General features: G+C 62.7%; 46 protein-coding genes and 5 pseudogenes (2 of these 51 running past the window's edge). 27 read left to right on the top strand and 24 right to left on the bottom strand.

What is annotated here, in order from left to right; genetic code table 11:
- A protein-coding gene (locus LDZ27_RS15785) for a methyl-accepting chemotaxis protein (RefSeq protein WP_304657616.1) crosses the window boundary here: on the top strand, positions 1-1,426 show its 3' portion. The gene continues 116 nt to the left of window position 1, outside the view; 1,426 of the gene's 1,542 nt are visible here — the last part of the coding sequence; the start codon falls outside the window, past its left edge; the stop codon is at positions 1,424-1,426.
- 21 nt (positions 1,427-1,447) lie between these two features.
- Here the strand turns inward: LDZ27_RS15785 and LDZ27_RS15780 are convergent, their stop codons facing one another.
- Positions 1,448-2,644: a M20 aminoacylase family protein gene (locus LDZ27_RS15780; RefSeq protein ID WP_244816915.1), complete on the bottom strand. Its 1,197-nt coding sequence runs from the start codon at positions 2,642-2,644 to the stop codon at positions 1,448-1,450.
- 340 nt (positions 2,645-2,984) lie between these two features.
- Here LDZ27_RS15780 and gabT point away from each other — a divergent pair, with 340 nt between their 5' ends.
- Positions 2,985-4,208, top strand: a complete 1,224-nt coding sequence (gene gabT, locus LDZ27_RS15775; protein ID WP_244817297.1) for a 4-aminobutyrate--2-oxoglutarate transaminase — start codon at positions 2,985-2,987, stop codon at positions 4,206-4,208.
- A 9-nt stretch (positions 4,209-4,217) separates the two neighbouring features.
- On the top strand, positions 4,218-5,678 hold the full coding sequence (locus LDZ27_RS15770) for an NAD-dependent succinate-semialdehyde dehydrogenase (protein ID WP_244816914.1): 1,461 nt from the start codon (positions 4,218-4,220) through the stop codon (positions 5,676-5,678).
- Between the two features lie 24 nt (positions 5,679-5,702).
- Here the strand turns inward: LDZ27_RS15770 and LDZ27_RS15765 are convergent, their stop codons facing one another.
- A complete protein-coding gene (locus LDZ27_RS15765) occupies positions 5,703-6,314 on the bottom strand; it encodes a hypothetical protein (protein ID WP_244816913.1) in 612 nt (203 codons plus the stop codon).
- 326 nt (positions 6,315-6,640) lie between these two features.
- Here LDZ27_RS15765 and LDZ27_RS15760 point away from each other — a divergent pair, with 326 nt between their 5' ends.
- Positions 6,641-7,801, top strand: a complete 1,161-nt coding sequence (locus LDZ27_RS15760) for a metallophosphoesterase (RefSeq protein WP_244816912.1) — start codon at positions 6,641-6,643, stop codon at positions 7,799-7,801.
- A gap of 260 nt (positions 7,802-8,061) precedes the next feature.
- Here the strand turns inward: LDZ27_RS15760 and LDZ27_RS15755 are convergent, their stop codons facing one another.
- From LDZ27_RS15755 to LDZ27_RS15740, 4 genes are read right to left on the bottom strand one after another with little or no spacing between them, the layout of a single operon-like run.
- On the bottom strand, positions 8,062-8,643 hold the full coding sequence (locus tag LDZ27_RS15755; protein ID WP_244816911.1) for a hydrolase: 582 nt from the start codon (positions 8,641-8,643) through the stop codon (positions 8,062-8,064).
- 13 nt (positions 8,644-8,656) lie between these two features.
- Positions 8,657-9,163: a peptide-methionine (R)-S-oxide reductase MsrB gene (msrB, locus tag LDZ27_RS15750; RefSeq protein WP_244816910.1), complete on the bottom strand. Its 507-nt coding sequence runs from the start codon at positions 9,161-9,163 to the stop codon at positions 8,657-8,659.
- Between the two features lie 45 nt (positions 9,164-9,208).
- The gene (locus tag LDZ27_RS15745; protein ID WP_244816909.1) at positions 9,209-9,970 is read right to left on the bottom strand and encodes an ABC transporter permease; all 762 of its coding nucleotides are present in this window, start codon (positions 9,968-9,970) and stop codon (positions 9,209-9,211) included.
- Positions 9,967-10,893 (bottom strand): ABC transporter ATP-binding protein, encoded by a 927-nt coding sequence (locus LDZ27_RS15740; RefSeq protein ID WP_244816908.1) that lies wholly within the window; start codon positions 10,891-10,893, stop codon positions 9,967-9,969. The genes LDZ27_RS15745 and LDZ27_RS15740 overlap by 4 nt, the downstream gene beginning before the upstream one ends.
- Before the next feature lie 132 nt (positions 10,894-11,025).
- Here LDZ27_RS15740 and LDZ27_RS15735 point away from each other — a divergent pair, with 132 nt between their 5' ends.
- Positions 11,026-11,505 (top strand): 2,4'-dihydroxyacetophenone dioxygenase family protein, encoded by a 480-nt coding sequence (locus LDZ27_RS15735; RefSeq protein WP_244816907.1) that lies wholly within the window; start codon positions 11,026-11,028, stop codon positions 11,503-11,505.
- Between the two features lie 14 nt (positions 11,506-11,519).
- Here LDZ27_RS15735 and LDZ27_RS15730 read toward each other — a convergent pair whose 3' ends face one another.
- Positions 11,520-12,677, bottom strand: coding sequence for a DUF2827 domain-containing protein (locus tag LDZ27_RS15730; RefSeq protein ID WP_244816906.1), 1,158 nt, complete (start codon positions 12,675-12,677; stop codon positions 11,520-11,522).
- Positions 12,674-13,810: a DUF2827 domain-containing protein gene (locus LDZ27_RS15725; protein ID WP_244816905.1), complete on the bottom strand. Its 1,137-nt coding sequence runs from the start codon at positions 13,808-13,810 to the stop codon at positions 12,674-12,676. The genes LDZ27_RS15730 and LDZ27_RS15725 overlap by 4 nt, the downstream gene beginning before the upstream one ends.
- A gap of 376 nt (positions 13,811-14,186) precedes the next feature.
- Between LDZ27_RS15725 and LDZ27_RS15720 the strand changes: the two genes are divergently transcribed.
- On the top strand, positions 14,187-15,038 hold the full coding sequence (locus LDZ27_RS15720; RefSeq protein ID WP_244816904.1) for a 3-hydroxybutyryl-CoA dehydrogenase: 852 nt from the start codon (positions 14,187-14,189) through the stop codon (positions 15,036-15,038).
- A 13-nt stretch (positions 15,039-15,051) separates the two neighbouring features.
- Positions 15,052-15,969, top strand: a complete 918-nt coding sequence (locus LDZ27_RS15715) for a LysR family transcriptional regulator (protein WP_244816903.1) — start codon at positions 15,052-15,054, stop codon at positions 15,967-15,969.
- Between the two features lie 190 nt (positions 15,970-16,159).
- Here the strand turns inward: LDZ27_RS15715 and LDZ27_RS15710 are convergent, their stop codons facing one another.
- The 3 genes from LDZ27_RS15710 to LDZ27_RS15700 all read right to left on the bottom strand — a co-directional run bounded on the left by LDZ27_RS15710 (position 16,160) and on the right by LDZ27_RS15700 (position 19,159).
- Complete coding sequence (locus LDZ27_RS15710; protein WP_370653434.1) at positions 16,160-16,819, bottom strand: ankyrin repeat domain-containing protein; 660 nt, start codon at positions 16,817-16,819, stop codon at positions 16,160-16,162.
- Entirely contained in the window at positions 16,800-17,333 is a 534-nt protein-coding gene (locus LDZ27_RS15705) for a cytochrome c (protein WP_244817295.1), read from the bottom strand. The genes LDZ27_RS15710 and LDZ27_RS15705 overlap by 20 nt, the downstream gene beginning before the upstream one ends.
- Positions 17,334-17,440: 107 nt before the next feature.
- A complete protein-coding gene (locus tag LDZ27_RS15700) occupies positions 17,441-19,159 on the bottom strand; it encodes a PQQ-binding-like beta-propeller repeat protein (RefSeq protein WP_244816902.1) in 1,719 nt (572 codons plus the stop codon).
- Positions 19,160-19,456: 297 nt separating this feature from the next.
- Between LDZ27_RS15700 and ydiK the strand changes: the two genes are divergently transcribed.
- Together ydiK and LDZ27_RS15690 are read left to right on the top strand one after the other, a co-directional pair.
- The gene (gene ydiK / locus LDZ27_RS15695; protein ID WP_244816901.1) at positions 19,457-20,629 is read left to right on the top strand and encodes an AI-2E family transporter YdiK; all 1,173 of its coding nucleotides are present in this window, start codon (positions 19,457-19,459) and stop codon (positions 20,627-20,629) included.
- Between the two features lie 184 nt (positions 20,630-20,813).
- The gene (locus LDZ27_RS15690; protein WP_244816900.1) at positions 20,814-21,410 is read left to right on the top strand and encodes a DUF6572 domain-containing protein; all 597 of its coding nucleotides are present in this window, start codon (positions 20,814-20,816) and stop codon (positions 21,408-21,410) included.
- Positions 21,411-21,516: 106 nt separating this feature from the next.
- Here LDZ27_RS15690 and LDZ27_RS15685 read toward each other — a convergent pair whose 3' ends face one another.
- The 3 genes from LDZ27_RS15685 to LDZ27_RS15675 all read right to left on the bottom strand — a co-directional run bounded on the left by LDZ27_RS15685 (position 21,517) and on the right by LDZ27_RS15675 (position 25,200).
- On the bottom strand, positions 21,517-22,224 hold the full coding sequence (locus LDZ27_RS15685) for a hypothetical protein (protein ID WP_244816899.1): 708 nt from the start codon (positions 22,222-22,224) through the stop codon (positions 21,517-21,519).
- A 103-nt stretch (positions 22,225-22,327) separates the two neighbouring features.
- Positions 22,328-24,043 (bottom strand): AMP-binding protein, encoded by a 1,716-nt coding sequence (locus LDZ27_RS15680; RefSeq protein WP_244816898.1) that lies wholly within the window; start codon positions 24,041-24,043, stop codon positions 22,328-22,330.
- Between the two features lie 23 nt (positions 24,044-24,066).
- The gene (locus LDZ27_RS15675; RefSeq protein WP_304657615.1) at positions 24,067-25,200 is read right to left on the bottom strand and encodes an acyl-CoA dehydrogenase family protein; all 1,134 of its coding nucleotides are present in this window, start codon (positions 25,198-25,200) and stop codon (positions 24,067-24,069) included.
- Positions 25,201-25,300: 100 nt separating this feature from the next.
- Between LDZ27_RS15675 and LDZ27_RS15670 the strand changes: the two genes are divergently transcribed.
- Positions 25,301-26,365 (top strand): AraC family transcriptional regulator, encoded by a 1,065-nt coding sequence (locus tag LDZ27_RS15670; protein ID WP_370653433.1) that lies wholly within the window; start codon positions 25,301-25,303, stop codon positions 26,363-26,365.
- Positions 26,366-26,415: 50 nt separating this feature from the next.
- A complete protein-coding gene (locus tag LDZ27_RS15665; RefSeq protein WP_244816895.1) occupies positions 26,416-26,577 on the top strand; it encodes a hypothetical protein in 162 nt (53 codons plus the stop codon).
- 9 nt (positions 26,578-26,586) lie between these two features.
- Here the strand turns inward: LDZ27_RS15665 and LDZ27_RS15660 are convergent, their stop codons facing one another.
- Both LDZ27_RS15660 and LDZ27_RS15655 read right to left on the bottom strand, forming a co-directional pair.
- Positions 26,587-27,264, bottom strand: coding sequence for a hypothetical protein (locus LDZ27_RS15660; protein ID WP_244816894.1), 678 nt, complete (start codon positions 27,262-27,264; stop codon positions 26,587-26,589).
- 247 nt (positions 27,265-27,511) lie between these two features.
- Positions 27,512-28,807 carry an MFS family transporter gene (locus LDZ27_RS15655; protein WP_244816893.1) on the bottom strand — a complete coding sequence of 432 codons (1,296 nt, stop codon included), beginning with the start codon at positions 28,805-28,807 and terminating at the stop codon, positions 27,512-27,514.
- 351 nt (positions 28,808-29,158) lie between these two features.
- On the opposite strand from LDZ27_RS15655, the gene LDZ27_RS15650 reads away from it, so the two are divergent.
- The gene (locus LDZ27_RS15650; protein ID WP_244816892.1) at positions 29,159-30,181 is read left to right on the top strand and encodes a DUF2891 domain-containing protein; all 1,023 of its coding nucleotides are present in this window, start codon (positions 29,159-29,161) and stop codon (positions 30,179-30,181) included.
- A 20-nt stretch (positions 30,182-30,201) separates the two neighbouring features.
- On the opposite strand, the gene LDZ27_RS15645 is transcribed toward LDZ27_RS15650, so the two are convergent.
- Positions 30,202-30,519 (bottom strand): YnfA family protein, encoded by a 318-nt coding sequence (locus tag LDZ27_RS15645; RefSeq protein ID WP_244817294.1) that lies wholly within the window; start codon positions 30,517-30,519, stop codon positions 30,202-30,204.
- Between the two features lie 140 nt (positions 30,520-30,659).
- Between LDZ27_RS15645 and LDZ27_RS15640 the strand changes: the two genes are divergently transcribed.
- On the top strand, positions 30,660-32,099 hold the full coding sequence (locus LDZ27_RS15640) for an MATE family efflux transporter (protein ID WP_244816891.1): 1,440 nt from the start codon (positions 30,660-30,662) through the stop codon (positions 32,097-32,099).
- Between the two features lie 217 nt (positions 32,100-32,316).
- Here LDZ27_RS15640 and LDZ27_RS15635 read toward each other — a convergent pair whose 3' ends face one another.
- The 3 genes and pseudogenes from LDZ27_RS15635 to LDZ27_RS15625 form a co-directional block, all read right to left on the bottom strand.
- Positions 32,317-33,567, bottom strand: coding sequence for an IS256 family transposase (locus LDZ27_RS15635; RefSeq protein WP_244816890.1), 1,251 nt, complete (start codon positions 33,565-33,567; stop codon positions 32,317-32,319).
- 209 nt (positions 33,568-33,776) lie between these two features.
- Positions 33,777-35,047 (bottom strand): annotated as a pseudogene (locus LDZ27_RS15630) (IS256 family transposase).
- 292 nt (positions 35,048-35,339) lie between these two features.
- Complete coding sequence (locus tag LDZ27_RS15625; RefSeq protein WP_244816889.1) at positions 35,340-36,086, bottom strand: hypothetical protein; 747 nt, start codon at positions 36,084-36,086, stop codon at positions 35,340-35,342.
- A gap of 66 nt (positions 36,087-36,152) precedes the next feature.
- Between LDZ27_RS15625 and LDZ27_RS15620 the strand changes: the two are divergent.
- From LDZ27_RS15620 to LDZ27_RS15610, 3 genes and pseudogenes are all read left to right on the top strand, one after another.
- Positions 36,153-37,421: pseudogene (locus LDZ27_RS15620) on the top strand (IS256 family transposase).
- Positions 37,422-38,080: 659 nt separating this feature from the next.
- Complete coding sequence (locus LDZ27_RS15615) at positions 38,081-39,118, top strand: hypothetical protein (RefSeq protein ID WP_244816888.1); 1,038 nt, start codon at positions 38,081-38,083, stop codon at positions 39,116-39,118.
- 474 nt (positions 39,119-39,592) lie between these two features.
- Positions 39,593-40,123 (top strand): hypothetical protein, encoded by a 531-nt coding sequence (locus tag LDZ27_RS15610; protein WP_244816887.1) that lies wholly within the window; start codon positions 39,593-39,595, stop codon positions 40,121-40,123.
- A gap of 472 nt (positions 40,124-40,595) precedes the next feature.
- Here the strand turns inward: LDZ27_RS15610 and LDZ27_RS15605 are convergent.
- Positions 40,596-41,978, bottom strand: a pseudogene (locus LDZ27_RS15605) (IS5 family transposase); the annotation flags it as partial.
- Here LDZ27_RS15605 and LDZ27_RS15600 point away from each other — a divergent pair.
- The 7 genes and pseudogenes from LDZ27_RS15600 to LDZ27_RS15575 form a co-directional block, all read left to right on the top strand.
- The gene (locus tag LDZ27_RS15600; protein WP_370653432.1) at positions 41,922-43,532 is read left to right on the top strand and encodes an RNA-directed DNA polymerase; all 1,611 of its coding nucleotides are present in this window, start codon (positions 41,922-41,924) and stop codon (positions 43,530-43,532) included. The pseudogene LDZ27_RS15605 and the gene LDZ27_RS15600 sit on opposite strands and share 57 nt — an antisense overlap.
- Before the next feature lie 227 nt (positions 43,533-43,759).
- Positions 43,760-45,193: an SEFIR domain-containing protein gene (locus LDZ27_RS15595; RefSeq protein WP_244816885.1), complete on the top strand. Its 1,434-nt coding sequence runs from the start codon at positions 43,760-43,762 to the stop codon at positions 45,191-45,193.
- Positions 45,194-45,515: 322 nt separating this feature from the next.
- Positions 45,516-46,898 (top strand): annotated as a pseudogene (locus tag LDZ27_RS15590) (IS5 family transposase); the annotation flags it as partial.
- A gap of 362 nt (positions 46,899-47,260) precedes the next feature.
- Positions 47,261-47,905 (top strand): hypothetical protein, encoded by a 645-nt coding sequence (locus LDZ27_RS15585; protein WP_244816884.1) that lies wholly within the window; start codon positions 47,261-47,263, stop codon positions 47,903-47,905.
- Positions 47,906-48,053: 148 nt separating this feature from the next.
- Entirely contained in the window at positions 48,054-48,362 is a 309-nt protein-coding gene (locus LDZ27_RS29040; RefSeq protein ID WP_370653431.1) for a UDP-N-acetylglucosamine 2-epimerase, read from the top strand.
- The gene (wecC, locus tag LDZ27_RS15580; protein ID WP_244816883.1) at positions 48,347-49,624 is read left to right on the top strand and encodes a UDP-N-acetyl-D-mannosamine dehydrogenase; all 1,278 of its coding nucleotides are present in this window, start codon (positions 48,347-48,349) and stop codon (positions 49,622-49,624) included. Before LDZ27_RS29040 ends, wecC begins: the two co-directional genes overlap by 16 nt.
- A 160-nt stretch (positions 49,625-49,784) precedes the next feature.
- Positions 49,785-51,167 (top strand): annotated as a pseudogene (locus LDZ27_RS15575) (IS5 family transposase); the annotation flags it as partial.
- A gap of 351 nt (positions 51,168-51,518) precedes the next feature.
- On the opposite strand, the gene LDZ27_RS15570 reads toward LDZ27_RS15575, so the two are convergent.
- Entirely contained in the window at positions 51,519-52,544 is a 1,026-nt protein-coding gene (locus LDZ27_RS15570) for an alpha/beta fold hydrolase (protein ID WP_244816882.1), read from the bottom strand.
- 169 nt (positions 52,545-52,713) lie between these two features.
- On the opposite strand from LDZ27_RS15570, the gene LDZ27_RS15565 reads away from it, so the two are divergent.
- Genes LDZ27_RS15565 through LDZ27_RS15555 form a run of 3 tightly spaced genes read left to right on the top strand, consistent with a single transcriptional unit; the run spans position 52,714 to position 54,260 of the window.
- Entirely contained in the window at positions 52,714-53,472 is a 759-nt protein-coding gene (locus LDZ27_RS15565; protein WP_244816881.1) for a DNA/RNA non-specific endonuclease, read from the top strand.
- Positions 53,465-53,725, top strand: a complete 261-nt coding sequence (locus LDZ27_RS15560; protein ID WP_244816880.1) for a hypothetical protein — start codon at positions 53,465-53,467, stop codon at positions 53,723-53,725. The genes LDZ27_RS15565 and LDZ27_RS15560 overlap by 8 nt, the downstream gene beginning before the upstream one ends.
- Before the next feature lie 28 nt (positions 53,726-53,753).
- Entirely contained in the window at positions 53,754-54,260 is a 507-nt protein-coding gene (locus LDZ27_RS15555) for a methylated-DNA--[protein]-cysteine S-methyltransferase (RefSeq protein WP_244816879.1), read from the top strand.
- A 71-nt stretch (positions 54,261-54,331) separates the two neighbouring features.
- Here the strand turns inward: LDZ27_RS15555 and LDZ27_RS15550 are convergent, their stop codons facing one another.
- Together LDZ27_RS15550 and LDZ27_RS15545 are read right to left on the bottom strand one after the other, a co-directional pair.
- Entirely contained in the window at positions 54,332-55,051 is a 720-nt protein-coding gene (locus LDZ27_RS15550; protein ID WP_244816878.1) for an OmpA family protein, read from the bottom strand.
- A 190-nt stretch (positions 55,052-55,241) separates the two neighbouring features.
- Complete coding sequence (locus LDZ27_RS15545; RefSeq protein ID WP_244816877.1) at positions 55,242-55,520, bottom strand: hypothetical protein; 279 nt, start codon at positions 55,518-55,520, stop codon at positions 55,242-55,244.
- A 361-nt stretch (positions 55,521-55,881) separates the two neighbouring features.
- On the opposite strand from LDZ27_RS15545, the gene LDZ27_RS15540 reads away from it, so the two are divergent.
- On the top strand, positions 55,882-57,261 hold the 5' portion of the coding sequence (locus tag LDZ27_RS15540) for an ATPase domain-containing protein (RefSeq protein ID WP_244816876.1). 129 nt of this gene lie beyond the right edge of the window; the window shows 1,380 of its 1,509 coding nt (coding positions 1-1,380); the start codon lies at positions 55,882-55,884; its stop codon lies off the right edge, out of view.

The raw sequence follows: 57,261 nt of genomic DNA, 5'->3' as shown, positions 1-57,261 counted from the left end.
ACAGTTGAAATCGCTCGTCGGCGAGGCGCACGCAATCGTTTCGCACTACGCGGCGCTCGCCGCCAACAAGACGCTCACGGACGAGCAGGCGAAAAAGCAGGCGCTCGACGCGGTCGGCGCGATTCGCTATGGCGCGGACGGCTATCTCTCGATCAACGATTCGCACCCGACGATGGTCATGCATCCGATCAAGCCCGCGATGATCGGCCAGGACCTGTCCACGTACACGGACCCGGCGGGCAACCGGCTTTTCGTCGATATCGTGAAGGCGGGCGACCAGTCGGGCGGCGGCTTCGTCAACTATCTGTGGGCGAAGCCGGGAAGCGAGAAGCCCGTCGCGAAGCTCTCGTACTCGCAGCGCTTTGCGCCGTGGGACTGGTACATCGTCACCGGCATGTACATGGACGATGTGCAAGCCGCGTTCTATTCGAGCGCGCTGCGCTGGCTCGCGATCACGGCGCTGCTCGGCGCGGCGGCGACGGCGGCGATGCTCGTCGTCGTGCGCAGCATCCGGCGCAATCTCGGCGGCGAACTGGAACTCGCGGTGGACGCGGCGCACCGCATCGCGCAAGGCGATCTGACGGCAGCGGTGAACGTGCATCCCGACGACGAAACGAGCCTGCTCCACGCGCTCTCGACGATGCAGCGCGGGCTCGTCGCCACCGTTTCGCGCGTGCGCAACGGCACCGAGAACATCAACGTGGGCGCGTCCGAAATCGCGGCGGGCAATACCGATCTGTCGCAGCGCACCGAGGAACAGGCGGCGGCGCTCGTGCAGACGGCGTCGAGCATGGACCAGATGACGGCCAACGTGAAGAACAACGCGCAAAGCGCGGCGCAGGCCGCGCGCCTCGCGCAGCAGGCGGCGGACGTGGCGACGCGCGGCAGCGGCGTCGTGGGCGAAGTCATCGACACGATGACGCGCATCACCGCGAGTTCGCAGCAAATCGGCGACATCATCGGCGTGATCGACGGCATCGCGTTCCAGACGAACATTCTCGCGCTCAACGCGGCCGTCGAAGCGGCGCGCGCGGGCGAACAGGGACGCGGCTTCGCGGTCGTCGCGGCGGAAGTGCGCAGCCTCGCGCAACGCTCGGCGAGCGCGGCCAAGGAAATCAAGGCGCTCATCGAAACGTCGACGCAGACGGTCGGGCTTGGCGCATCGCTCGTGTCGAACGCCGGCACGACGATGAGCGAGATCGTGCAGTCCGTGCGGCGCGTGAACGAGATTCTCGACGAGATCAGCGACGCCTCGCGCGAGCAGAGCGAGGGCATCGAGCAGGTGAATCGCGCGGTCGTCGAAATGGATCAGGTGACGCAGCAGAACGCGGCGCTCGTGGAAGAGGCCGCGGCTGCCGCGCATTCGCTGAAGGATCAGGTGGACGGGCTGCGCGAGGCGATCGGCAGTTTCAGGCTGCCGGCGTAAGGCTCGCGGTTAGACGACGAATTACGCCAGGAATCGCTCGACGAGGCGCGCCCAGTATGCCGCGCCGACCGGCAGGTTCTTGTCGTTGAAGTCGTAGTGCGGGTTGTGGACCATGCAGCCGTCCTCGCCCGCGCCGTTGCCGATGCGCAGGAACGTGCCCGGCCGTTCCTGCAGCATGAACGCGAAGTCCTCGCTGCCCATCAGCAAATCCGCATGGGCGACGACGTTCTCCTCGCCCACCAGTTCGCGCGCCACTTGCGCGGCGAATTCCGTCTCGGCGTCCGAATTGACGACGACCGGATACCCTTCGAGATACTTCACGCTCGCCTTCGCGCCGTAGCTCGCCGCCTGTGATTCGACCAGTTCCCCGATGCGGCGCCTGAGCAGCTCGCGCACCTGCGGGCTGAACGAGCGCACCGAGAGTTCGAGCGTCGCGCGGTTTGGAATGACGTTGTTGACCGTGCCGGCGTGCATCGAGCCGACGGTGACGACGGCGGGCTGCGCCGGATCGACGTTGCGCGCGACGATCGTCTGCAGCGCCATCACGATGCTCGCCGCGACGACGACCGGATCGACCGACAGATGCGGCCGCGCCGCGTGTCCGCCCACGCCTTCGATGTCGATCGACACCTGATCGCCCGCGGCCATGAACGGCCCCTTGCGGAACAGGAACGTGCCCGGCTGCGCGCCCGGATGGTTGTGCACGCCGAAGACGGCATCGCAATGAAAACGCTCGAAAAGGCCCTCTTCGATCATCTTCTGCGCGCCGCTCGGCACGCCATGCTCTTCCGCCGGCTGAAAGTACAGGTGCACCGTGCCGTTGAAGCGCCGCGTGCGCGCGAGATGGCGCGCCGCGCCGAGCAGCATGGTCGTGTGGCCGTCGTGACCGCACGCGTGCATCTTGCCGTGCGCTTCGCTCGCGTAGGGCTTGCCCGTCTGCTCGACGATCGGCAGCGCGTCCATGTCCGCGCGCAAGCCGATGCTCTTCGCGCCCCCGCCCGCCTTCAACGTGCCGACGACGCCCGTGCCGCCCACGCCGCGCGTCACCTGCCAGCCCCATTCCTCGAGCTTCCCGGCGACGAGCGCGGCGGTGCGCGTCTCCTCGTAGGACAGCTCGGGATGGCGGTGGATGTCGTGGCGGATGTCGCGCAGCGAATGCGCGTCGTCGGAGAGATCGGCGATTTCGGTGTAGCGGTGGTCGGACGAAGCGTTCGTCATGGGAAAAAGCCCTGGCTGGGTTGAAACAGGCGGCGCGGCTGGCCTCGCGCGCGCCTCGCGGAAAAGGCGCACATGATCCTCCAGTCGCGCGCCGTGTGCCAGTTCCGCCGCGCCCGCGTGTGCTTTTTTTGCACGCGCGCCGCGCAGCGCCCGATGAATGGCTCCCCCAGCTTTTATGAAATGGCTCTGAGCGCAAGGGCCAAATCTCACTATAGTCGGCTCTGGATCGCGGCCCGGCCACGAACAGACACACTAAAGGAGACTTCCCGTGAACGCCCCTCTCAAGAATGCCGATCTGCAAACCCGCAAGAATGCCGCGACGCCGCGCGGCGTCGGCGTGATGTGCGACTTCTACGCGGCGCGCGCCGAGAACGCGGAATTGTGGGACGTCGAAGGCCGGCGCTTCATCGACTTCGCGGCGGGCATCGCGGTCTGCAATACGGGGCATCGTCATCCGAAGATCGTCGAGGCCATTCGCGCGCAACTCGACTGCTTCACGCACACCGCGTATCAGGTCGTGCCGTATGAGTCGTATGTGTCGCTCGCGGAAAAGATCAGCGCGCGCGCGCCGGGCGACCACGCGAAGAAGGCCGCGTTCTTTACGACGGGCGCGGAAGCCGTCGAGAACGCCGTGAAAATCGCGCGCGCGGCGACCGGCCGGCCCGCCGTCATCGCGTTCGCGGGCGGCTTTCATGGCCGCACGCTGATGGGCATGGCGCTCACCGGCAAAGTCGCGCCGTACAAGATCGGGTTCGGGCCGTTCCCGTCGGACGTCTATCACGCGCCGTTTCCGAATGCGCTGCATGGCGTGTCCGTCGATGACTCGCTGCGCGCCATCGAGCATCTCTTCAAGGCCGATGTCGAAGCGCGGCGCGTCGCGGCCATCATCTTCGAGCCGGTGCAGGGCGAAGGCGGCTTCAATCCCGCGCCCGTCGAATTCGTGCGCGGCCTGCGCCGGATCTGCGACGAGCACGGCATCCTGCTCATCGCCGACGAAGTGCAAACCGGCTTCGCGCGCACCGGCAAGCTCTTCGCGATGGAGCACTACGGCGTGGCGCCCGATCTCATGACGATCGCCAAAAGTCTCGCGGGCGGCATGCCGCTGTCGGGCGTCGTGGGCCGCGCGGACGTGATGGACGCCGCCGCGCCCGGCGGACTCGGCGGCACGTATGCGGGCAATCCGCTCGCGGTGGCGGCGGCGCACGCGGTCCTCGACATCATCGACGGCGAGCGGCTGTGCGAGCGCGCCGTCGCGCTCGGCGACGCGCTCAAGGCGAAGCTCGACGCGCTCAGGCGCGAGGTGCCGCAGATCGCCGATGTGCGCGGTCCCGGCGCGATGGTCGCGGTCGAGTTATGCAAACCCGGCACGCGCGAAGCCGACGCCGATTACGCGAAGCGCGTCCAGGCGCGCGCGCTCGAACGCGGCCTGTTGCTGCTCGTGTGCGGCGTGTACGGCAACGTCGTGCGGTTCCTCTTTCCGCTCACCATCCAGCAGGACGTGTTCGACGAAGCGCTGGCCATTCTCGAAGACGTGCTGACGGAAACCGTCGACGCGGCGGCCTGAGGGCGCGACATGAGCCTGCGCGATCAACTGAACGATCCGGCGCTGCTGCGCCACGACGCCTTCATCGACGGCGAATGGCAGCAAGCCGAGGACGGCGCGACGCTCGACGTGCGCGATCCGGCCAATGGCGAGACGCTCGGCCACGTCCCGAAGATGGGCGCGGGCGAAACGCGGCGCGCCATCGAAGCCGCGAATGCCGCGTGGCCCGGCTGGCGCAAAAAGACGGCGAAGGAGCGCGCGGCCATCATGCGCCGCTGGTACGAACTGATGCTCGCGAACGCCGACGATCTCGCGCTCATTCTCACGTCCGAGCAAGGCAAGCCGCTCGCCGAAGCGAAGGGCGATATCGCGTATGCGGCCTCGTTCATCGAATGGTTCGCGGAGGAAGGCAAGCGCGTCGCGGGCGATACGCTCGCCACGCCCGCTGCCGACAAGCGCATCGTCGTGACGAAGGAGCCGATCGGCGTGTGCGCCGCCATCACGCCGTGGAATTTCCCCGCCGCGATGATCACGCGCAAGGTCGGCCCGGCGCTCGCGGCGGGCTGTCCGATCGTCGTGAAGCCGGCCGAGGCCACGCCCTTCTCCGCTTTCGCGCTCGCGGTCCTCGCCGAGCGCGCGGGCGTGCCGAAGGGCGTGCTGAGCGTCGTGACCGGCGACCCGAAAGCCATCGGCGGCGAGATGACGGGCAATCCGATCGTGCGCAAGCTCTCGTTCACCGGATCGACGGCGGTCGGGCGTCTTCTCATGGCGCAAAGCGCGCCGACCGTCAAGAAAGTGACGCTGGAACTGGGCGGCAATGCGCCGTTCATCGTATTCGACGACGCCGATCTCGACGCCGCCGTCGAAGGCGCGATTGCGTCGAAGTATCGCAACAGCGGACAGACTTGCGTCTGCACGAACCGCTTCTACGTCCACGAACGCGTGTACGACGCCTTCGCGCAGAAGATGGCCGCGGCAGTCGGCGCGCTCAAGGTCGGGCGCGGCACGGAAAGCGGCGTCGCGCTCGGACCGCTGATCGACGAAGCCGCGGTGCGCAAGGTCGAAACGCATATCGGCGACGCGCTCGCCAAAGGCGCGTCCGTGGCCGTCGGCGGCAAGCGGCACGCGCTCGGGCACGGCTTCTTCGAGCCGACCGTGCTCGCGGGCGTCACGTCCGACATGAAGATTGCGAAGGAAGAAACCTTCGGGCCGGTCGCGCCGCTCTTCAAATTTTCCTCCGATGACGAAGCCATCCGGCTCGCGAACGACACCGAATTCGGACTGGCGGCGTACTTCTACAGCCGCGACATCGGCCGCGTGTGGCGCGTGGCCGAGGCGCTCGAATACGGCATGGTCGGCATCAACACCGGACTGATCTCGAACGAAGTCGCGCCGTTCGGCGGCGTCAAGCAGTCCGGGCTGGGCCGCGAAGGTTCGCATTACGGCATCGACGATTACCTCGTCGTCAAGTATCTGTGCGTCGCGGTGTAGTGCGGGCTCGATGCCGGACGTGGCTCACTGCGCCGCGTTCGGCGCGTTCACCGGCGTCACCTTGACAGCCGCCGCCGAGACGAAGACCGCGTGAACCGTATCGCCCTTTTTCAGTTTCTGCGACGCGAAGTCCGGCGACATGTCGAGCGTCTCGGTGCGCCACGGACCGCGCAGCGTGATCGTGCGGCGCTTTTTGTCGATATTCTCGACCGTCGCGAGAACCTCGACCTGACGCGATGAATCGAAACCGCTCGCGCCGCCCGGCCCCGACGCCGGCGTGAGCGTCTGCGTATCGACGCGCTTGCGAATGCCCGCGCCCGTCACCCGTTCGGCGGTTACGAGCAGCGCGTTTTTGTACAGCACATCCACTTTGTCGCCGACGCGAAGCTGATCGAAGTTCGTCACTTCCTTGCTGACGATGACCGTCGCGTCGCGGTGCGGACCGTGCACCGTCACCATGCGGCTCGACGGATCGATGCCCGTGATCGTCGCCTGTACGTGGACGGGCGGCGCCGAGGCAATGACCTGCTGCGCTTCCTTGCTCAAATCGTCGTTGCCTTGCGCCGATGCCGCGCTCATCGCCGCGGCGAGCACGGTCATCGGGAGAATCGAAAGTGCGCGCTGTTTCATGTTCATGCTTGTCCGCTCCTTGCCGATATCTGAACGAAATCTGCACTGCCAAGCATTCAATATCACGGAGTCGGGAGGCTGAGAATCGAATCGCGCTATGCGTTCGCCCCGGCTGAGAGAAATGTCCGATGGAACGTCGAAAATCGTCAATCGCACGCCATCTTCGGCGAGCCGCGCCGCGCGCGGCGCGATCTGCGGTGAACCGGTAGAATCGGCTGCTTGGCGGCACGCCGGCTGAACGCGTTGCCGCCCTTCCCTTCCATTCCACGACAATCATCTTGCATGGGCCGAAGCCGGGCGCGGAATCGCCGGCTCCGGCCGACAGGGGCGCTATGCGACGTTCCGCATTCTTTATCCGCTTCATCGGTATCGGAGTTCTGTTTCATCTCTACGTGGGCGTGCGGCTGATTCCCGACGCGCCCGTCGGCATTGCACTGAAGGTGCTCGCGGCGCTGTTGCTCGTTGCGTCGCTCGTCCTGATCCCGCTCGGGATGATGGCGCGCAATATCGAGCAGCAGCCGTTGTCGGACCGGCTCGCGTGGCTCGGGCTGACCGCGCTGGGCTTTTTCTCATCCCTGCTCGTGCTGACGTTCGCGCGTGATTTGCTGCTTTTAGGCGTGCATCTCGCCGATTGGCTGCGCGGCACGCCGATCGGCTCGCCGAGACTCGTCGCGCAGAGCGCGCTCGGCGTGCCGTTTCTGGCCGTCGTGCTGTCGGCGGTCGGCTTCTATAACGCGCGGCGGCGCGCGCCGGTGGTGAGCGTGGACGTGCCTATCGACGGCCTGCCCGCCGCGCTCGAAGGATTCACCATCGTGCAGATTAGCGACATCCACGTCGGCCCGACGATCAAGCGGCCTTACGTGGAGCGCATCGTCGCGGCGGTGAACGGGCTAGCGCCGGACGTGATCGCCGTCACGGGCGATGTCGTCGACGGCGCGGTGCCGCATCTCGCGGACCACACGCGCCCGCTTTCGGGCTTGCGCGCACGGCACGGCACGTTCCTCGTCACCGGCAACCACGAGTACTACTCTGGCGCGGACAAGTGGATCGCGGAGTTCCGGCGGCTCGGGCTGACCGTCCTGCTGAACCAGCACGTCGTGCTTGACCACGACGGCGCGCGAGCCGTGATTGCCGGCGTGACCGATTACGGCGCGGGCAGTTTCGATCCGGCGCATCGCAGCGATCCCGCGAAAGCCATCGACGGCGCTCCCGCCGACGCCGCGGTGCGCGTGCTGCTCGCGCACCAGCCGCGCAGCGCGCCCGCAGCCGCCGAAGCCGGCTTCTCGTTGCAGCTTTCCGGTCATACGCACGGCGGCCAGTTCGTGCCGTGGAATTTCTTCGTGCGATTGCAGCAGCCGTTCGTCGCCGGACTCGTCAAGTTCAACGGACTGTGGGTCTATACGAGCCGAGGCACGGGATATTGGGGGCCGCCTAAGCGACTTGGCGCACCGTCGGAAATTACGCGGGTTCGGCTTGTCGCCGGGGTGGTCTGAGGAGGGAAGCGCTGAGGAAGTGGACGCGCGTCGATGGCGCGCGTCCGGCGCTCGGGGAAAGCGCGACGTCCGGACACGGGAATGAACGGACGCCCTTCATTGGCGAGCGGGAAATCCCGCCAACGAAGTGACGACAAGTTAAAGCAATGGCGAACCGCTCGCCACACGATATTTCTTAAACCGTATCCCTGCCGTCGTTGCGCGCGATTATTGCAACGGACTCCGAAGGTTGTCTGCGCACTGCCAGCGATTCATCGCGCTTACGCAAGCGCCTTCAGCACCTGAGCCGTCGAACGAATCCGTCCGATGCGGGGAAAAATGAACCGGCATGTCGACGCGTGCGGCTCCGTGTGCAGATCGGTCATGGCGTCATCGACGAAAATTTGCTGATAGCCATGCTCGTAGGCAGCGCGCGCGGTCGTATCCACGCCGATCGACGTTGCAATGCCGCCAAGCACGATAGTGTCGATACCGCGCCGCCGCAATTGCAGGTCGAGGTCAGTGCCGTAGAACGCGCCCCACTGCCGCTTCGTGATGACGATGTCCGACGCGCCCGCGCCCAGTTCCGCGCAGCTGTCGCTCCAGCCGGCCGGCTCCGCCGTCTCCTGCGCGCGGGCAGCATCGGTGACGGGCCGCAGGCCGCCGGGAGCGCCCGGAAATGCAACCTTGACCAGCACAACCAGCGCATTGCGCGCACGGAAACCGTCCGCCAGGGCGCGCGCGTTGGCGAGGACGCTCGCGGCGCTGTTCGGTTGCAGCGGCATCGCGACGATGCCCGCCTGGAGATCGATCAGCACGAGCGCGGTCTTGCGCGCATCGAGTTGAAGTTCGGGAGCGCTCATTGAAGGCGGTCGATCATGTTTGCCGGAAGACGAGGGCCGTGCCGTTGATGCAGTAGCGCAGGCCGGTGGGTTTGGGTCCGTCGTCGAAGACATGACCCAGATGACCGCCGCAGCGACGGCAATGGACTTCGTTCGGCAACATCACGGATGACGCGCTCGCGTCGGTGGCGACGGCGCCGTCGAGCGGTTTCCAGAAGCTCGGCCAGCCGGTGCCGCTATCGAACTTCGCGTTGGACGCGAATAGCGGCAGACCACAGCCCGCGCATGCGAACGTGCCGTTTCGCGCTTCCGCCAGCAGCGGACTGCTGAATGGCGGCTCGGTGGCGCCGCGTCGCAGCACGCGATATTGCTCCGTCGACAGGCGCCGCCGCCAGTGCGTTCGGCTGTGTTCGATCTCGTAAGACGTAAGAAGGCCCGAACGCGTTTCGGCCATCGAGCCGCGCCACGGAGCGGCGCCGCCCGCGAGCGTGGCCGCCATTGCGCCGAGAAAATTGCGTTTCGTGCGTCTGATGATTTTCATCGGATGAACGCCATCTGTTTTCTCGTCGCGCCGGCCGGGGCCGCGTCATGCCTTGAGGCGGTATCCCGTTCTGAAAATCCACGCGACAATCGCGACGAAGATCGCGAGGAACACGACCGTCATCGCAAGGCTCGTGCCGACCTGCACGTCCGCGAGGCCGTAGAAACTCCAGCGAAATCCGCTGATGAGATACACCACCGGGTTGAACAGCGCGACCGTCTTCCAGAACGGCGGCAGGATATTGATCGAGTAGAAGCTGCCGCCAAGAAACGTCAGCGGCGTGACGATCAGAAGCGGAATGATCTGAAGCTTCTCGAAGCCGTCCGCCCATATGCCGATGATGAACCCGAGCAGGCTGAACGTCACCGATGTGAGCAGCAGAAAGAAGATCATCCACACCGGATGATCGATGCGCAGCGGCACGAAAAGCCGCGCCGTCGCGAGAATGATGAGCCCGAGGATGATCGATTTCGTCGCCGCCGCGCCGACATAGCTCACGACGAGTTCGAGATACGAGACCGGTGCCGAGAGCAGTTCGTAGATCGTGCCCGTGAATCGCGGGAAGTAGATGCCGAACGACGCATTCGCGATGCTTTGCGTGAGAAGCGACAGCATGACGAGGCCCGGCACGATGAACGCGCCGTAGCTGATGCCGTCGACTTGCGGAATGCGCGTGCCGATAGCCGCGCCGAAGACGACGAAATAGAGCGACGTGGAGATGACGGGCGACACGATGCTTTGCATGAGCGTGCGCCCGGCGCGCGCCATTTCGAAGCGGTAGATTGCGCGAACAGCGTGTAGATTCATTTGGCTTCCCTGACGAGACTCACGAAGATGTCTTCGAGAGAACTTTGCGTCGTTTGCAAATCTTTGAAGCGCACGCCGGCTTCATCGACATGGCGCAAAAGCGCAATGATGCGACCCGGCTCGTCATGCGCGTCGTAGGTATAAGTCAGCTCGCTGCCGTTGCCCGACAGCGCGAGGCCATATGGCGCGAGCGGCGCGGGAATGGCGGCGAGCGCATGTTCGAGCTGCAGCGTGAGCTTCTTCTGGCCGAGCTTGCGCATCAGTTCGGCTTTCTCCTCGACGAGCACGATCTCGCCGCGATTGATCACGCCGATCCGGTCCGCCATTTCCTCGGCTTCCTCGATGTAGTGCGTCGTCAGAATGATGGTGACGCCCTTCGCTTGCAGCGAGCGCACGAGGTTCCACATGTCGCGCCGCAGTTCGACATCGACGCCGGCCGTGGGCTCGTCGAGAAAGAGGATGTCCGGCTCGTGCGCGAGCGCCTTCGCGATCAGCACGCGCCGCTTCATGCCGCCCGAGAGCGTCATGATCTTGTTGTCCTTTTTGCCCCACAGCGACAGCGACTTGAGCACGCTCTCGATATGCGCCGGGTTCGGCGCACGCCCGAAGAGACCCCGGCTGAACGAGACGGTGGCCCAGACGGTTTCGAAGGCGTCGGTCGTGAGTTCCTGCGGCACGAGGCCGATCATCGCGCGGGCGGCGCGATAGTCGGTGAGGATATCGTGGCCCGCCACGGTGATTTTCCCGTGGCTCGGATTCACGATGCCGCAGACGGTGGAGATGAGCGTCGTCTTGCCCGCCCCGTTCGGGCCGAGCAGCGCGAAAATTTCGCCGCGCCTGATCTCCAGGTTCACGTCCTTGAGCGCGGAAAACCCCGACGCGTAGGTCTTGGAAAGGTTCGAAATGTTGATGATGTTCGGCATGGCGTGGACGATAGCAGATACCGCGCGAATCGGCTCGATCCGAAAGGTGTAGTCCGAACGGCCGATGTTCGCGGCGCGACGCGCTGCCTACAATACGTCGACTCGATGCACCTTCATGCCATAGGAGCCGTCATGCTGTTCGAACACATCCAGACCGCGTGCCTCAACGACGCCGATCTGCCGTGGGTGCCCTTCACGCCCTACAGCGAGCATGTGCTCGTCAAGTACTTCAAGCTCGATCCCATTCGCGGCGAGACCATCGCGCTTCTCAAAGCGCCGGCCAAAGGTCAGATGCCGCGGCATCGGCATACGGGCACGGTCATCGTCTATACCGTCGAGGGGCGCTGGAAGTACCGCGAGCACGAGTGGATCGCGGAGAAAGGAAGCATCGTGTATGAAACGGCGGGGTCGAGTCACACGCCCGAGGCGGTCGCGCCGGTCGCGGGCGAGGAAACCATCGTCACCCTCAACATCATTCAGGGCGAACTCGTTTTCGTCGACGAAAGCGGACGCACGCTCGCAACCGAGAACTGGCGCACCGGATGGGATCGGTACGCCGCGCACTGCCGCGCGCTGGGCCTCACGCCGAGAGACCTGACGGCGTTCGGCTAGCGCGCGGCCTTGCTTCAGGGCTTGACGTAGAGGGCGTCGAGCGCGTCCGAGTAGGCGCGCACATTCGCTTCGTGAAGCGGGTCCAGCGTGCGCAGAAAGGCTTGCGCGGTGGCGCGGTAGGCGTCGAAATTCGTGTCGTGCCGCTGAAACGCGCTGCGCAGCGCGCGGCCGCCATCTTCGCAGTCGAAGCCTTCGTAGCGGTAGCCGCAATCGCCGATCAGGTGCGAGTTGTGAATGAGCGGATAGCCGCCGTGGAGCGCCTCGTAATACAGATAGTTCTGCGCGTTTTCCCAATGATGACTGACGACGGCATCCACCTCGCGCGGCACGATTTGCGCGAACGGAAACCGCGCCTCGAACGAAGCGAGACTATGCCTCACGATATCCAGATTGCGCGCGAACTCCACGAACGTCGGCTGCTCCTTGAGCTTGGCCGTGCCGTAGACGCGCACCCCATCGATCACGTTCGGGTCGGCCCTGTGCGCGCACTCGCAACTGAGCATCGGCACATAGCTCGTCTTCACCATCGAGACGTTCGGCTCGAAGATGCCGATGCGCCAGCGCCGCTTGCCCGGCTGATAACCGAATGCAAGACCTTCGGGCAGATTGCGGGCGTCTTTCTCCAGGAGCATCGGGCTCCAGATGTGCGGCACGATCGTCACCGGGGCGCGGCCGAGCGCGCGAAAGTACGGCTTGCAGGAGCGCTCGTATTCCGGCAGCGTCCACACGGCGTCGTAGGGAACCTGCGGCACCAGTCCCGCCGGCGGCAGCGAAAAGATCATGCGCTCGATGTCGAGCACGTAGTCGTTGCCCACGCGCATCGAGACGATCTTGCCGCCGCGTTCGCGAAACTTGAGCACCCACTCGCGATCCACCTGCGCGTGCAGCTCGATCATGACGTCGAGGCGCCCGAGCGCCGATTCCGGCTCGATGATCGGCGCGGGCGCATCGGCCATGAAGCGCTTCGCATCCTCGCGTGTGCCGTCGCCGCTCGCGACGATATACACGGCCTCCACGCGCGGGGAGCGGGCAAGCAACTGAATGAGGAACAACGCATTCTGCGCGATGCCGCTCTCGAACATCGACTGACCGGCGCCGCGCACATAGACGGACACGCCGACGCGCAGGCGGCGCGGCGCGGTTTTCTTGCTGCTACTGTTGAGCGAGCTCATTGTGCGGCGCTCCCGTTCGGGCGATTCCAGAGATGCATGAGACGTTGCGCGTAGGCTTCGAGGTTGGCTTGACTGAACGGATTCACGGCTTCGATCACGCGGCGGCCGCGCTCACGGTAGTCGTCGAGAGCGGCGTCGTGTTCTCGTTGCGCGCGCAGCAATTGCCGCGCGCCTTCCTGCACGTCGAAGTCGGGATAGTAATAGCCGGCGTCCTTGATCCACGGCGAGTTGTGTATGAGCGGATAGCCGCCATAGAGCGCGTCGAGGTAAAGGTAATTCTGGTCGTTGGCCCATTGATGCGAAACGATCGCGTCGCCGTGCACCGCCATGAAGCTGACGACGTCGTGGCGGCCTTCGAAGAGCGCGCGATGATCCCGCACGAGGTCGAGCGAGTTCGCCATGTGCAGCAGCGTGGCATGCTCTTTCATGTGGAAGGTGTTGAGCGCCACCATCGACGCGATGCTGCCGTTATCCACGCGATACGCTTCCTCGCAGATCAGCATCGGGATGCTGGAGGTCTTCTGCACGGAGATATTCGGCTCGAAGATGCCGACGCGCAGCGCGCTCGTGCCCGCTTCGGCGCGCGGCCGATAGCCGTACCGATAGCCATGTTGCGCGACGTGCGCAATGCGCGCCTGAAGAAATTGCGGGTGCCAGATATACGGCACTTCGAACACGTCGCAACAATGCAGCGTCCGCATGATCGGCGCCAGTTCCGCGTCTTTATGCAGCAGCCACACTTCGTCGCAGCGGTCGGGGCGCGACATGTGACCCGGCTTTTGGAAGACGGCTGCTTCGGTGAGGCCGAGATACGGCTGCCCAACGACATGAAACACCACCTTGCGTCCGCGCGCGCGCATCAGATCGAGCCAGCCGACATCGAGCGCGCCGCCGAGTTCGACGATCACATCGACGGCATCGGTCGCTTCGCGCATCGTGATGATGCGCAGCCCCTTGTCCGCGATGCCCGCGTCCTGCGGCATCGCGGCGAGCGCGCCGACATCGATCAGTACGACCGACGACACGAAGGGCAAGCGCTGAAACAGTTCCGCCAGGAAAACGATGTTCTGCCCCATGCCGTTGGACCAGACGCTTTGCCCTTCATAACTCGCCATTGAAATGCCGATTCTCATTGACACCACTTTCAATACTCCGAAAAGACGCTGCCGCCGACACGCGGCGCGTACCCGAACCATGATTCGAGACAATGACCGGAATGCCGAACGACGCGACGATTGAAACAGTTGGGCGGGCCGAAGCGAAGACGAAAAGCCGTGAAGCGTGAACGGCAACCGGTGAAAGGCTTGCCTGGCGCGGAATGCGACGACGGCCGCTGAACGGCGCGGCATTCTATCAATTGGCCGTCGGCGGCCGCTCGATCAACTGAGTGTAGGTCAAACTTTCGGAAATATCGCAAGGCAGAACGACGCAGCACGACGCAGCACGCCGGCGGGCAGCGTGCGGATCGGCTGGTTAGAATCGGACGTCGACAACCAAGAGGAGCAAAGCATGAGCATTCAGACCGTCGGTATCGTCGGGGCGGGAACGATGGGCAACGGCATCGCGCAAGTCGCAGCCGTCGCGGGGTTCAGGGTCGTATTGATCGACGTTACCGACGCCGCGCTCGCAAAGGGCGTCGCCACGCTCACGAACAGCCTCGAGCGGCTCGTCTCGAAGGACAAGCTCGACGCATCGGCGCGCGATGCCGCCATCGCCCGGATCGAGACGGCGACCGATTACGCGCGGCTGTCGGCGGCGGATATCGTGATCGAGGCCGCGACCGAGAACGTCGAACTCAAGCAGCGCATCCTCAAGCAGATCGAGGCGGCGGCGCGGCCCGATGCGATCGTCGCGTCGAACACGTCGTCCATTTCGATTACCGCGCTCGCCGCGACGCTCGCGCAGCCCGAGCGTTTCATCGGCATGCACTTCTTCAATCCGGTGCCGCTCCTGCAACTAGTCGAAGTGATTCGCGGCGTGCAGACGAGCGACGAAACCGCCGCCGCCGTGCGCGCGCTCACCGAAAAGCTCGACAAATCGCCCATCGGCGTGCGCAATTCGCCGGGGTTCGTCGTCAACCGCATTCTCGTGCCGATGATCAACGAGGCGTTCTTCGTGCTTTACGAGGGCGTCGCGACGGCCGAGGAAATCGATACGGGCATGAAGCTCGGCGCGAATCACCCCATCGGTCCGCTCGCGCTCGCGGACCTGATCGGTCTCGACGTGTGCCTCTCCGTGATGGACGTGTTCCTCAAGGACTTCGGCGACTCGAAGTACCGCGCGTGTCCGCTGCTGCGCGAACTGGTCGCGGCCGGGCGGCTCGGACGCAAGACGAAGCACGGCGTGTATCGCTACGACTAGGGCGGGCGACGGCATGTTGTCGGCGGAAGAACTCGCGCTGCTGGAAGCGATTCGCGCGACCGGCAGCCTGTCGCGCGCGGCGGCGCGGCTCGGCAAGGCGCCGTCGACGGTCTCGCACGCGGCGCGTCAACTCGAGGCGCGCTTCGACGCGCTGCTGTTCGACCGGCGGCAGTATCGGCTGCAACTGACGCCCGCCGGCCATCTTCTCGCCGATGAAGCCGCCCGCCTGATGCTCGACGTGTCGCGGCTCACGCAGCGCGTGAAGCAGATCGCAAGCGGCTGGGAGGACCGGCTGTGGATCGTCTGCGACGAGATTCTGGAATTCGAAACGCTGCTGCCGCTCGTGCAGGCCTTCGATGCATTCGGCTCGGGCGTCACGCTGCGCATCACGCACGAAATCCTGAGCGGCACATGGGAAGCCTTGCGCGACGGCCGCGCGGATCTGATCGTCGGCGCGACCAACGAGCCGCCCGCCATTCCCGGCCTGCGCTGGTTCGAACTGGGCGCGATGGAATGGGTGTTCGCGGTGGCGTCGCGCCATCCACTCGCGAATGCGAAAGAACCGCTCCTGCGCGAGCATCTCGCCGCGCATCGGGCGGTCGTCGTGGCGGATTCGTCGCGCGCGCCGGCGGGTCGCGGATATGGCGTCGTCGGCGGGCAGGCGGTGCTTGCCGTGCCCAGCATGCGGGCGAAGATTCTTGCGCAGCGGCAGGGACTCGGCACGGGCTGGGTGCCGCGGCATCGCGCGGCGGGGCTTTTGAAGCGCGGCGAACTCGTGGAAAAGGCAACCGCCGATCCGCGCGAGCCGAACGTGCTTTACGTCGCGTGGCGCGGCGACCACGAAGGAGGCGCGCTGCAATGGTGGATCGAGCAGTTGCGCGAGCCGCGCCTGGCGAAACGCCTCGTCGAAGGCATCGACGTTGCGCCGTAGCGCGCTGTCGAGCGCGGGCCTCCTCGCGGAGACGTTCTTGTGAATCCGGCGCGGCGACTCGGCGATGTCGCGCTTCGCCGAAGGTTAAAGCATTGGCAAGACACGCGAAGTTCACACTTCGCGTCTTTCCATGATCGGCGCGAACGGACGAAAATTCGCGCCGTTTGTTTCGGGATCGCGTACTCCGCGCTCATCGATTGAGGAGCAGCGTCGCGACCTTGTCCGAATGCGTCTGCCGTGCGATGTCGCCGGCGGTCATGCCGCGGTCGTCGCGCAGATCGCGGTTCGCGCCGCGCGCGAGCAGCATCGATGCGGTTTGCGCCTGATCGTAACCTGCCGCCCACATGAGCGCCGTCAGGTGATTGCGATAAACCGCGTTGACATCGACGCCTGCATCGAGCAGACGCTGGACGACCGTCGTGTACCCGCGCCCCGCCGCATACTCGATCGCCGTCTTGCCGACGCGATCGGTCGCCGCCGTGTCCGCGCGATGCGCGAGCAGCAGCGCGGCGAGGTCGTCGTTGCCGTCGAACGCCGCCGCGATCAACGGCGTGATGCCCTGCACGTCGGCCTGATTCACGTTCGCGCCGCGTTCGATCAGCATGCGCGCCATCGGCGTCGCGCCCTTCTTGCACGCGCTGATGAGCGGCGTGTCGCCGATGCGATTGCGCGAATCGATCGACGCGCCTTCGTCGAGCAGGCGCATGACCGCGTTCTGATCGCCGCTGCGCGCCGCCGCGAGCAGGTGTTCGTTGCGCGCATAGGCGTCGTCGTCGGCGTGCGCGGCGGCAGACATCGCGCACAACGCCAGCGCGATGGCCGCCCACGCGCTATTGAAGATTCGCGACATAGTTTGCGAGGTTCTCGATGTCCGCATCGGACAGATTCTTGGTCACGCTCGTCATGTTGCCCGCGTCGTTCGTGCGCTTCTTCGCGCGGAAATCCTGCAACTGCTTGACGATGTACGCGTACTGCTGCCCCGCCACGCGCGGTATCTCGTTCTGGCCCGCGAAGCCGCCGAGATGACACATCGTGCACAGCAGTTCCTCGGACTTCTTGCGGCCCGCCTCGACCTTCACCGGGTCCGCCTTGAAATCGGTCGCGACGGGTTTTTGCGCGGCGAAGTAGTCGGCGAGATCGTGCATGTCGTCCGGTGTAAGGTTCGCGGCCATCGGCGACATGCGCGGGTCGCTGCGGCGTCCCGCCTTGAAGTCGCGCAGTTCGAGGTAGATGTAGCGCGCAGTCTGGCCGGCAAGCGATGGATAGTCGCCCGTCGTCGAATTGCCGTTGAGCCCGTGGCACGCGCTGCACACGGCGGCCTTCGCCGCGCCCGCCTGCGCGTCGGCGCGAGCGGGCGAAGGCATCGACAAGACGAGACAGCAGACGAGCCACACCACATACACGATGAACCCGCGCACGCGCCTGCGGTGCCGCCGCGCTTCATCGGACGCTTGGATGGACGGGCCGCGCATCAGGGCAACGCGAAGACGAGCACGCTGTTGCCGCGCTTGTAGTCGAGTTGCGTGTTGCCGCCCGCCGCGACCGCGATGTACTGCTTGCCGTTGACCGTGTACGACACGGCCGGCGCATTGACGCCCGCGCCGCACTGGAACTCCCAGAGCTTGCGGCCGCTTGCGGCGTCGAAGGCGCGGAACAGGCCGTTGCCTTCGCCGTTGAAGACGAGCCCGCCCGCGGTGGCGAGCACGCCGCCGATGAGCGGCTGGTCCGTCTTGAAGCCCCACGCGATCTTGCCCGTATCCACGTTGACCGCGACGAGCCGGCCCCATTGCTGCTCGGACGGGATCACCTTGAACGCGCCGCCCAGCCACAGCTTGCCGCCGGGATACGCGGCTTCCTCGACCTGATACGTCATCGGCTGATGCAGATTCGCGGCATACGCCATGCGCGTCTTCGGACTGAACGCCATCGGCGACCATTCCACGCCGCCGTTCGCGCCCGGCAGCATGCGCGCGCCCGTCGGCGTCGGCAACGTCCACACACCTTCTTGCGGAATCATCGCCTCGGAAACGCGAATGAGATGCCCGTCGCGGCGATCGTGCACGTAGACGAAGCCCGTCTTGCCGCCGTGGATGATGCCGGGCACCGTCTGCCCGTTCTTGTCCTTCACGTCGGCGAGTATCGGCGGGCTCACGGCGTCGAGGTCCCACACGTCATGCGCGATGTACTGGTAGTGCCACTTGTACTTGCCGGTGTCGAGATCGACGGCGACGAGCGAATCCGTGTACAGGTTGTCGCCGGGACGAATCGCGCCGTACAGGTCCGGCGACGGATTGCCGACGACGAAGTACACCGTGCGCGTCGCGCGATCGACCGCGGGCGCCATCCATACGCCGCCGCCGAGCGTCTTGTAGAAGTCGCCGCCCTTGTCCGCGAGCGCCTTCTTTTCCGCCTCGATGTCGCGCTTCATGTTGCGGCCGGCCGCGTCGTTCTCGGCCCACACGCCCTCGCTGCTGGTGTCGGGGATCGTATAGAACGTCCACAGCAACTGGCCCGAGTTCGCGTCGAATGCCTTCACAAAGCCGCGTATGCCGTATTCGCCGCCGTTCGTGCCGATCAGCACCTTGCCGTCCACGACGACGGGCGCCATCGTCTCCGAATACCCATCTTCGGGATCGGCGATCTGCGTGGACCATGCGACGTTGCCGGTCTTCGCATCGAGCGCGACGAGCTTCGCGTCGAGCGTGCCCATGAAGAGACGGTCGCCGGCAATCGCAACGCCGCGGTTGTTCGGTCCGCAGCAGAAGGTCGTGACCGGTCCCATCTTGTGCTTGTAATGCCAGAACTCCTTGCCTGTGACCGCGTCGATCGCGTAGACGTGGTTATAGGAGGTCGTGAGGAACATCACGCCGTTGGAGACGATCGGCGCGGTTTCCATCGACTCCATCACAGCGGTCTGAAAGACGAAGACGGGCTTGAGCTTCGTCACGTTCGACGCATTGATCTGCGACGCGGGCGCGTAGCGCGTCTGCGCATACGATCCATTCGAATGCAGCCACGATGCGCTGTCGCTCGCGGCGGCGTCGAGCTGTTGTTGCGAGACGGGACGCAGCGACGCGGGCACGGGCGAAGCCTGCGTGGTATTGCTGTTCTGGATTTCGTCGGCGGCGCGCGATACCGGCGATGCAAGGATCGCGAAAGCGCCGAGAGCGCCGAGAGCAACGAGGGACATGTGCGACATGCGGGAAAAACCGGCCATGACAGTCTCCCAAATCGTTCTTGTTGTGCGGCGGGGCATGCGCTGCCCCCTCATCGCCCGAAGAAGCATAGGCAATAGAAGAGCGCATTACCAGCGCCAGCGTTGCACGAATGTGAGGCGCGAGACCAAAGCGGTTTTTAGTCGTATGGATCGGATGCCGTATCATCGCGCCCACTCGTTGCAATGCACCGCTTGCCTGCGCTCATGCTTTGGCCTATCCCTTGACTTGCGTGCCGCGCGTTTCGCCATTCATCCCGATATCCACGCACCATGCCAACATCATCCAACGGGCAGCCGAACCTGAACCCGCGACAGCCTGTCGACATCGCCCGCATTCTGCTCGTGATCGCGATTCTCTCGGCGCTCGCGGCCGGCAGCCTCTATATCCTGCGCCCGTTCCTGCCGGGTCTCATCTGGGCGACGACGATCGTCATCGCGACATGGCCGCTCATGCTCGCGGTGCAGCGCCGCTGCGGCAACCGCCGCTGGCTCGCCACCGCCGTGATGCTGCTCGGGCTGCTGATCGTGATCGTGGTGCCGCTCTATCAGGCGATCTCGACGCTCGCGCTGCACGGCGGCGAAATCATGTCCGCGATCAAGAGCCTGCCGACCTACGCGCTGCCTCCGCCGCCCGCCTGGGTGCGCGACGTTCCGCTCGCCGGCCAGCGCGTTTCGACGGAATGGCAATCGCTGTCCGACGCCGGCCCCGGCGGACTGCTCGCCAAGCTCGAGCCTTACGCGACCATCGCCGCGCGCTGGATGCTCTCGCACGCGGCCGTCGTCGGCGTGTTCGTGATGCATATGGTCATCACGCTCATCATTTCGGGCATTCTCTACGTTCGCGGCGAAGCGGCCGGACGGTTCGTCGAGCGTTTCGCGGCGCGCGTCGCGGCGCAGCGCGGCGCGGAAGCGGTCAAGCTCGCGGGACTCGCGGTGCGGGCGGTCGCGCTCGGCATCGTGGTGACGGCGGTCACGCAGTCCGCGCTCGGCGGCATCGGCTTGTGGATTGCCGGCGTGCCGGCGGCGGGCGTCATCACCGCGGTCATGCTGATGCTGTGCCTCGCGCAGATCGGGCCGCTTCTGCCGTTGCTCGGCGGCGTCGCGTGGCTTTTCTGGCACGGCTCGCATGTCGCGGCGGCCTTGCTGCTCGTGTGGTCGCTGATGATTGCGATGCTCGACAATTTCCTGCGGCCGCTGCTGATTCAGCGCGGCGTCAATTTGTCGATGCTGCTGATTCTTTCGGGCGTGCTCGGCGGCATGTTTGCATTCGGAATAGTCGGATTATTTATCGGCCCCGTTATTCTCGCCGTGACTTCCGCCATTCTGAATGCGTGGATTAACGAGCAACCGTCGATACCGCAAGTGGACGCAATGACGAACGAGGAAATCGTCCGTCCTGCGTCGGACGCCGGTCTCGCGGACGCTTCGCGGCGGCGCCCGTGATTATCTCGTAAATGGATTTTCACAATTCAATCTCGCGATAATCGGAATCATTCCAAGCCGGCTTCGGACTCTTACTAAAAAAGCCTTTCCCGTCCGTTGCATACCGTGTTTCACAGTAATTTGCCGCAACGAATCCGTTACAATGCGGTTCTTTGATCTTTTGCCCGCTTGAGGGCGTAGGGGAATGACCATGTCTCTGCGCGACGTGGACGCCATCGATTACATCGGAGTCAATATCCTGTTCAAGCAAGTCTATGTCGGCGTTTTTGACGACATGGACTGGAACGACGAAGAACGGCATCAGGAATTGCTGACGAAGAAAATCGACCGCTACACCCGATATATCCGCTCGGGTGAATTGCTCGCTCATTATCCGCATGTGCGCGGTTATCAAATCGTTATCGAATATGTTTCGATGCACGCAATGACCGCGTCCGCCGCCGCATTCTGGAGAACGCGCGAACGCGTGATTCGCGCCGCGGGTTTCAGCGTGCGCACGCGCGGCGTGGACGTGCGGCGCTCGCTTGGACTGAAGGTCGAGGAACCGGTCGAGTTCACGGTCGAGGAGGAAGTGGCCGAACTCGTGGAGCCTCCCGCGCTGGGCGTGCTCGACGTACTCGACGTACTGGAAGCGCGCCGGGTGCCCGATGGACAACCCGAACGCAAGCTCGCGGAAGTCACCGACATTTCCTCTCTGCCGCCGCTCGTCTCGCAGCAGCGCCACGCGAAGACGCTGCCCATTCTGACGCGGCTTTCGCTGCGCCGCGCGGCGATGATGTAAGCCAGGCGCAGCTTTCGAACGAACCGGTTTGAACAGCAAAGCGGTGAGGCTCAACGAGCCTCACCGCTTTTTTTCGCTCCGCGTTCGATGCGTTCGACGCGAGCGGTCACTTGCCCATGCTGAGCGCGGAAGCCGCAATCGACGGCACCGAGATGCCGTTGCTCTTCGCATACTGCACCGCCTGCGTCAACGTTTGCACGAGAGACTGCAATTGTCCCGGCGCGGATTGCGCGATATACGTCGCCGCCTGCGCCGTGCCCGGATTGGACCCGGCCTGCAATAGCGACGACATGCTCATCGAGTTCTTCACCGCGCCCAGGTCGGACTGAAGCCCCGCGTACTGCTTGACGCCCTGCCCGAGCGACGCCAGCCCGTCCGTGAAAGTCTGCTTGCTCGCGGCGGTCGGCGGCGTCGTCGACTTGTTGGTAAACGCCTGCATCAACGATTGCGAAACGCTCTGCTGCGTGCCGCCGAGTTGCGACAGCACGCTCGCGTCCGGCGCGCCGCCGCTCGTCGCGCTCGACAGCATGCCCGCCGCCGATTGCGCCTGACTCGCGACGCTCGACATGCCCATGGCCGAGGCGAGGCTCGATTGTCCGCTCAGCACTTGCTGGTTCGCGCCGACATAGTTCGTCACGAGCGAGCCGAGCGCGGACGGCTGCGCGGCGTTGTCGCCGCTTTGTCCCGACGACTGCGACTTGTTGCCGAAGCCGAACTGCTGAAGGTTGATTTGTGCGTAAGACGCGGCCGGCGTCGCGAGCGCGCCTGCGATGGCTGCCGCGAGAAGCGCGTTCCGTAGCGACCGATTCGGCATGATCGGGTTCCTCCCTGAATTGATCCGACGTGAATGAGCCCTTTCGACCGGCGCTCGTTCAGACGGTTCGCCTCGCGGCCGCTCCGTTACATTTGCTTTCGATTCATTTCGCGGATTGCGACGCATCGGGTTTCCGTAGCTCCGGAAAGTCGTCTTCCCAGAACTCGAATTCACCGCGCGCGCCGTCTTGCGTGCGCGCCGCTTCCTGCCTGCGCAGATCGACGCGCCGGATTTTTCCGGAGATGGTCTTCGGCAATTCGGCGAATTCGAGACGGCGGATGCGCTTGTACGGCGCGAGCCGCTCGCGCGAAAACGCGAACACGCTGCGCGCGAGTTCCGGCCCGATCGTGAAACCGTGGCGCAGCGTGACGAACGCTTTCGGCACCGAAAGCCGCAACGGATCAGGACTCGGCACGACAGCGGCTTCCGCGATCGCCTCGTGTTCGATCAGCACGCTTTCGAGTTCGAACGGGCTTAGGCGGTAATCGGACGATTTGAACACGTCGTCGGCGCGGCCCACGTAGGTGAAATAGCCGTCCGCCGCGCGCGACGCGACATCGGACGTGCGATAAAAACCGCCGCGCATCGCGTTTTCCGTGGCGGCGGGATTATCGGCGTAACCGGTCATGAGACCGAGCGGCGGCGGATCGAGAACGAGCGCGATCTCGCCCTCGTCGGCGGGGCGACCTTCCGGATCGAGCAGCGCGACGCGGTAGCCGGGCAGCGGACGCCCCATCGAACCGGGGACGAGCCGCTGGCCCGGCGAATTGGCGATCTGCGCGGTGGTCTCCGTCTGACCGTAGCCGTCGCGGATCGGCACGCCCCACGCGGCCTGCACGCGCTCGACGACTTCCGGATTGAGCGGCTCGCCCGCCCCGACGATCTCCCGCAGCCTCACGCGGTACGACGCGAGCGGCTCCTGCACCAGCATGCGCCAGACGGTCGGCGGCGCGCAGAGCATCGTGACTTCGTGCTCGACGAGCGCATCGAGCGTGCGGGCGGCATCGAAGCGGCTGAAGTTATAGATGAAGACGCACGCCTGCGCGTTCCACGGCGCGAAAACGCAACTCCACGCGTGCTTCGCCCAGCCGGGCGAACTGATGTTCCAGTGGACGTCGCCCGGTTGCAGCCCGATCCAGTACATCGTCGAAAGATGGCCGACCGGATAGCTTTCGTGCGTATGCGCGACGGGCTTCGGCTTCGACGTCGTGCCCGACGTGAAGTACAGAAGATACGGATCGCGCGCCATCGTTTCGGCGTCCGGAACGAAATCCGGCGATGCGTCATACGCGGCTTCGTAGGCGAGCCACCCTTCGCGCGCGCCGCCGACGGACAGCTTCGCGCCCGCGATGTCGATGCCATCGAACTTGTGCGTTTCGCCCGCATCGGCGACGACATGCTGCACGCGCCCAAGCGCGATGCGCTCGCGCAGGTCGCCGCTCGCCAGTTGCGTCGTGGCCGGCAGCACGATCGCGCCGAGTTTCATCGCGGCGAGCATCGTTTCCCACAACTCGACGCGGTTCGGCAGCATCAGCAGGATGCGCTCGCCGCGCTTCACATCGAGCGCGCGCAGGTGATTCGCGACGCGCGCCGAGCGCTCGCTCATCTGCACGAAGCTGAAGACCGTCTTCTCGCCGCTATCCGCGACGATGCACAGCGCGGGCGCATCGTTGGCGCGCGCCATCGGATCGAAATAATCGAGCGCCCAGTTGAAGCGATCGAGCACGGGCCACTTGAACTCGCGATACGCGGTGTCGTAATCGGTGCGATGACGCAGCAGAAAATCTCGTGCTTCGATGAACGGCGCGGCTCGATTCATGGCGTCTCCTCGTGAACGTACCGCTAGACGTGCCGCGCGATCACCATGCGCTGCACCTCGCTCGTGCCTTCGTAGATCTGCGTGATGCGCGCGTCGCGGTAATGCCGTTCCACCGGATAGTCCTGCAGATAGCCGTATCCGCCGTGAATCTGGATGGCATCCGAGCACACGCGCTCGGCCATTTCCGATGCGAAGAGCTTCGCCTGCGATGCCTCCGACAGGCAAGCGATGCCTTCGGTCCGCATGCGCGCCGCGTGCAGCACCAGAAGGCGCGCGGCGTTGATCTGCGTCTGCATGTCGGCGAGCATGTTCGCCACCGATTGATGCTCGGCGATCGGCTTGCCGAACTGCACGCGATCCTTCGCGTAGGCGCGCGCCGCATCGAAGGCCGCGCGCGCAATGCCGAGCGCCTGCGCCGCAATGCCGATGCGCCCGCCTTCCAGATTCGACAGCGCGATCTTCAAGCCTTCGCCGCGCTTGCCGAGCAGGTTCGCGGCGGGAACCGCGCAGCCGTCGAAGGTGATCGGACACGTATCCGACGCGCGGATGCCGAGTTTGTGCTCTTGCGGCCCGACGTTGAAGCCCGGCGTGTTCGTCGGCACGATGAAGGCGGAAATGCCGCGCTTGCCAAGTTCGGGATCGGTCACGGCGAACACGATCGCGACCCCCGCGCGACGCCCGTTCGTCACGAACTGCTTGCTGCCGGAGATGACCCACTGGCCGTCGCGCTCGACGGCCCGCACGCGCAGATTGTTGGCTTCCGATCCCGCTTGCGGCTCGGTCAGGCAAAAGGCGCCGATCACTTCGCCGCTCGCGAGCTTCGGCAGCCATTCGGCCTTTTGCGCATCGGTGCCGAAAGCGAGTATCGGCCCGCAGCCGACGGAGTTGTGCACGCTCATCATCGTCGCGCACGAGGCGCAGCCGGCCGCGATTTCTTCCATCGCGAGGGCGTAGGCGGTGTAGTCGCTGTAAGTGCCGCCGAGTTCGGCCGGCACGATCATCCCGAGCAAGCCCAGCTCGCCCAGTTGACGCACGACGGCGTCCGGAATCGCGCCGTCCTTGTCCCACTGGCCCGCGTTCGGCGCGAGCGCTTCGGTGGCGAACTGGCGCGCGGCATCGCGAATCATGCGCTGCTCTTCGGTGAGAAATCTGTCGATCATGGTTGAACCCGCAAAGGGCGTCGTCGGTGGTTCGGATACACTTCTTCGCCGATATCGGCGGCTCTCGCGAGTCTAGGCAATCGCCCGCCCCCGGCCGATGACCAGAACGATCACGCTAACCGAGCGCTTTCGCCACCTAGTGACAACCCCAATCCGCCGAACGCACGTCGAGCGCGATTCGATCGCCGCGAGCCTCGTCGACGCGGCGCTGCGCTGTGCCGAAGCGCGCGGCATTGCACGCGCGACGCTGCTGGATGCCGCGGACATCGCGCCCGCCGCGCTCGATTCGCCGCGTGCGCGCGTGTCGCCCGCGCAGTACGGCAAGCTGTGGCACGCGATCGCGGATGCCCTCGACGACGAATTCTTCGGCCAGGACCCGCATCCGATGCGCCGCGGCAGCTTCGTGCTGATGTGCCATGCGGCGCTCGGCGCCCGCAACGGCAAGGAAGCGCTCGGGCGCATCGCGGGCTTCATGCGGCTCGTGCTCGACGCGCTGACGTTCGAGCCGCATATCGACGAGGGGCGCGTGCGCATCGTCCTTCGCGATGCGAACGCGCCCAAGACGATGTTCGCCTACGCGACCGGTTTCATCCTCGTGTATGGCTTGCTGTGCTGGCTCGTCGGCAGGCGCATTCCGGTGCTCGCGGCGCACTTTCGCTGCGCTGAGCCCGCCGATAGCGACGAATATCGCCCGATGTTCTGCGACGCGCTCTGCTTCGATCAGCCGCAAACGTTCGTGGATCTCGCGCCCGAATGCGCGACGCTTTCCGTCGTGCAGTCGGCATCGACGCTCAAGCTGTTTCTGCGCGACGCGCCTGCGAATTTCATCGTCAAGTATCGCAATCCGGATTCGCTCGCGGCGCGCATCCGGCAGCGCCTGAAGTCGATCGCGCCCGCCGACTGGCCCGAGGCGGACGGCATCGCGGCGGCGCTGAATATGGCGGAGGCTACGCTGAGACGGCGTCTCGCGCGCGAAGGCTCGACGCTGCAGGCGATCAAGGACGCGCTTCGGCGCGATCTCGCGATTTCACGCCTCGCCGATACGAACGAAACCATCGCCGACATCGCCGCCGCGCTGGGCTTCGCGGAGCCGAGCGCGTTCCGGCGCGCGTTTCGAAAGTGGACGGGCGTGCGCCCGGCGGACTACCGGCGCGCACGCTGAAGAATCGACTGTTATATTGGGATACGTTCGACTCACATCGCGGAGGCCCCATGACGCAAGCCAGCCAGAACGGAGCAACGAAGCAGCCGGAGCCGGTGAAGGAACAAGACGCGCTCGACGAAGCGCTCGAAGAAACCTTCCCGGCAAGCGATCCGATCGCGGTTCACCCGGAACCGGAATCGCGCGAGAAAGACGAAGCGCCGAAAAAGTAGGCGGCCTTTTCAGCTCGCGTCGCCGGCGCCCGGCTCGTCGGGCGTCGAGAGGAGCGCGACGAGTTTCTCGACGTGCTGATGCAGCAGCTTGACATGCTTGTCGATCTGTTCGAGCCGCCCGGACAGATCCGCTTTCGCCGATTCGCTCATGCGGTCGGATGCGACGAGTTCATCGGCCTTCGGCAGCATCGGCTCCACTTGCAGGAGGCCGAGCTGCCGCTCGAGCCGCCGCAAGTCCTGCGACAGCAATTCCCGGTTCTTCCTGAAGAGCAGATCGCGGCGGTTGGCTTCGGCCTGTTGCTGCGCGAGATCCGCGACGCGCCGCGTGGCTTCCGTCTGCGAAAGCAGCGGCTCCGGTCCGCGCAGCACCGAACGCTTGGGCGCGGGATGCGCGGTGCCGCGAAATATCGCGAACGGCCGTTCTTCGTCGAGCGCGCGCTTGACTTCCACGGGAACCTCGGCGGCGCTGCGCCGCTCGTCCATCCAGTGCGGCGGCAGCCCCGACACCAGCTCGATGCCGCGCACGAATTCCTCGTTGAAGTCCCGCTGCCCCGCGACGATCAGCTTCATGAACGACGGCGAGAAGTTCATCATCCGCGCAAGACGCGCGGCGCCGCCGGGCGAACCGACCAGTACGTTCAGGTTCGCTCGCCAGACGACAAACAACGTTTCGTCGAAATCTTCCATGGACAGGCTCCCTGCTGACCGATGCGCCCGAGTGCGCGCATCGCCACGGCGCGCGACGAGGCCGCGCCCATGCATATCCTGTTTCCGAGTGCCACTGCGCGCCACGCCGGGCGCATCGTCTATCGATACATACCGCATCAAACACCATACTACCGTCATCGGCAAGCCGCGCGGCAATCGATGTCCGCGCCCGGCCCGCCTCGTTGAACATACCGCGCGGACGATCGGGCGTCCGCGCGGCTGAACCTTACGGTTCGTTGCGCAAGTATCCCTCCTTGACCGGGCTCAGCATCACCCACGAGACGACGAGCGAGATCGCGCACATCACGGTCACGTACCAGAAGAACGCCGATTCGCTTCCCGCGTTCTTGAGCCACAGCGCGACATATTCCGCCGATCCGCCGAATACCGCGTTGGCGACCGCATACGACAGCCCGACGCCGAGCGCGCGCACTTCGGGCGGAAACATTTCGGCCTTGATGAGACCGCTGATCGACGTATAGAAACTCACGATGGCGAGCGCCGCCACGATCAGCACGAAGGCCATGAACGGGCTTTTCACGCCCGAGAGCGCGTGCAGCAGCGGCACGGTGCAAAGCGTCGCGAGCACGCCGAACCAGAGCATCGACTGGCGGCGTCCGATGCGGTCCGACAGCGCGCCGAACAGCGGCTGCAGCAGCATGTAGACGAGAAGCGCGCCGGTCATCACGTTGCTCGCGGTCTTCGCGTGCATGCCGGCCGTGTTCACCAGATACTTCTGCATGTAGGTCGTGAACGTATAGAAGATGAGCGAGCCGCCCGCCGTGAACCCCACGACCGTCATGAACGCGGCCTTGTGATGCATCAGTCCCGCGAGCGTGCCCGCTTCCTTGCGCTCGCGGATTTCCGCCGTCGTCGTTTCATCGAGCGAACGGCGCAAATACAGCGAAATGAGCGCCGCACACGCGCCGATGAAGAACGGCACGCGCCAGCCCCAGGCTTTCAGTTCTTCCGTCGAAAGGAAAAGCTGCAACACGACGAGCACGAGCAGCGCGGCGAGTTGCCCGCCGATCAGCGTCACGTACTGGAACGACGCAAAGAATCCGCGCCGGCCGCGCAACGCCACTTCGCTCATGTAAGTCGCGCTCGTGCCGTATTCACCGCCCACCGACAAGCCCTGAAAAAGCCGCGCGACGAGCAGCAGCAGCGGCGCCCAGGCACCGATGCTCGCGTAAGTCGGCAGGAAGGTGATGACGAGCGAGCCGCCGCACATCATCAGCACCGAGATCATCATCGCGTTGCGGCGGCCGTGTTTGTCGGCGATGCGGCCGAAGAGCCATCCGCCGATCGGCCGCATGAGGAAACCGGCGGCGAACACGCCCGCGGTGTTCAGCAATTGCACGGTCGGATTGCCGCCCGGAAAGAATGCCGCCGAGAAATACAGCGCGAGGAACGAGTAAATGTAGAAGTCGAACCATTCGACGAGATTGCCCGACGACGCGCCGACGATTGCGAAAACGCGTCGCCGGGTGTCCTCTGCGGTATATACGGGAAGATCGCTCATGAATGTGCTGGACGCTTACGTCTCTATTGGAATGAAAAGCCCGGCGCGCGTGCCGGGACGTGACGCTCTGGCGGCGTTCGGGCGCAAGTTTAAACGACGCATCGGGCATCGGCGCGCAGAAGTTGCATCGCGGATGGCGCTTGACCGCGCATTTCGATGCGCGCGGGCAAGAGCGCTCGCCGAACCGAAACGCGTCGTCGCTTACGGCGAAAGCCTTCGCGCGGCTTACGGCATTTCTGCGCAAGGCGCGCGACACTGCAACTAGGTAATTACCCGGCCAGGACACTTTATCGAGCATTTATCGATAAAGTCGCGATTCAATTCAACCGAACGATGTTCCGCGAGGTTCGCATGGACAAGCAGAAACCCGTCGCGCTCGACGAAGCGCTCGCATCGAAGTTCGCGCAAGTGGCGCTCGGCCACCTGACGCGCGAATATCCGAACAAGCTCGACCACGTTCTCGCAAGCGCTGCCGACGCGCAAAGCCCGCGCGCGCTGCATCCGATTTTCTACGGCAGCTTCGACTGGCATTCGTGCGTGCACGGCTACTGGCTGACTGCGCGCCTGTACGACTGCTTCCCCGGCTTGCCGGAGGCCGCCCGCATTCGCGCGGTCATCGACGAGCATTTCACCGAGGCGAACGTCGCGGCGGAAGTCGCGTATCTGCAACGCCCGGCATCGCGCGGCTTCGAGCGGCCCTACGGCTGGGCGTGGCTGCTCGCGCTCGCGGGCCAACTTCGCTCGATGCAATCCGCCGATGGCGCGCGCTGGGCGCGCTCGCTGCAACCGCTCGCGGACGCCTTCGTCGAGCGCTTCACCGAATTTCTGCCGAAGTCCACGTATCCGCTGCGCGTCGGCACGCACTTCAACATGGCGTTCGCGCTGACGCTGTCGCTTGGGTATGCGCGCGTCGTCGGCGATACGGCGTTCGAGCAACTGCTCACGCGAACCGCGATGCGCTGGTTCGAGAACGATGCAGGGTGTCAGGCATGGGAGCCGGCCGGGGACGAATTCCTCTCGCCCTCGCTGATGGAAGCAGTATTGATGCGCCACGTCCTGCCCGATGCGCGCTTCGCCGGCTGGCTCGATGCGTTCCTGCCGCGCCTTGCCGCGCGCGAGCCCGCGACGCTCTTCACGCCGGCCACCGTCACGGATCGCAGCGACGGCAAGCTCGCGCACCTCGACGGCCTGAACCTGAGCCGCGCGTGGTGTCAGCGCGAGATCGCGCGGGCGCTGCCGGAAGGCGACGCGCGCATCGCCGTGTTGCAGTCGAGCGCGGACGAACATCTCGCCGCGGGCATCGCGCATGTCGCCGGGGATTACATGGGCGAGCACTGGCTCGCGACATTCGCGCTGCTCGCGCTGCAGGCGTGAGCGGTATGTGACGGATGCGGTCAGCGCGGCTGGAACGCGATCACGCTCATGCCGACCAGCGCGATGGCCGCGCCGGTGATGTCCCACACGGTTGGCCGAATGCGCTCGATTGCCCAGAGCCAGGCGATCGCCACGCCGATGTAGACGCCGCCATACGCGGCATACACGCGGCCCGCGGCGGTCTCGTGCAGCGTCAGGAGCCACGCGAAGAGCGCGAGCGACAAGGCACCCGGCACGACGAGCCACGGCGAGCCGCCCGCCTTCAGCCATCGGTAAGGAAAGTAACAGCCCCCGATTTCCGCTATCGCGGTCACGACGTAGAGCAGGAAGGTTTTCATCACGAAGCGCGCGTTTCGACGGAGCCGCATTATCGGGCGCGCCGCGACGTTGCGCCGCCTCGCCGCGCTGACGACAATGTCGCCCTTCTCTTCGCCTTTCTCCTCGTCTTTCTTCTGCCGACGCGACCACGGACCCGCACTTGACCTCTTCCCCTGACGCTTCACAATCTGCCGCCCTGCCCGTGCGCTGGCATCGGCGCGTGCTGACGCTCGCGCTTCCAATCGTGCTCGCCAATCTGACGCAGCCGATTCTCGGCGCAGTCGATACCGCCGTCGCCGGCCATCTCGATGGTCCGCAGTATCTCGGCGGCGTCGCGCTCGGCGGCCTCGTGTTCAGCTTCGTGTTCTGGGGCTTCGGCTTTCTTCGCATGGGCACGACCGGACTCGTCGCGCAGGCGTTCGGCGCCCGCGATGCCGTCGCGCTGCGCGCAAGCCTGCTGCGCGCGCTGATGCTGGCGCTCGCGATCGGCGTGGCCGTGCTCGTGCTGCAGGCGCCCATCGTCCGTTATGCGCTCGTCGCGCTCGGCGGCAGCGCGGCGGTGCAGCAAACCGCGAGCACGTATTGCCACGCGCGCATCTGGGCCGCGCCGTTCGCGCTCGCCAATTACGTGGTGCTCGGGTATCTGCTCGGCTGCCAGCGCGTGCGCCTCGCGCTCGTCGTGCAGGTGTTCATCAACGCGATGAATGTGGTTGCCGTGCTGCTCTCCGTCTACCGCTTCGGCTGGGGAATCGCGGGCATCGGCGCGGCGACTGCGTTCGCGGATTTTTGCGGCTTCGCGCTGGGTGTCGCGCTGCTCTGGCGCTTGCGGGAACGCGGCTTGGCGCCGCTCGGGGTCCGCGCGCTTTTTGACGGGCATGCGATCAGGCGGCTCGTCGCGATCAACCGCGACATCTTCATCCGGACGCTGTGTCTGCTCGGCGCGTTCGGCTGGTTCGCGCATCTGGGCGCGCGTCAGGGCGATGCCCTGCTCGCCGCGAACGCGCTGCTGCTCAACTTCCAGACGTTCACGGCCTACGGACTTGACGGCTTCGCGCATGCCGCCGAAGCGCTCGTCGGCGCGGCTGCCGGCGCGCGCGACCGTCACGCGTTCCGTCAGGCCGTCAAGGTGACGATGCTGTGGTCGGTCATCGGCGCGGCGGGGTTTTCGGTCGCTTATTGGCTGGGCGGCGAGTGGATCATCGGACAGCTGACGGATCAGGCCGTCGTGCGCGCCGCCGCGCTGCGTTATTTGCCGTGGGCGGCGGTGCTGCCGCTTGCATCGGTGGCAGGGTTTCAGCTCGATGGGGTGTTTATCGGCGCGACCAGGACGCGGGAGTTGATGGTGGCGATGGGGGTGTCGTTTGCGGTGTTTGCGGTTGCTGCGTGGGCGCTTGTTGGGGCGATGGGGAATCACGGGCTGTGGATGGCGCTTACGGTGTTTATGGTCACGCGGGGTGGCGTTGGGGGTGCAGGTGGGGCGGTTGAGCGGGGGTGGGTGGGGTGGTTGAGGAGTGGGGTTGGGTTTCGAAAGTGCGGGGGCGGTGTGGGACGGTTGAGGGATCTGTATTTGCTGGGTGCCGGCGAGGTGCGGGGTGCGTGAGCGATGCCTACCTTCGATGCGCATGTTCGCCACTTGCCCGAGATCGATCTAGGGTTTGTCACTGTGAGCGCAGTCGTGTTCATCGACACACTGTCGTCGGCTGACGCACGAGTAGCTCCGCGACACGCTTCGGCCGCCCAGCCGACGCTCGGAGTAACGGAGCAATGACAGACATTCGGGAGTGTCAGAATTTCCGTGTTCAAGGCGAGGTTGAGATTCACACGGACGATCGAACGAATCGATCCGCGTAAAGGATAGCGAATTGGTTCATGGCCTGCTTCCAATCCTGAGCGGAACGACTCCACCCGGCCGTGATGTTGCGCAGGGCAAGCCAGATGAGTTTCGTGGCGGCATCGTCGGTCGGGAAGTGGCCTCGCGTCTTAATGATCTTGCGTAGCTGCGCGTTGATATTTTCAATGGCATTTGTTGTGTAAATGACCTTACGCACCGCCGGCGGGAACGCAAAGAACGGAATGACGCGGTCCCAGGCGTTGCGCCAAGCGGCGCTGACCGTCGGGAACCGTTGCCCCCACGGCCCTTCGTTAAACGCGTCGAGTTCGGCCTGCGCGGCCTCTGCGCTTGCCGCTGTGTAGATCGGTCGTATCGCCGCAGCCAGTCCCTTACGGTCCTTCCAACTCGCGTAATCAAGGCTGTTGCGAATCAGGTGGACGATGCAGGTTTGTAGCGTGGTTGCCGGAAACACGACGGCCAGTGCCTCTGGCATGCCTTTCAGGCCGTCGGTCACGGCGATCAGGATGTCGTTCACGCCGCGGGTCTTCAAATCGTTGAACACCTTCATCCAGAACTTGGCGCCCTCGGTGTTCTCGATCCACAAGCCGAGAATATCGCGCGTGCCGTCGGGCAGCACCCCCAGCGCAAGGTAGACGGCCTTGTTGCGTACCACACCATCTTCGCGAATCTTCACGCGCAAAGCATCGAAGAACACAACCGGATACATGGGCTCGAGCGGCCGGGATTGCCACGCGGTGACTTCAGCCATTACCTCGTCGGTGACCGAGCTGATGAACTCGGGCGAGACTTCCGTGCCGTACTGCTCCTGCAAGAATCCCTGGATCTCGCGTACGGTCATGCCCCGGGCGTACATGGCGACGATCTTCTCATCGAAGCCCGTGAAGCGTCGTTCGTGCTTGGGGATTAGCAGCGGCTCAAAGCTGCCGTCGCGGTCGCGCGGCACCTCGATGCGGATCGGACCGTCTTCAGTTAGAACGGTCTTGGCACTCTTGCCGTTGCGCTGGTTGTTGACGGCGGCCGGCTTGGCCGCGCCCGATAAATAGCCCAGATGATGGTTCATCTCGCCGCCGAGCGCGCGCTCAATCAACGCTTTCTTCAGCGCCATGGTCGCGGCGTTGATCGATTCCGCCGTCATCGGGCCGTTGCCGAACTGCTCAAGCAGCTCCGCTGGAATCGTCGGCAGGTCTACCGGTGGGCTCTTGGGTTTGCGAGGCATATTTTCTCCTGGGGAGCATCATATGCCTTGAACACGAAATTACTGACAGACCCAGACATTCGGCGAACCTATCCGCGTTTTTGTGGGCGAGGCGGTTAGCGGAGTTACCCGCGTGCGTTGGTAAAACGCTCTCCAAACAGAATAGCGAACTGGTTCATGGCGGAGGACCGAACCTATCCGCGTTTTTGTGGGCGAGGCGGTTAGCGGAGTTACCCGCGTGCGTTGGTAAAACGCTCTCCAAACAGAATAGCGAACTGGTTCATGGCGGAGGACCAGTCAAATGCCGCCCGTACCGACTTCGCCAGCACATTGCGCAATGCCAGCCAAAGCAGCTTGATGGCGGCCTCGTCGTTGGGGAAGTGGCCGCGCGTCCTGATGATCTTGCGCAGTTGCATGTTCAGACTCTCAATGGCATTGGTGGTGTACACCACCCGGCGTATCGCCGGGGGAAACACAAAGAACGGTGTGACGTTCTCCCATGCCCGTCGCCATGACTGCACGATGGTCGGATACTTCGCGCCCCATGGCCCTTCGGCAAAGGCCTCCAGCGCCTGCTGCGCGGCCTGTTCGCTGGCCGCCCCATAGATCGGACGCAACGCGGCGGCGACGCTTTACGGTCCTTGTAGCTGGCGTATTCCAGGCTGTTGCGGATCAGGTGCACGATGCAGGTCTGCACGGCCGTGCGCGGGTACGCTGTGCCGATCGCCTCGGCCAGCCCCTTCAGGCCGTCGACGACCGCGATCAGGATGTCCTGGCAGCCCCTGGTCTTCAGTTCATTGAACACCTTCAGCCAGAACTTCGCGCCTTCGGTCTGCTCGATCCACAGGCCGAGCACGTCGCGCTGGCCGTCGGCCTGAATGCCCAGCGCCAGATACACCGCCTTGTTGCTCACCACGCCGTCGCCACGGATCTTCACGCGCAGCGCGTCGAAGAACACCACCGGGTACATCGCCTCGAGTGGACGGCTTTGCCAGGCCAGCGTTTCAGCCATCACCTCATCGGTGACCGAACTGATGAAATCGGGTGAGACCTCGGTGCCATAGCTTTCGGCCAGAAATGCCTGAATCTCGCGCACGCTCATGCCGCGTGCGTACATGGCGATGATGCGCTCGTCAAAGCCCGCGAAACGGCGCTCGTGCCTGGGAATCAGGATCGGCTCGAAGCTGCCTTCACGGTCGCGCGGCAGATCGACCCGCACCGCGCCGCGCTCGGTGATGACGGTCTTGCCGCTGGCGCCGTTGCGTTCATTGGTCTGCTCGGCAGGCTTGGGCTGGCCGGGCCGGTAGCCCAGATGCATGCTCATTTCCGCGCCCATCGCGCGTTCGATGAGCGCCTTGTTGAACGCCAGCATCAGGTCCTGGACCTCACCGGGCGTCATCGGACCCTTCACCAGCTCATCAAGCAGCGCTTCAGGCAACTCAGGCAGCGGCCCGCGGGCCGCTGCCTGAGACGCGACGGTGCGTTTCTTCTTCATCGGCATATCCATGACTTTTACCTCTCATGATATGCCTCGCCCACGGAATTACGGATAGGTCCCATTCGGCCAAAGCCGACGCTCGCCGTTCGTCCGCCGCGCGGCTGCAGCTCGCCGCATTGCTGTCATTCGCGACGCGGCGCGGTAAAACGTCGGTATCTTCACCGGAGGTGAACGAGTCTTCACGACCCATCTCGCCCCTTCCGTAACCGATCCGCCGTCGTCGCTTTGAGCGAAAGCAGTCGCTCGTTCTTCGGCTCTACGCCGGATATAACACCGAGCGACCACGTTGTTAAGATCAATCTTCGATCATTGACTCGGTATTCTCACCGCAATCTTCAGCGCGTTTGAAAGCCGTCTCGTTAGCCCTGTTCATATTGGAAGCGGCGTCAACACTACTTCCGCTCAGCCAAGTACTGTTGAGTGAGTCTGGGTCCAGTACCGACTTGATCGTTGCGCGCTCGTAATCAAGTAAAGGGCGGCCTGAAAGGAACAAACGGCCATCTGTTAGTCGAGGCCAAAAAACGCCGATGTCTCCCGAGTTGAGGTATTGATAGATCTTGACGCCTTGAGGGGCGCCTCCGATGCTGTCGTTGGCATTAGATTTTCGCAATAAATCTCGAATGACCTCGAAAGGCTCCATGTCGAATCTGGCAGATATGGGTTGTCGCATGTCGAGTCCGTACTTTGTCTGCACCAGAATTTTTAGGCGCTCACGCATCTCTTGGGTCCATTCTTGGTCGCCAGCTATTTCGATTTTCCCCATCCCACCGAAACTGTTGCTTCCCGTGCGTTCGTCGGCAATAAAACTATCTCTTGACCCGTCGAATTGCAGGCGCCATAAACGAAAACACTTGAGCTTCCAGTCGTAGCCACCTAGCAGAAAAGTTATGTCAGGTACGTTTTCACCCTGAACAAAATTATGCACTTCACGCTGCATTTGGTTGAGAATAGTCACAAGATGCGTTTTGAATTTTGCCAAACCTAAGGCACGTGTCTCCGAGGGCAAGTGAACGTCTGCTGCTTTGATCGCCGCGATGATCATCGGGTAAGCCGGACCTATCCGTAATTCCGTGGGCGAGGCATATCATGAGAGGTAAAAGTCATGGATATGCCGATGAAGAAGAAACGCACCGTCGCGTCTCAGGCAGCGGCCCGCGGGCCGCTGCCTGAGTTGCCTGAAGCGCTGCTTGATGAGCTGGTGAAGGGTCCGATGACGCCCGGTGAGGTCCAGGACCTGATGCTGGCGTTCAACAAGGCGCTCATCGAACGCGCGATGGGCGCGGAAATGAGCATGCATCTGGGCTACCGGCCCGGCCAGCCCAAGCCTGCCGAGCAGACCAATGAACGCAACGGCGCCAGCGGCAAGACCGTCATCACCGAGCGCGGCGCGGTGCGGGTCGATCTGCCGCGCGACCGTGAAGGCAGCTTCGAGCCGATCCTGATTCCCAGGCACGAGCGCCGTTTCGCGGGCTTTGACGAGCGCATCATCGCCATGTACGCACGCGGCATGAGCGTGCGCGAGATTCAGGCATTTCTGGCCGAAAGCTATGGCACCGAGGTCTCACCCGATTTCATCAGTTCGGTCACCGATGAGGTGATGGCTGAAACGCTGGCCTGGCAAAGCCGTCCACTCGAGGCGATGTACCCGGTGGTGTTCTTCGACGCGCTGCGCGTGAAGATCCGTGGCGACGGCGTGGTGAGCAACAAGGCGGTGTATCTGGCGCTGGGCATTCAGGCCGACGGCCAGCGCGACGTGCTCGGCCTGTGGATCGAGCAGACCGAAGGCGCGAAGTTCTGGCTGAAGGTGTTCAATGAACTGAAGACCAGGGGCTGCCAGGACATCCTGATCGCGGTCGTCGACGGCCTGAAGGCTGGCCGAGGCGATCGGCACAGCGTACCCGCGCACGGCCGTGCAGACCTGCATCGTGCACCTGATCCGCAACAGCCTGGAATACGCCAGCTACAAGGACCGTAAAGCGTCGCCGCCGCGTTGCGTCCGATCTATGGGGCGGCCAGCGAACAGGCCGCGCAGCAGGCGCTGGAGGCCTTTGCCGAAGGGCCATGGGGCGCGAAGTATCCGACCATCGTGCAGTCATGGCGACGGGCATGGGAGAACGTCACACCGTTCTTTGTGTTTCCCCCGGCGATACGCCGGGTGGTGTACACCACCAATGCCATTGAGAGTCTGAACATGCAACTGCGCAAGATCATCAGGACGCGCGGCCACTTCCCCAACGACGAGGCCGCCATCAAGCTGCTTTGGCTGGCATTGCGCAATGTGCTGGCGAAGTCGGTACGGGCGGCATTTGACTGGTCCTCCGCCATGAACCAGTTCGCTATTCTGTTTGGAGAGCGTTTTACCAACGCACGCGGGTAACTCCGCTAACCGCCTCGCCCACAAAAACGCGGATAGGTTCGGTAAGCCCAGTCGGTACCTCCCGCAAAACAGATTGCCGCATCCGTCCGAGCAAACCGAAACGTCTTCTGACAGTGGTCGAATCGCTTCCCATTGCTAAGCCGGCTGTCGGAACAAAATATCAACTCCTCTGCGCCATTCTCCAAAGTGCGAACCCATGCGGCGGCGATTGTCATACATTGTTCCCCGAAATTGAAAAATTGACGTGTGCCATCTGTTAGCCAGAATTTAAAAAAATCACTCTAATCTAGGCCCGTACGCTCGGCCAGCGCGGCAGCACTGGATGAAGGGCGCTCAATCCGACACTACGGCAATGGAACGCGAAACTTGAGAACTCGCCGGATCGCCATTTTGGAATACGCCGCTGACGCTCGAACGTCCGGCCAGCACCTCCGCGACCGTTGCATGCTAGTCGACTTGTGCCCGATGAAGCCGTCCCTGAACGACCCTTAAACTGCGTTCGGGCGAAATCAACCAAGGAGACGTAATGCCTCGGTACAATGCTAATCTAGCTAGGGCCACCTGTAGTCGCTTTTTAGTGTGCGTCGCCCGGTAATATCTTAATAGGAACCTTGATGCCCGGCGTTTTCCTTGTTGGTCAAGACACGAGTCTTGTAAAGATGAACCCAGCAACGCCGCTGCAGGAAACAGAGTTGCAGGAGCTGATCGCCAGGCACCCAGCGCTGCTGGGTGGTTGCACAGCCGAAAACGAGGAGGACGAGCGCCGACTCCTGCTGGTCCGACGCGAGATGGGCGTCCCGGATCAGGAGAACGGCAATAACCGCTGGTCGATGGATCATTTCTTCATCGATCAATTGGCCGTCCCAACCCTCGTCGAGGTCAAACGCAGCAAGAACCGGGAGATCCGCAGGGAGATCGTTGGCCAGCTACTCGACTATGCGGCTAACGGCGTGGTGTATTGGCCTCAATCCGAAATCAAGGAGCAGTTCCTGCAGCAGTGTGGACCCAACGCGGAGAGCGTACTGGAAGCCTTTTTAGAGGAAACGGAGTTTGCCGAAGAGGACTTCTGGCAAGCCGTTGAGAACAACCTGCGCCGTGGCAATATTCGGCTGGTGTTCGTGGCCGACGAGTTGCCTCCGCAGCTCCGCCGGGTAATCGAGTTTCTCAATGAGCAAATGAAGGATGTTGAGGTCTTGGGCGTCGAGTTGCCGCAGTTCAAGACCTCCGATGACAAGCAGCGGGCTATCGCTCCTTCCGTTATCGGTCGCACGAGTGCAGCGGTACTGACCAAAGGGCGCGGCGAGCGCCGCAGTTACGAGCATCTGGATGCGGTGGTCGCCGACTTTCGGGCGTTGCCGGGGGTGCCGGCGGTCTCAAACCACTCCAGCCATTATCGCCAGCTTTATCTGCCGGGCATCGGCCGCAACATCCACTTCGAGTTTCTACAGTTCGTACGCAAAGGCATCCTTTGCGAGTTTCATGTCGAAACGGCGGCCGCTAACACAGACCTGGACGCGCTAATGCGCGAGCTTGATGGCACGTTATGCGCGGGCTCCAAGGTCGAGTATTTTCAACGAGGGCGCAACGGGGCTCTGCGGGTGGTTCCGCGCAATCAGCAGAACTCTACGGTTATTGCGGAGACGATGCGCGAGTTCATCCTGATCGCCCAGCCCAAACTGCATCCGGTCCTCGCCTGATCCGTCGCCGCCGCCTCTAACATCAGCGTCGCTCGTGAATCGGCAAGCCGCCGCTTGCGCCAAGCCGGTTGCAGCCACGCGCGTTTCTAGACACATGCCCCAGTGGGTCGCGAGTTTAAGTGGCATGAAGTCGCGTTCCCGTAACCAGGGAATCGCGGGCGCAAAGGCTCCTCTCCTCGGTGGTGGCGTGTTCTACCGGAGCCGCGGCTCCCAAGAAGCAGACGGCTGAACGCAACCAACGAGCGAGGTGTTCCGCGAAAGTTGCTCTAAAGAATTCTCGCCCGTTGCCGTTACTAAAGCGGGAACCGTTCACGGTGCGCCGTGACAGCGTTTCCCAGACAAGAAGAATCAGCCAAGGTGAGAGGGAAAATTATGGCGTGGGTCAAAGCAGGCGCTGCGATGTTAGCAGCATCGGTGTTCTCGGGTTGCGCGTATAACGTCCAAGTTTCGTCGCAATCTGGTGCTTCCGAGGTCATGAGCACGAAGATCAGGCAGGACAAGGCCTACGTTGTCTTTAGCGACAATCTCGTTACGGCGGGTAAGGATGTCAAATCCGGATTCGCCTGCGGCGCACATAAGTATCCGATGTATATCGGTGAGGCGCTGCAAGGTTCGCTTTCGAAGACTGTCGAAGCCGCCTTTCCCCAAGTCGCGAACAACGGCGGAGCGGTGCCTTCTGCGCGTGATGGGATCATTTTCAAGTTTGACCTCTCGGAGTTCGACCCGCGAATTCGCTTCACACCCGGATTTTGGGTGCCATCCGCTGATGCAAACGTGGATATCGCAATTCGCGCTCGCGTTTCCGACAGGCAAGGAAAAGAATTAATCACCACCACGTTCCGTGGCCAAGGCCATGCAAGTGAGGACGGAAATTGCCCGGTAGGCGCGGATGCCTTGAGTCTTGCTGCTCAAAAGGCGATCGCAAACGCGATGGAAAGCTTTGTTGACAAGGTGATCAACACGGGCGCACTCGATCCAGTCTTGGCAACATCTGCGCGACAATAGCCTCAAGCAAACTTCGAAACTAGAAATGGCCCCACACTATCACTTGCGGAAGAAGATCGAGTCATGGCACGCCCTCCGCGTGTCCGGGTTGGAAGATGCTGTAGGATTCCCGGTGATGCGTGGGCCGTTCGTTGAGTTTTTGCAAGCAGAGGACCAACGCAGCATGACGTCACCTCTAGCTGAAATCCTTTCACGAGGATATTTTCCAAAAGAGCTGCCGCCGCCATTCAACACGCGCTCGTTTGGGGCGTTTGCCGAGACTGCTCCAGCTAATTTTCACCTCGATACGACGAAGAAGGGAAGCAAAGTCAACTTGGTTTCACGGCCTGCCGTCCATAATCAGTCTCACCTGCAAAATTCGATCTCGCTCGCGCGTGCTCCCGAGTGGTCGATCGGGGCGCAGTCCCACCTTTCCATCTCGGACGGTCGCGCGGGGCGCGAACAAGGCTTCGGGCGAGTCTTTGAACCAGCAGCGCAGCCACGCAAGAACAAAAAATATGGGCGCAAGCCCCAGGCGGACGATGGCGCGCAACAGCCAGCGCAAGTTGTAGCCCGCCGCGCACAACACTGCGTGTAACGCGTCGCCGATTTGCCCTTTTAGCCAGCAACGCCGCATGCCGTGCTCCTGTTTTACGTGCCCGATGATCGGCTCGATCGCTTGGCGGCGCTTTAACCACTTTCGCTGCGTACTGCTTAGCGCCTTGTGTTTACCTCGATGAATCAGCTGCACCGGCGCAACATCGGCATCCACACCGCGAAATCCGAGGTCGGCCAGCACGATCTTCGGCGTCGGCGTGCCCGGCAAATCCTGCAGCAAGATGTTCGTTTGTTCAAGTTGCGCGGCCAGCGTGTGCCCGTCGTAAGGGTTGCCTGCAAACGAGCGCGCACCGACGATCAGACCCTGCTTCTCCGTGATCGCGAGACTGACTTTGACACCGAATTCGTAGGGCTGGCGGGCCTTGCCTTTGGATATGCATTCCACTTCTGGCGCGTGAAGCGCGTAGAGTTTGTGCTTGTCCTTCGCACGCTGACGGCAGATACGCCAGGCGCGCTCCAGCCAGATTCGCAAGGATGCCTGTTGCTCAGCGGATGCACCCGATAATTTGCGTTCGATGTCACGCAGCAATCGTCCGAGTATCGTGCGCTGACGCTTGAGCACCCGGCGCAGACGCTTGAACTGTTTGGCATGCGCATAGCCGCCTGCCCGGCGACGCAACTGTTTCCCCTCGCGCTGGTAGGTCTGCTTGAGCGTCAGTCCGGCGCGTTGGGCGAGCCTTGCGAGTTTTCCTCGTGCAACCTCCAGCAAGCGGCTGTCAGTCGGGTAGGCAATTGCTTTCTCCTGGACCGTCGTATCGACAATCACGCGCTCGAACTCGGCCGGCCTTACGGCTTTCATTTGCACGGCCGCCGCAATTGTTGTCGCGAGCATCTCCTCGACGCCGGCTTCGCCCAGCGCCTGCCGAAAGCGCACGAGGTTGGTCGGATCGCATGGCAGGCGCGGCTGGAAATAGTCCTCGCCGCAGAAGTACTGGAAGTACACGTCTTGTGCCCAGCGCTCGCAAACCGACTCATCACTTTCGTTGTATGCGTGCTTCAGGTAGAGCAGTCCGACCATCAGCCGGGTCGACAGGCGCGGACGTCCGGCAGCGCTATGGCCCGCGCCCGCCAGCTTGGGCGCCGTGCCGAACAGATCAACCTCTGCGCTCAGCCGGCCTTCGCGAGCACGCCGCTCGAAGATCGGTGTCAACGTCGCTTCTATCGACGTCCAGGGCATTCGGTTAGCCAGTACGGCCAGCGGGTGCCGCAAATCGATCATTGCATCCAGGCGGCTGCGGAAGAAATCCGGTGTGCTCATCGGCGCTTCTCACTCCCAGAACATAGGCCAATTCCATATTGGAACTGGGAGTTCCGCAACCCTCTGTTTGCACCTATTACCACGCAGCGCCTGGCTTCACGGCATTCTGCAAGACCGACTAATCAGGCTCGCACAGGGACATTGCGGCGTAAGCTGACGATTCCCAACCCGGTCAATCAATACCAGGTCGCGCGGACGGTTGCCGAAGGCTGGAGGGAGTTGAAAGCCGCTTGTCGGAAATCGCCAATAGCGTTGACCACGCCGCGATATTCGAAACATACCGCTCGGGCGATTAGCCCTCGCAGTACTTTCGATGCAATTCCCTTGGCGCGGGCGCGATCGCGGACGGCATCGCGTTACTTACTGACAAGTGATCTAAGCTCTTTCTATCAGACCATTTACACCCATTCGATACCCTGGAGTTTGCACACCAAGGTCGTTGCAAAGGCAAATCCAAATGATTACTCTCTGCTCGGCAACCTCCTTGACCTGGCAGTGCGAAATGGCCAAGATAGGCAGACGATCGGCATTCCCATCGGACCAGATACTTCGCTAGTCATTGCCGAAGCGATTCTTTCGTCGGTTGACGCGCAGCTGGCGGGTACGATAGTCAGGCGGGGATTTCGGTACATCGACGACATCGCCTGTGGATTCCACACCATAGCTCAGGCTGAAGAAGCGCTAGGCCGACTGCAGTATTTGGTCGGCGATTTGCAGCTTCAGCTGAATCCTAGGAAGACGCGAATCATCGAGCTGCCCTATGAACTGGAGGCATCCTGGGTTCCGCATCTGCGTTTGTTTGCGTTTCGCTCTTCGACTGCCAACGCTCAGCAGACTGATTTGCTCAGCTATTTCGGTAGAGCTTTCGAACTCGCAGCCGCGCACCGCGAGGAAGCAATCCTTCGCTACTCGGTTCAACGAATGCGGTCGATCTCGATCTTCGAGAGCAACTGGGCACTATATGAAAGTTTGCTTCTTCAATGCCTCTCCGTTGAGCCGGGTACAGCACCCGCAGTGATTGGAGAATTATACAAATATCACCTGCACATGCCGCTGGATCGCTCCCGCATCACAGAGTCCCTGCAACAGTTGATTGAGGACCACGCTCCACTGCATCACGGCAGCGAGGTCGTTTGGGCGCTGTGGGGTGCGATCTGTCTTGGTTGCCCGCTCGATGCGACGGTTGTTGAGAGATCGCTCCTGGCGTCTGATCCATGTGCCGCGCTTTGTGCGTTGCACGCGCGAGCTAAGGGGTTAGTAGTTGGCCGCGTGGACGTCAGTGCTCTTGAAGCACTCATGCACGATGGCGAACTGACCGATGCACAGTGGTTGCTTGCCTACGAGGCCAACGTAAAAGGTTGGCTTCCGAATATAGCAGGGAAGGACTTCGTGGGCGCGCATAAGCACTTCGGCTCGATGAAGACCGCTGGTGTCTCTTTCTATGATGAGGCGGCGACGCACCCAATCACACCCAAACCTGCGGCAGTGCAAGGCGATGTGGATGCTGACATCGACTACGACGTCGAATACATGCTAGGCGATGTTTCAGGCTAGCAATCAACGGCGAGAGAGGAGGATTTCCGCACCTCCAGTCTTCGTTCTTAGCGGCTTCAGAAGGGGCAACGGCAGCGAGCACACTCGCGGAATTGGTGCTCTCCAAGAAAAGCCGCTAGCCCACCCTCCGCTGACGGCCGCCTGAGATCAACCGTATGGCGACATGTCGGATGATATGTAAGAATCGTCACAGTCACTACAACGCGCTAGGGCGGTCTCAGAATCATATGCAACCAAGGGCATTCATCTCATACAGCTGGTCGTCTCCGGGCCATCAAGCACGCATACGCCAATGGGCCGAGCAGTTGATTAACGACGGGGTTGATGTCGTCCTCGATATCTGGCATCTCAAGGAAGGCGACGACAAGTACGTGTTCATGGAGAAAATGGTCTCAGACGATTCTGTCACCCACGTCTTGATTTTCAGCGATTCTGAATACGCCGAAAAGGCAGATGCTCGTAAGGCAGGTGTCGGCACCGAGTCCCAGATCATCTCGCGTGAGGTGTATTCGAAGGTCCAACAATCGAAGTTCCTTCCGATCGCCTGTGAATTCGATGACTCAGGCGAACCGTTCCTTCCGACGTTTCTCAAATCGCGTATCTGGATCGACTTCTCCACTCTTGAAGCCGCGAACGACAATTGGGAGCAACTTGTCCGGGTTCTTTATGGAAAACCTGCTTTCGAGAAGCCGTCCCTGGGCAAGGCACCTAGCTACATCACAGCGGAGGTTCACGCACCCGCGAGCCCAGCTCTCACGAAATTCGCGGCGCTAAAACAGGCGATCCTCCAAGGGAAGATGGGGCTGAAGTTATATCGAGAAGACTTTCTCCGTGCTTGTTACGAGTACGCAGATGCTCTGCGCACTCGAACGCGGCCTGATGTAGTGAACATGGGCCAGCGCATTGTCGAAGACTGCGGGAAGCTAAAGCTCGTGCGCGACCACATTGTGGATTGGGTACGGCTCGAATCTGCGACCAAGCCCTCAGCAGAGTTCGATGAAACACTTGTCTCAATGCTAGAGAAGTTGCTTGAATTAAAGTCAAGGCCACCCGAAATCAACTCTTGGAACGATGCGTGGTTTGACGCACACGGTGTATTCGTCTACGAGACCTTCTTATACATAGTTGCGGTTCTCCTAGAGACTGGCTCGTTTGACAGTCTTCATCTTGTTTTCACTAACCACTACCTTCTACCCGGAACGGAGTCAATCGGTGCGGACCGATTTAGAACTTTTGACGCGTTCTATGGGTACTCCGACGCGCTCCAGGTTCTGGCGCCAGAGGGAAAGAGACTCTATGCACCGGCGGGTGAGCTTATAAAGCGCCAAGCCGATCGCACCGACGTTCCGTTCGCCGAGGTAATGCAAGCTGAATTACTCATCCTGATGATGGCGTTTGTCACCGATGGCACCCGTTGGTACCCTCAAACGCTCCACTATTCATCGCGCTCTGGCGCGTTCCCCTTCTTCGTGAAGGCAGCACGTCATCGCGACTTTCAGAGGCTCGCTAAGATCACAGGGATTGGAAGCGGAGATGAGCTGCGTAGGGCAGTGTCGGCGGGCGTTGCAAGACTTGAAGTCAACCGTTGGACTAACTTCTGGATGAGTGATCGAACGTTTCGGGGCAGCCTGAATTTGGATGCGCTGGATACGCTGCCGTGAGCTATCGACAGAACGCGATTGGAGGTGCGGCGAGCCGCCGGCGCTGTTGTATGTGAGCGACCGCGTTCGTCTACGAGACGATCCGATCTGAAGCTCTGCAAAGAGTCGTTAAGACTTCCCTCGCCGTTATCGCAAGCCGAAGTTCGGCTGCCTTGCAAAGCGAATGACGGAAAAAGGCCGCGCTGCAGCCGCTTGACGAATGAGTCGGTCTTGCAGAATGCCGTGAAGCCAGGCGCTGCGTGGTAATAGGTGCAAACAGAGGGTTGCGGAACTCCCAGTTCCAATATGGAATTGGCCTATGTTCTGGGAGTGAGAAGCGCCGATGAGCACACCGGATTTCTTCCGCAGCCGCCTGGATGCAATGATCGATTTGCGGCACCCGCTGGCCGTACTGGCTAACCGAATGCCCTGGACGTCGATAGAAGCGACGTTGACACCGATCTTCGAGCGGCGTGCTCGCGAAGGCCGGCTGAGCGCAGAGGTTGATCTGTTCGGCACGGCGCCCAAGCTGGCGGGCGCGGGCCATAGCGCTGCCGGACGTCCGCGCCTGTCGACCCGGCTGATGGTCGGACTGCTCTACCTGAAGCACGCATACAACGAAAGTGATGAGTCGGTTTGCGAGCGCTGGGCACAAGACGTGTACTTCCAGTACTTCTGCGGCGAGGACTATTTCCAGCCGCGCCTGCCATGCGATCCGACCAACCTCGTGCGCTTTCGGCAGGCGCTGGGCGAAGCCGGCGTCGAGGAGATGCTCGCGACAACAATTGCGGCGGCCGTGCAAATGAAAGCCGTAAGGCCGGCCGAGTTCGAGCGCGTGATTGTCGATACGACGGTCCAGGAGAAAGCAATTGCCTACCCGACTGACAGCCGCTTGCTGGAGGTTGCACGAGGAAAACTCGCAAGGCTCGCCCAACGCGCCGGACTGACGCTCAAGCAGACCTACCAGCGCGAGGGGAAACAGTTGCGTCGCCGGGCAGGCGGCTATGCGCATGCCAAACAGTTCAAGCGTCTGCGCCGGGTGCTCAAGCGTCAGCGCACGATACTCGGACGATTGCTGCGTGACATCGAACGCAAATTATCGGGTGCATCCGCTGAGCAACAGGCATCCTTGCGAATCTGGCTGGAGCGCGCCTGGCGTATCTGCCGTCAGCGTGCGAAGGACAAGCACAAACTCTACGCGCTTCACGCGCCAGAAGTGGAATGCATATCCAAAGGCAAGGCCCGCCAGCCCTACGAATTCGGTGTCAAAGTCAGTCTCGCGATCACGGAGAAGCAGGGTCTGATCGTCGGTGCGCGCTCGTTTGCAGGCAACCCTTACGACGGGCACACGCTGGCCGCGCAACTTGAACAAACGAACATCTTGCTGCAGGATTTGCCGGGCACGCCGACGCCGAAGATCGTGCTGGCCGACCTCGGATTTCGCGGTGTGGATGCCGATGTTGCGCCGGTGCAGCTGATTCATCGAGGTAAACACAAGGCGCTAAGCAGTACGCAGCGAAAGTGGTTAAAGCGCCGCCAAGCGATCGAGCCGATCATCGGGCACGTAAAACAGGAGCACGGCATGCGGCGTTGCTGGCTAAAAGGGCAAATCGGCGACGCGTTACACGCAGTGTTGTGCGCGGCGGGCTACAACTTGCGCTGGCTGTTGCGCGCCATCGTCCGCCTGGGGCTTGCGCCCATATTTTTTGTTCTTGCGTGGCTGCGCTGCTGGTTCAAAGACTCGCCCGAAGCCTTGTTCGCGCCCCGCGCGACCGTCCGAGATGGAAAGGTGGGACTGCGCCCCGATCGACCACTCGGGAGCACGCGCGAGCGAGATCGAATTTTGCAGGTGAGACTCAGTATCTTTTGTCGTTGGACATGCTGGAGAAGCTGGATGCAGCGTTCGCCTTGCGTTCGCACTACAGCGACTGGCGCCACGATCCGATTTCTCGCATGCTGTTCAAGAACGAGCCGATCGAATGGTTTTATCAGTACTGGCTATCGCGTGTTGATGTGGAATACGATGAGTACAACGGCGTGGTTAATATTCACGTGCAAGCATACGATGCCAAGACAGCACGTGCGATCGTGGAGTTCATGATCCGCGAGGGTGAGGCGCAGATGAACTCGATCAGCCATCAACTCGCACAGTCTCAAGTCGACTTCTTGACCAACGAAGTCACGGTGACGCACGCGCGCCTGCTAGATGACACGCAAACTCTGATCGACTTTCAAAATCGACAAGGGCTGGTGGCGCCGGAAACAACGGCACAGAGTCTTAACGCTTTGATCGACCGTCTGGATGCACAAAAAACGGCTGTGCAGACGCAACTTGATTCTTTGCCCTCGACGTTGAATGCGGATCAGCCGATCGTCGTAATGCTGAAGAAGAATCTCGTCTCCATCGACCAGCAGATTGTGCAACGACGGGCGCAATTAGCTTCGCCGTCGAAGAACACGCTGAATTACACGGTCGAGGAGTTTCAGCGTTTGCAGATGCAGGTTGGTTTCGCTCAAGATTTATATAAGACAGCACTTTCGGCGCTTGAGCAGGGTCGCATAGATGCGGCTCGCACTTTGAAGATGGTTTCGGTGTTGCAGTCACCGACCCGGCCGGGCTTCCCCATAGAGCCCTCCCGCTGGTACAACGCGTTGGTCACGTTGCTCGTTGGGCTCGCGTTGGCGGGTGTCCTTAAGCTAACCGAGAGCATCATCCTGGACCACGTCGATTGAGATGCCGAGCTGCATCAACGCGCATAGTTGTTCCTGATAAGAATGAATAAATTGTCGGCATGAAAACCGTGATTCACGATGGAGCGCGCGCAAACGCAAACAAGCTGACGACTCTGATAAAAGTTCTCGACAAAGAACCAAAGGTCAAATGGGAAGATCCACCGCCTCGGTCGGAGATGGTGCGACGTGGGTGCGTTCACGCTCGAGGGGAGTTCAAGAGATGCATCACACATTGAAGAGGCCGGTACTCGTCCCAAGGAATGTAACCGAGAGTCCTGAGACCGTTGCTTCAGGGACGGGCCGCATCGTTGAGAGCGATCGAGCAGCGATCGCTCGGGAAGCGAGCCGTCTGCTGGACGGTCTTATTGCTTACCGTGTGATCGCACACGGGGAAAATTGCTATGTCGATGGTAACGCTCAGCGTCGAATGCGCGAGCTGCTATGGAGTGCGTCGTGAATACTGTTTCCATCATCGGTCTCGGCTACATCGGTTTGCCGACCGCGACGCTCTTCGCCTCGCGTCGGCTGCAGGTTATTGGTGTCGACGTCTCGACCTACGTTGTAGATACCATCAACCGCGGGAATATACATATCGTTGAGCCTGAACTCGATATTTTGGTTCAGGCCGCGGTCCGCGCCGGCTATCTGCGGGCAACCCTTTGCGCGGAGCCCGCCGATGCGTTCGTGATCGCGGTGCCGACGCCGTTGGTTGCCCATAATAAGCCTGATCTAAGCTACATTGAAGCCGCAGCCCAGTCGATCGCCCCCGTACTAGAGCCAGGCAATGTGGTCATTCTCGAATCCACTTCGCCGGTTGGCGCGACGGAGAGGCTGGCCGAATGGCTTGCCAAGATGCGACCAGATCTCAGTTTTCCGCAGCAATGTGGTGACGCGTCCGATATCCGAATTGCGTATTGTCCGGAGCGGGTGTTGCCTGGCCGCATCGTGCATGAACTGGTTTGTAACGATCGCATCATTGGTGGGATGACGCGTGCGTGTTCCGAAGCGGCCGCAGCGCTGTACAAGCTGGTCGTGCAAGGCGAATGCATCCTCACTGATGTGCGAACTGCAGAGATGTGCAAGTTGGCGGAAAACAGCTTCCGCGATGTCAACATTGCCTATGCCAACGAACTCTCGATAATCTGCGACGAGCTGGGCATCGATGTGTGGGAGCTAATCCGGCTTGCTAATCGCCATCCGCGTGTCAGCATTCTGCAACCCGGCTGCGGTGTAGGCGGGCACTGTATTGCCGTCGACCCGTGGTTCATCGTCGACAGCGCACCGGACGACGCGAAACTAATTCGCACCGCGCGCAACGTCAACGATTCAAAGCCGGGCTGGGTGATCGAGAAGGTCGTGCAAGCTGCCAACGAGCTTTTGATTTCGGGCGTCCGGGCTCAGGATATTCGCATTGCCTGTCTTGGCATCGCTTTCAAGCCCAACATTGACGATCTACGCGAAAGTCCCGCAATGGAAATCGCTCGAACCCTGGCGAAGCGCTATCAAGGAAACGTCGCGGTGGTCGAGCCGAATATCCAGCGCTTGCCGGATCGTGCTTCCGACGGACGCATGGTTTTGATGAATTTGCACGATGCGATCGCCTGGGCAAACATAGTTGTTTTGCTCGTAGATCATGCCGAATTCATGCGGAACCCGCTTGCTTTGAAAGAAGGGACGAAGTTCATCGACACACGTGGCATCTGCACGCGCACGCAGTGATCGCAAAACACGGTATTCAGCCAAATTCAAGAATATAAAGAGTCGGTCTTGCAGAATGCCGTGAAGCCAGGCGCTGCGTGGTAATAGGTGCAAACAGAGGGTTGCGGAACTCCCAGTTCCAATATGGAATTGGCCTATGTTCTGGGAGTGAGAAGCGCCGATGAGCACACCGGATTTCTTCCGCAGCCGCCTGGATGCAATGATCGATTTGCGGCACCCGCTGGCCGTACTGGCTAACCGAATGCCCTGGACGTCGATAGAAGCGACGTTGACACCGATCTTCGAGCGGCGTGCTCGCGAAGGCCGGCTGAGCGCAGAGGTTGATCTGTTCGGCACGGCGCCCAAGCTGGCGGGCGCGGGCCATAGCGCTGCCGGACGTCCGCGCCTGTCGACCCGGCTGATGGTCGGACTGCTCTACCTGAAGCACGCATACAACGAAAGTGATGAGTCGGTTTGCGAGCGCTGGGCACAAGACGTGTACTTCCAGTACTTCTGCGGCGAGGACTATTTCCAGCCGCGCCTGCCATGCGATCCGACCAACCTCGTGCGCTTTCGGCAGGCGCTGGGCGAAGCCGGCGTCGAGGAGATGCTCGCGACAACAATTGCGGCGGCCGTGCAAATGAAAGCCGTAAGGCCGGCCGAGTTCGAGCGCGTGATTGTCGATACGACGGTCCAGGAGAAAGCAATTGCCTACCCGACTGACAGCCGCTTGCTGGAGGTTGCACGAGGAAAACTCGCAAGGCTCGCCCAACGCGCCGGACTGACGCTCAAGCAGACCTACCAGCGCGAGGGGAAACAGTTGCGTCGCCGGGCAGGCGGCTATGCGCATGCCAAACAGTTCAAGCGTCTGCGCCGGGTGCTCAAGCGTCAGCGCACGATACTCGGACGATTGCTGCGTGACATCGAACGCAAATTATCGGGTGCATCCGCTGAGCAACAGGCATCCTTGCGAATCTGGCTGGAGCGCGCCTGGCGTATCTGCCGTCAGCGTGCGAAGGACAAGCACAAACTCTACGCGCTTCACGCGCCAGAAGTGGAATGCATATCCAAAGGCAAGGCCCGCCAGCCCTACGAATTCGGTGTCAAAGTCAGTCTCGCGATCACGGAGAAGCAGGGTCTGATCGTCGGTGCGCGCTCGTTTGCAGGCAACCCTTACGACGGGCACACGCTGGCCGCGCAACTTGAACAAACGAACATCTTGCTGCAGGATTTGCCGGGCACGCCGACGCCGAAGATCGTGCTGGCCGACCTCGGATTTCGCGGTGTGGATGCCGATGTTGCGCCGGTGCAGCTGATTCATCGAGGTAAACACAAGGCGCTAAGCAGTACGCAGCGAAAGTGGTTAAAGCGCCGCCAAGCGATCGAGCCGATCATCGGGCACGTAAAACAGGAGCACGGCATGCGGCGTTGCTGGCTAAAAGGGCAAATCGGCGACGCGTTACACGCAGTGTTGTGCGCGGCGGGCTACAACTTGCGCTGGCTGTTGCGCGCCATCGTCCGCCTGGGGCTTGCGCCCATATTTTTTGTTCTTGCGTGGCTGCGCTGCTGGTTCAAAGACTCGCCCGAAGCCTTGTTCGCGCCCCGCGCGACCGTCCGAGATGGAAAGGTGGGACTGCGCCCCGATCGACCACTCGGGAGCACGCGCGAGCGAGATCGAATTTTGCAGGTGAGACGAATGAGCCGTGAAGGTCCGCAAAGGCCGATATCCGCCCATTCAACTAAATGCCGGTTGCGGAGTGAACCAGCCCGTCAAACGTCCACTGCATAGCCAAGCAAACGGCCGCACATCATCGACATCGACCTTCAGCGGCCCAACGACCCGCAAAATAGCCCTAATCCCATTCGGGCAAATAAATCCGCTGCAATCACCACGACCAGCACCGCCACGAACCAATCACCGCTTCCCCAACCCCTCCAACAACGCCCGATGAAACGCCCCCGGATCCTGCATCTGCGGCGCATGCCCAAGCTCCGGAAACTCCACCAACGTCGCATTCGGAATCATTCGCGCAGCCGCCTTTCCAAGCTCCGGATAACGCCCGAGCTTCTCCCGCACATCAGCCGGCGCCAGGTCCTTGCCAATCGCCGTAGTGTCCTTCTGCCCGATCAACAAAAGCGTAGGCACCCTCAACTGCCCAAGCTCATAAAAAACCGGCTGCGTATAAATCATGTCGTACAGCAATGCCGAATTCCACGCGACGATTTCCTTCCCCGGCCCGCGATACATCCCCGCGAGCATCTGCACCCACGGTTCATAATCGTCGCGCCAGTGGCCCGCGTAATACGTGTTCTTTTCATAATTTCGGATGCCGTCAGCGCTCGTCTTCAATTCGCGCACGTACCAGTCATCGATTGAAATCGACGGCACGCCCTTCGCCTTCCAGTCCTCGAGCCCGATCGGATTGACGAGCGCGAGTTGTTCCGTCTCCTGCGGATACATCAACGCATAGCGCACGGCGATCATGCCGCCCGTCGAATGCGCGATGAGCGTCGCGCGGTTCACGCCGAGCGCAGCAAGCAGCGCATGCGTGTTGCGCGCGAGTTGCTGAAAGCTGTACTGATAGCGCTCGGGCTTGCTCGACTTGCAGAAGCCGATCTGATCCGGCGCGATCACGCGATAACCCGCATCGCTCAATGTGTCGATGGTCTGCTTCCACGTCGCCGCGCAGAAGTTCTTGCCATGCAGTAGAACGGCGGTGCGCCCGTTCGGATGCGCGGGATGGACGTCCATATAGGCCATGCGCAAGACCTGACGCTGCGACGTGAAAGCGAAGCGCGCGACCGGATACGGATAATCGAAGCCCTGTAATTCCGGGCCGTAGACGGGCTCATCGGCGCATGCATTCGATGCGGCGAGCAGCGCGAGCGTCGAAGCAAAAGAAACCAGCAGGGATCGCGCGAAGAGAGACTTCGATTTCATGAGCTTTTTTCAAGATGGAGTCGGCCGAGCGATTCTAGCGCGCGCCTCGCGAACGCGTTTCGACGCGCCGCGCCAGGCTTTATACTGTGCCGCCCTCGCCGGCGCGCTCGTCATGCGGCGCGTGGCAAGCGGGCGTTTCCAGCATCGCAATCAGTCCGGACTCTCAAGCATGCAAGCAAGCATCAAGGCACTCGCCGCCGCAATACTGGGCGCCGTGTGCATCAGCGCGGTCGCGAGCGACTGCCCGCAGTTCAGCCCCGGCGGTTTTGCGCCCGTCGTCACCAACGCGAAAATGCGCGCGGCGACGCAGGAAATCTGCTACTCCGACTTCGCGCTCCTTCATTCCGGCGTCACGCACGGGCCGCTCTGGTCGGCGGAACATCTGACGGCGAAGAGCGTCGATGACGCAAAGGACAACACGCGCACCAATCGCTTCTTCGTCGACAAGCGTCTGCCGCGCGGCGACAGCGCGCAGCTCGACGACTACAAGCGCAGCGGCTACGACCGCGGCCACATGAGTCCTGCGGGCGACCGCGCGAGCAAGCGCGGCATGGCCGAATCGTTCTCGCTCGCGAACATTGTGCCGCAGGACCCGTCGAACAACCGGCGCATCTGGTCGCGCATCGAGCAGTCGGTGCGCCGGCTGACGGAGGAATCGGGCGAGGCGTATGTCGTCACCGGGCCGCTCTTCTCGGGCCGGCAATTGCAGACGATCGGCGAATCGCGCGTCCTCGTGCCGACGCAGCTTTACAAGGTCGTCTATTTGCCGCAGCGTCAGATCGCCTTCGCGGTCGTCGTGGAGAACACGGCCACCGACACGTATACGATGAAGACCGTGCGCGAACTGGAAGCGATGAGCGGCCTCGCGTTTCCCGGCATCCCCGACGCGCTGAAAGACAAACGAATTGGAGGACTGAGAGGTGTTTAAACCATTTGCGAACGATACCGACGCGATGAACATCGCGGGCGACGCGATCAACATCGTCAACGGCAAAACGCGCGTGACGGTCAGCGGCGACTTGAGCATCGCGCGGGATCAGGCGGGACTCGCCGCCGCGAAAGCGCTGCATGAGGCGCTCGGGGCGATCGTGAGCGCGCTCGAGAAGGAAGCGAACCTGCCCGCGAAGCTCGCCGACGAACCGCCCGCCCCGACCGGCACCGCCAACAACCCGTTCATCTGACGCCGCGCGGGCGCGTGGAGGCATCGTCATGATCGAGTGCCACGTAAGCGAAAGTCCGCTCGGACCGATTCTGTATCGCGTCGACGGCGACTGCCTGACCGGACTCTTCTTCGTCGGGCAGAAGCATTTCCCGAAGGACATCGCATCGGTCACGAATGCTCGCGCGCCTCGCATCGTCGACGAGGCGCGCGAGCAGATTCGCGAATACTTCGCCGGCGAGCGGGAGACGTTCTCGGTGCCGATCCGTCTTCGAGGCACCACCTTCCAGCAGCAAGTCTGGGACGCCCTGCGCCAGATTCATTTCGGCGACGCATGGACCTACGGCGACCTCGCGCGCCGGATCGGTCTGCCGCCCGGCTCGGCGCGGGCTGTCGGCGGCGCGAACGGCCGCAATCCGGTGGCGATCATCGTGCCGTGTCATCGCGTGATCGGCGGCGATGGCGAGCTTACCGGCTACGCGGGCGGCGTCGATCGCAAACGCTCGCTGCTGACGCTCGAAGGCGGCCGCGCACGCGAACAACTGCCGCTGTTCTGATCTGCATCCGAAAAAAAAGCTCGCGGACCATTGCGGTCCGCGAGCTTTTTCTATGGCGCTGTGCGAGCGGCTTATTGCGTCAGTACGATTTCCACGCGGCGGTTTTCGGCACGGCCCGCGCTCGTCGAGTTCGATGCGCTCGGGTTCGATTCGCCGTATCCGTTCGTCGCGTAGTTGTTCGCGCGCAAGCCGTGGCTGCGCAGGTAATCGAGGACGGACTGCGCGCGGCGCTTCGACAGCGCGACGTTATAAGGCGCCGAGCCGGTCGAATCCGTGTACCCGGCGACGACCACCGACGAGAACGTGACGCCGCGCCCGTCCGCCACGATCCGATCCAGAATGGATTTGGCCTTGAACGAGAGTTTCGCGCTGTCGAATGCGAAGTTGGTTTTCTCGTCGAGCGCGACCTTGCGCACCGGCGCGGGAGCGGCGGCATCCACGACGGCGGGCGCAGCCGCGACGACCGGCTGCGGCTCCACGGCCTGAGCCGGCTGGGCAACGGGCGCTGCAGCCGCGCCGCAGACGAAGACGACTTCGCGCGGATCGCCGGACGCTTCCGTGCCTTCGACGTTCTGCAGCACCCGGACCGGCTCGTTGCCGCAGGCGTCCTGCGCGGCCTGCATGCACGAACTGCTGCTCTCGAACAAGCCGTAGCATTCGGCGCGGAAGGCACGTTGCCCGTTCGACGTCTGGATTTGCTTCAGGTTGAAAGTGGGTCCGGCGGACGCGGTTGAGAAACCGGCGAGTACAGCAGCAGCGGCGAGAAGAAGCGCAACGGTTTTTTTGAACATCTTTGATTCGTTTGGAGAGAGCGGGATTGCGCCGGTGCGTCCGGCTCTGCCAGCCCGAACGCAGATGGCGTTGCAAAAAAGCCGGGCGATTCTAGCAATCGCGCTCCAGCGAACAGCAGCAGATAAATCCCAATTCTGGAATTTTTCCGAAGCCCGTCGCGACGCGCCCGCTCGCCGCGTCAGCCCGCGTTCACAGCACGTTCGACGGTTTCGGGCGCGCTTGCGACACCAGCGATGCCTCATCGCCGCGCGGCGCGATGCGCGGCGAGAAGATGCGCGAATCCGCGGGCGTCGGATGCACGCGCGAATAGATGCCGTGATCCGCCTGAAACTGGAACGGCGCGGCGGACAGGATGTGCGGGTCCGGCAGCGGCTCGGCGGCGCGCGAGGGCGTCGCGGACAAAACGAGGGTCGAGCAAAGGCTGGCGGCGAGCGCGGCGACGCTCGAAGCGAAGGATGAGCTGTTCATGGCGTAAAGGACGGTTGGCTGGCGCGGCGCGCCGGTTCGGGCGCCGGAAGACATGCGGCGCCGATGACATCGAGATGCGTATTCTTGCCAGTCCCGAACGCTCCGACCATGAGAACGTTCTCAAACTCGTCCTGTCTGGGACAACTCGCCGCAGATTTCGACACAGGCGCGGAATATGCGGCCCGACTCCCCGAGCAGAAATACGGCTGGCGCCCGACCGATATCCCTCGCTCGCGCGCGAGTCGCGGCGCGCACGGCACCGGGGCAAGCGCAGCCTGCAATCAATGGCGACATGTTGCTCTTTGTCAGGGATAATCCGCGTTCAAAAAGAGCCGGTCCGCCAAGTAAAAACGAAAATTTCATGAGCCAAGACGACAATCTTTCGCCCGGTCCACCGCAGCTCGCAGCCACAGACGGCAATATCACGACGGGCGTCGCGGGCCTGGACGACATCCTCGGCGGAGGCTTCGTCGAAGGCGGCCTCTACATGATCGAAGGCATGGCGGGTGCCGGAAAGACGATTCTTTCGTCGCAGATCGGCTTTCACCGCGTGGCGCAGGGCGACAAGGTGCTGTACATCACGCTCATCGCCGAATCGCATACGAAGCTGTTGTCGAACCTGCGCGCGCTGACCTTCTACGACGCCAACGCCATTTCCGGCCGCATGCTCTTCGTGAGCGGCTATCACGAACTCATGCGCGACGGCCTGTCCGGTTTTCTCGCGCTGATCGCCTCGACGATCAAGACGAGCCGCCCGCGCTTCATGGTCATCGACGGATTTCGCAGCGCCCGCGAATTCAGTTCGACGGAGCTGGAACTGTCGCAGTTCATCCACGAGCTTTCCGCGTTCGTCAGCGCGGCGCGTTGCACGACGCTGATTCTCGCGCCGCTTTCGGGCAACGAGCCGCATCCGGAGCACACGCTCGTCGACGGGCTGATCGAGCTGAACCGTTACAACGCCGGCATGCGCCGCGCGCGCGAGCTGGAAGTGCACAAGCTGCGCGCGCGCGATCATCTGCTCGGCAAGCACTTCTTCACCATCACGGCGGACGGGCTCGTCACGTTCCCGCGCCTGGAAGCGTCGCGGCTCAACCAGAATCCGCCGCGCCACTTCGATACCAAGCTCACGTTCGGCTTCCCCGAATTCGACCGCATGATGGGCGGCGGCGTGCCGCGCGGCTCGACGACGTCGCTCGTCGGACCTTCGGGCATCGGCAAGACGCTGCTCGGGCTCAAGTTTCTGCAGGCGGGCGTCGAACGCGGCGAGCGCTGCGTCTATTTCGGTCTCTACGAATCGCCGGAGCGCCTCGTCGCGAAGGCGCGCTCGGTCGGCATCGATCTCGCCGATGCGCTCAAGGACGGGCGCCTCACGATCAACTGGCATTCGGCGGTGGAACTCGCCATCGACGAGCTCGCCGCGGAACTGTTCGCCGTCGTCAAGAACACGGGCGCGTCGCGGCTCGTGGTGGACGGCATCGACGGATTCCGTCAGTCCGCGAACCGCGCAGAGCGCTTCGGACTCTTCGTCAACGCGCTCACGCAGCGATTGCGCGATGCGGGCGTGACGACGCTCCTCACGGAAGAACTGTCGCTGTACGGCGAATCCTCGGCACCCGCGACCATGCGCGCCTCCGCGATGACCGAAAACATCGTGCTGATGCGCTATGTCGAGGCGAACTCGGCGCTCTATCGGATGGTGTCGGTCGTGAAGCAGCGCGACAGCGCGCACGATTCCGCGATC

Origin of the sequence: Caballeronia sp. Lep1P3 (assembly GCF_022879595.1) — a bacterium.
Taxonomy (GTDB): Bacteria; Pseudomonadota; Gammaproteobacteria; order Burkholderiales; family Burkholderiaceae; genus Caballeronia.
This window is presented reverse-complemented; position numbering and strand designations above follow the sequence as displayed.

What these genes read in the sequence shown, in the direction of transcription:
- LDZ27_RS15780 (WP_244816915.1), bottom strand. Translation starts at nt 2,644, where the DNA reads ATGACGAACGCTTCGTCCGACCACCGCTACACCGAAATCGCCGATCTC.
- gabT (WP_244817297.1), top strand. Translation starts at nt 2,985, where the DNA reads ATGTGCGACTTCTACGCGGCGCGCGCCGAGAACGCGGAATTGTGGGAC.
- LDZ27_RS15770 (WP_244816914.1), top strand. Translation starts at nt 4,218, where the DNA reads ATGAGCCTGCGCGATCAACTGAACGATCCGGCGCTGCTGCGCCACGAC.
- LDZ27_RS15765 (WP_244816913.1), bottom strand. Translation starts at nt 6,314, where the DNA reads ATGAACATGAAACAGCGCGCACTTTCGATTCTCCCGATGACCGTGCTC.
- LDZ27_RS15760 (WP_244816912.1), top strand. Translation starts at nt 6,641, where the DNA reads ATGCGACGTTCCGCATTCTTTATCCGCTTCATCGGTATCGGAGTTCTG.
- LDZ27_RS15755 (WP_244816911.1), bottom strand. Translation starts at nt 8,643, where the DNA reads ATGAGCGCTCCCGAACTTCAACTCGATGCGCGCAAGACCGCGCTCGTG.
- msrB (WP_244816910.1), bottom strand. Translation starts at nt 9,163, where the DNA reads ATGAAAATCATCAGACGCACGAAACGCAATTTTCTCGGCGCAATGGCG.
- LDZ27_RS15745 (WP_244816909.1), bottom strand. Translation starts at nt 9,970, where the DNA reads ATGAATCTACACGCTGTTCGCGCAATCTACCGCTTCGAAATGGCGCGC.
- LDZ27_RS15740 (WP_244816908.1), bottom strand. Translation starts at nt 10,893, where the DNA reads ATGCCGAACATCATCAACATTTCGAACCTTTCCAAGACCTACGCGTCG.
- LDZ27_RS15735 (WP_244816907.1), top strand. Translation starts at nt 11,026, where the DNA reads ATGCTGTTCGAACACATCCAGACCGCGTGCCTCAACGACGCCGATCTG.
- LDZ27_RS15730 (WP_244816906.1), bottom strand. Translation starts at nt 12,677, where the DNA reads ATGAGCTCGCTCAACAGTAGCAGCAAGAAAACCGCGCCGCGCCGCCTG.
- LDZ27_RS15725 (WP_244816905.1), bottom strand. Translation starts at nt 13,810, where the DNA reads ATGAGAATCGGCATTTCAATGGCGAGTTATGAAGGGCAAAGCGTCTGG.
- LDZ27_RS15720 (WP_244816904.1), top strand. Translation starts at nt 14,187, where the DNA reads ATGAGCATTCAGACCGTCGGTATCGTCGGGGCGGGAACGATGGGCAAC.
- LDZ27_RS15715 (WP_244816903.1), top strand. Translation starts at nt 15,052, where the DNA reads ATGTTGTCGGCGGAAGAACTCGCGCTGCTGGAAGCGATTCGCGCGACC.
- LDZ27_RS15710 (WP_370653434.1), bottom strand. Translation starts at nt 16,819, where the DNA reads ATGTCGCGAATCTTCAATAGCGCGTGGGCGGCCATCGCGCTGGCGTTG.
- LDZ27_RS15705 (WP_244817295.1), bottom strand. Translation starts at nt 17,333, where the DNA reads ATGCCTTCGCCCGCTCGCGCCGACGCGCAGGCGGGCGCGGCGAAGGCC.
- LDZ27_RS15700 (WP_244816902.1), bottom strand. Translation starts at nt 19,159, where the DNA reads ATGTCCCTCGTTGCTCTCGGCGCTCTCGGCGCTTTCGCGATCCTTGCA.
- ydiK (WP_244816901.1), top strand. Translation starts at nt 19,457, where the DNA reads ATGCCAACATCATCCAACGGGCAGCCGAACCTGAACCCGCGACAGCCT.
- LDZ27_RS15690 (WP_244816900.1), top strand. Translation starts at nt 20,814, where the DNA reads ATGACCATGTCTCTGCGCGACGTGGACGCCATCGATTACATCGGAGTC.
- LDZ27_RS15685 (WP_244816899.1), bottom strand. Translation starts at nt 22,224, where the DNA reads ATGCCGAATCGGTCGCTACGGAACGCGCTTCTCGCGGCAGCCATCGCA.
- LDZ27_RS15680 (WP_244816898.1), bottom strand. Translation starts at nt 24,043, where the DNA reads ATGAATCGAGCCGCGCCGTTCATCGAAGCACGAGATTTTCTGCTGCGT.
- LDZ27_RS15670 (WP_370653433.1), top strand. Translation starts at nt 25,301, where the DNA reads ATGACCAGAACGATCACGCTAACCGAGCGCTTTCGCCACCTAGTGACA.
- LDZ27_RS15665 (WP_244816895.1), top strand. Translation starts at nt 26,416, where the DNA reads ATGACGCAAGCCAGCCAGAACGGAGCAACGAAGCAGCCGGAGCCGGTG.
- LDZ27_RS15660 (WP_244816894.1), bottom strand. Translation starts at nt 27,264, where the DNA reads ATGGAAGATTTCGACGAAACGTTGTTTGTCGTCTGGCGAGCGAACCTG.
- LDZ27_RS15655 (WP_244816893.1), bottom strand. Translation starts at nt 28,807, where the DNA reads ATGAGCGATCTTCCCGTATATACCGCAGAGGACACCCGGCGACGCGTT.
- LDZ27_RS15650 (WP_244816892.1), top strand. Translation starts at nt 29,159, where the DNA reads ATGGACAAGCAGAAACCCGTCGCGCTCGACGAAGCGCTCGCATCGAAG.
- LDZ27_RS15645 (WP_244817294.1), bottom strand. Translation starts at nt 30,519, where the DNA reads ATGAAAACCTTCCTGCTCTACGTCGTGACCGCGATAGCGGAAATCGGG.
- LDZ27_RS15635 (WP_244816890.1), bottom strand. Translation starts at nt 33,567, where the DNA reads ATGCCTCGCAAACCCAAGAGCCCACCGGTAGACCTGCCGACGATTCCA.
- LDZ27_RS15625 (WP_244816889.1), bottom strand. Translation starts at nt 36,086, where the DNA reads ATGATCATCGCGGCGATCAAAGCAGCAGACGTTCACTTGCCCTCGGAG.
- LDZ27_RS15615 (WP_244816888.1), top strand. Translation starts at nt 38,081, where the DNA reads ATGAACCCAGCAACGCCGCTGCAGGAAACAGAGTTGCAGGAGCTGATC.
- LDZ27_RS15610 (WP_244816887.1), top strand. Translation starts at nt 39,593, where the DNA reads ATGAGCACGAAGATCAGGCAGGACAAGGCCTACGTTGTCTTTAGCGAC.
- LDZ27_RS15595 (WP_244816885.1), top strand. Translation starts at nt 43,760, where the DNA reads ATGCAACCAAGGGCATTCATCTCATACAGCTGGTCGTCTCCGGGCCAT.
- LDZ27_RS29040 (WP_370653431.1), top strand. Translation starts at nt 48,054, where the DNA reads ATGGGAAGATCCACCGCCTCGGTCGGAGATGGTGCGACGTGGGTGCGT.
- wecC (WP_244816883.1), top strand. Translation starts at nt 48,347, where the DNA reads ATGGAGTGCGTCGTGAATACTGTTTCCATCATCGGTCTCGGCTACATC.
- LDZ27_RS15570 (WP_244816882.1), bottom strand. Translation starts at nt 52,544, where the DNA reads ATGAAATCGAAGTCTCTCTTCGCGCGATCCCTGCTGGTTTCTTTTGCT.
- LDZ27_RS15565 (WP_244816881.1), top strand. Translation starts at nt 52,714, where the DNA reads ATGCAAGCAAGCATCAAGGCACTCGCCGCCGCAATACTGGGCGCCGTG.
- LDZ27_RS15555 (WP_244816879.1), top strand. Translation starts at nt 53,754, where the DNA reads ATGATCGAGTGCCACGTAAGCGAAAGTCCGCTCGGACCGATTCTGTAT.
- LDZ27_RS15550 (WP_244816878.1), bottom strand. Translation starts at nt 55,051, where the DNA reads ATGTTCAAAAAAACCGTTGCGCTTCTTCTCGCCGCTGCTGCTGTACTC.
- LDZ27_RS15545 (WP_244816877.1), bottom strand. Translation starts at nt 55,520, where the DNA reads ATGAACAGCTCATCCTTCGCTTCGAGCGTCGCCGCGCTCGCCGCCAGC.